Origin of the sequence: Acinetobacter kookii (genome assembly GCF_900096895.1) — a bacterium.
GTDB lineage: Bacteria > Pseudomonadota > Gammaproteobacteria > Pseudomonadales > Moraxellaceae > Acinetobacter > Acinetobacter kookii.
Genome location: NZ_FMYO01000005.1, coordinates 115344 through 173014 on the forward strand (window position 1 = coordinate 115344; position 57671 = coordinate 173014).

The 57671-nt window shown below is 41.3% G+C and carries 49 protein-coding genes and 1 pseudogene (2 of these 50 cut by a window edge); 20 read left to right on the forward strand and 30 right to left on the reverse strand.

What is annotated here, in order from left to right; genetic code table 11:
• The 4 genes and pseudogenes from BLP85_RS15200 to BLP85_RS09165 form a co-directional block, all read right to left on the reverse strand.
• Nucleotides 1–1501, reverse strand: a pseudogene (locus BLP85_RS15200) (two-partner secretion domain-containing protein); its annotated part reaches 647 nt to the left of the window's first position; the annotation flags it as partial.
• A 64-nt stretch (nucleotides 1502–1565) separates the two neighbouring features.
• On the reverse strand, nucleotides 1566–3305 hold the full coding sequence (locus BLP85_RS09155) for a ShlB/FhaC/HecB family hemolysin secretion/activation protein (protein WP_092819797.1): 1740 nt from the start codon (nucleotides 3303–3305) through the stop codon (nucleotides 1566–1568).
• A gap of 296 nt (nucleotides 3306–3601) precedes the next feature.
• Nucleotides 3602–4567, reverse strand: a complete 966-nt coding sequence (locus BLP85_RS09160) for a YagK/YfjJ domain-containing protein (protein ID WP_092819798.1) — start codon at nucleotides 4565–4567, stop codon at nucleotides 3602–3604.
• A gap of 264 nt (nucleotides 4568–4831) precedes the next feature.
• The gene (locus BLP85_RS09165) at nucleotides 4832–7162 is read right to left on the reverse strand and encodes a hypothetical protein (protein ID WP_171259689.1); all 2331 of its coding nucleotides are present in this window, start codon (nucleotides 7160–7162) and stop codon (nucleotides 4832–4834) included.
• Between the two features lie 487 nt (nucleotides 7163–7649).
• On the opposite strand from BLP85_RS09165, the gene BLP85_RS09175 reads away from it, so the two are divergent.
• The gene (locus tag BLP85_RS09175; protein ID WP_092819799.1) at nucleotides 7650–8768 is read left to right on the forward strand and encodes a Fic family protein; all 1119 of its coding nucleotides are present in this window, start codon (nucleotides 7650–7652) and stop codon (nucleotides 8766–8768) included.
• A gap of 492 nt (nucleotides 8769–9260) precedes the next feature.
• Here the strand turns inward: BLP85_RS09175 and BLP85_RS09180 are convergent, their stop codons facing one another.
• On the reverse strand, nucleotides 9261–9719 hold the full coding sequence (locus BLP85_RS09180) for a DUF2147 domain-containing protein (RefSeq protein WP_092819800.1): 459 nt from the start codon (nucleotides 9717–9719) through the stop codon (nucleotides 9261–9263).
• A 1528-nt stretch (nucleotides 9720–11247) separates the two neighbouring features.
• Here BLP85_RS09180 and BLP85_RS09190 point away from each other — a divergent pair.
• Both BLP85_RS09190 and BLP85_RS09195 read left to right on the forward strand, forming a co-directional pair.
• Complete coding sequence (locus BLP85_RS09190; RefSeq protein ID WP_092819802.1) at nucleotides 11248–12546, forward strand: OmpP1/FadL family transporter; 1299 nt, start codon at nucleotides 11248–11250, stop codon at nucleotides 12544–12546.
• A gap of 330 nt (nucleotides 12547–12876) precedes the next feature.
• A complete protein-coding gene (locus tag BLP85_RS09195) occupies nucleotides 12877–14097 on the forward strand; it encodes an OmpP1/FadL family transporter (RefSeq protein WP_092819803.1) in 1221 nt (406 codons plus the stop codon).
• 69 nt (nucleotides 14098–14166) lie between these two features.
• Here the strand turns inward: BLP85_RS09195 and thrH are convergent, their stop codons facing one another.
• On the reverse strand, nucleotides 14167–14784 hold the full coding sequence (gene thrH, locus BLP85_RS09200; RefSeq protein WP_086196902.1) for a bifunctional phosphoserine phosphatase/homoserine phosphotransferase ThrH: 618 nt from the start codon (nucleotides 14782–14784) through the stop codon (nucleotides 14167–14169).
• A gap of 200 nt (nucleotides 14785–14984) precedes the next feature.
• Between thrH and BLP85_RS09205 the strand changes: the two genes are divergently transcribed.
• Nucleotides 14985–15716, forward strand: a complete 732-nt coding sequence (locus BLP85_RS09205) for a phosphoadenylyl-sulfate reductase (RefSeq protein WP_092819804.1) — start codon at nucleotides 14985–14987, stop codon at nucleotides 15714–15716.
• A 170-nt stretch (nucleotides 15717–15886) separates the two neighbouring features.
• Entirely contained in the window at nucleotides 15887–17272 is a 1386-nt protein-coding gene (locus BLP85_RS09210; protein WP_092819805.1) for a WS/DGAT/MGAT family O-acyltransferase, read from the forward strand.
• A gap of 76 nt (nucleotides 17273–17348) precedes the next feature.
• Here the strand turns inward: BLP85_RS09210 and BLP85_RS14955 are convergent, their stop codons facing one another.
• From BLP85_RS14955 to BLP85_RS09240, 6 genes are all read right to left on the reverse strand, one after another.
• Nucleotides 17349–17519 carry a PA1571 family protein gene (locus BLP85_RS14955; protein WP_086196905.1) on the reverse strand — a complete coding sequence of 57 codons (171 nt, stop codon included), beginning with the start codon at nucleotides 17517–17519 and terminating at the stop codon, nucleotides 17349–17351.
• A gap of 134 nt (nucleotides 17520–17653) precedes the next feature.
• Complete coding sequence (rng, locus tag BLP85_RS09220) at nucleotides 17654–19108, reverse strand: ribonuclease G (RefSeq protein WP_092819806.1); 1455 nt, start codon at nucleotides 19106–19108, stop codon at nucleotides 17654–17656.
• A 42-nt stretch (nucleotides 19109–19150) separates the two neighbouring features.
• Entirely contained in the window at nucleotides 19151–19717 is a 567-nt protein-coding gene (locus BLP85_RS09225) for a Maf-like protein (RefSeq protein WP_092819807.1), read from the reverse strand.
• Complete coding sequence (gene mreD / locus BLP85_RS09230) at nucleotides 19705–20196, reverse strand: rod shape-determining protein MreD (protein ID WP_092819808.1); 492 nt, start codon at nucleotides 20194–20196, stop codon at nucleotides 19705–19707. The genes BLP85_RS09225 and mreD overlap by 13 nt, the downstream gene beginning before the upstream one ends.
• The gene (mreC, locus tag BLP85_RS09235; RefSeq protein WP_092819809.1) at nucleotides 20183–21040 is read right to left on the reverse strand and encodes a rod shape-determining protein MreC; all 858 of its coding nucleotides are present in this window, start codon (nucleotides 21038–21040) and stop codon (nucleotides 20183–20185) included. The genes mreD and mreC overlap by 14 nt, the downstream gene beginning before the upstream one ends.
• Nucleotides 21041–21055: 15 nt before the next feature.
• Nucleotides 21056–22102 (reverse strand): rod shape-determining protein, encoded by a 1047-nt coding sequence (locus BLP85_RS09240; protein WP_092819810.1) that lies wholly within the window; start codon nucleotides 22100–22102, stop codon nucleotides 21056–21058.
• A gap of 132 nt (nucleotides 22103–22234) precedes the next feature.
• Between BLP85_RS09240 and gatC the strand changes: the two genes are divergently transcribed.
• The 4 genes from gatC (at nucleotide 22235) to BLP85_RS09260 (ending at nucleotide 26286) form a co-directional block, all read left to right on the forward strand.
• Nucleotides 22235–22549: an Asp-tRNA(Asn)/Glu-tRNA(Gln) amidotransferase subunit GatC gene (gatC, locus tag BLP85_RS09245; RefSeq protein ID WP_086174772.1), complete on the forward strand. Its 315-nt coding sequence runs from the start codon at nucleotides 22235–22237 to the stop codon at nucleotides 22547–22549.
• Nucleotides 22550–22601: 52 nt separating this feature from the next.
• Nucleotides 22602–24080 (forward strand): Asp-tRNA(Asn)/Glu-tRNA(Gln) amidotransferase subunit GatA, encoded by a 1479-nt coding sequence (gene gatA, locus BLP85_RS09250; RefSeq protein WP_092819811.1) that lies wholly within the window; start codon nucleotides 22602–22604, stop codon nucleotides 24078–24080.
• Entirely contained in the window at nucleotides 24080–25555 is a 1476-nt protein-coding gene (gene gatB / locus BLP85_RS09255; protein WP_092819812.1) for an Asp-tRNA(Asn)/Glu-tRNA(Gln) amidotransferase subunit GatB, read from the forward strand. The genes gatA and gatB overlap by 1 nt, the downstream gene beginning before the upstream one ends.
• Nucleotides 25556–25641: 86 nt before the next feature.
• Nucleotides 25642–26286: a hypothetical protein gene (locus BLP85_RS09260; RefSeq protein ID WP_092819813.1), complete on the forward strand. Its 645-nt coding sequence runs from the start codon at nucleotides 25642–25644 to the stop codon at nucleotides 26284–26286.
• Nucleotides 26287–26384: 98 nt separating this feature from the next.
• Here the strand turns inward: BLP85_RS09260 and BLP85_RS09265 are convergent, their stop codons facing one another.
• The 3 genes from BLP85_RS09265 to BLP85_RS09275 all read right to left on the reverse strand — a co-directional run bounded on the left by BLP85_RS09265 (nucleotide 26385) and on the right by BLP85_RS09275 (nucleotide 28989).
• The gene (locus tag BLP85_RS09265; RefSeq protein WP_092819814.1) at nucleotides 26385–27563 is read right to left on the reverse strand and encodes a helix-hairpin-helix domain-containing protein; all 1179 of its coding nucleotides are present in this window, start codon (nucleotides 27561–27563) and stop codon (nucleotides 26385–26387) included.
• A 428-nt stretch (nucleotides 27564–27991) separates the two neighbouring features.
• On the reverse strand, nucleotides 27992–28387 hold the full coding sequence (locus BLP85_RS09270) for a lysozyme inhibitor LprI family protein (protein WP_092819863.1): 396 nt from the start codon (nucleotides 28385–28387) through the stop codon (nucleotides 27992–27994).
• Nucleotides 28388–28464: 77 nt separating this feature from the next.
• Nucleotides 28465–28989, reverse strand: coding sequence for a hypothetical protein (locus BLP85_RS09275; protein ID WP_092819815.1), 525 nt, complete (start codon nucleotides 28987–28989; stop codon nucleotides 28465–28467).
• Nucleotides 28990–29223: 234 nt separating this feature from the next.
• On the opposite strand from BLP85_RS09275, the gene BLP85_RS09280 reads away from it, so the two are divergent.
• Nucleotides 29224–29802: a DJ-1/PfpI family protein gene (locus BLP85_RS09280; protein ID WP_092819816.1), complete on the forward strand. Its 579-nt coding sequence runs from the start codon at nucleotides 29224–29226 to the stop codon at nucleotides 29800–29802.
• A 92-nt stretch (nucleotides 29803–29894) separates the two neighbouring features.
• On the opposite strand, the gene BLP85_RS09285 is transcribed toward BLP85_RS09280, so the two are convergent.
• From BLP85_RS09285 to sbmA, 3 genes are all read right to left on the reverse strand, one after another.
• Complete coding sequence (locus BLP85_RS09285; protein ID WP_092819817.1) at nucleotides 29895–30890, reverse strand: hypothetical protein; 996 nt, start codon at nucleotides 30888–30890, stop codon at nucleotides 29895–29897.
• A gap of 326 nt (nucleotides 30891–31216) precedes the next feature.
• A complete protein-coding gene (locus tag BLP85_RS09290; protein WP_092819818.1) occupies nucleotides 31217–32287 on the reverse strand; it encodes a DUF1176 domain-containing protein in 1071 nt (356 codons plus the stop codon).
• Between the two features lie 117 nt (nucleotides 32288–32404).
• Nucleotides 32405–33601, reverse strand: coding sequence for a peptide antibiotic transporter SbmA (gene sbmA, locus BLP85_RS09295; protein WP_092819819.1), 1197 nt, complete (start codon nucleotides 33599–33601; stop codon nucleotides 32405–32407).
• 555 nt (nucleotides 33602–34156) lie between these two features.
• Here sbmA and BLP85_RS09300 point away from each other — a divergent pair.
• Nucleotides 34157–34351, forward strand: coding sequence for a hypothetical protein (locus tag BLP85_RS09300; protein WP_092819820.1), 195 nt, complete (start codon nucleotides 34157–34159; stop codon nucleotides 34349–34351).
• A gap of 275 nt (nucleotides 34352–34626) precedes the next feature.
• Here BLP85_RS09300 and BLP85_RS09305 read toward each other — a convergent pair whose 3' ends face one another.
• A complete protein-coding gene (locus tag BLP85_RS09305) occupies nucleotides 34627–35430 on the reverse strand; it encodes a hypothetical protein (RefSeq protein WP_092819821.1) in 804 nt (267 codons plus the stop codon).
• Nucleotides 35431–35699: 269 nt separating this feature from the next.
• The gene (locus BLP85_RS09310) at nucleotides 35700–36407 is read right to left on the reverse strand and encodes a hypothetical protein (protein WP_092819822.1); all 708 of its coding nucleotides are present in this window, start codon (nucleotides 36405–36407) and stop codon (nucleotides 35700–35702) included.
• A 308-nt stretch (nucleotides 36408–36715) separates the two neighbouring features.
• Here BLP85_RS09310 and metG point away from each other — a divergent pair, with 308 nt between their 5' ends.
• The 3 genes from metG (at nucleotide 36716) to BLP85_RS09325 (ending at nucleotide 41384) form a co-directional block, all read left to right on the forward strand.
• A complete protein-coding gene (gene metG, locus BLP85_RS09315) occupies nucleotides 36716–38773 on the forward strand; it encodes a methionine--tRNA ligase (RefSeq protein WP_092819823.1) in 2058 nt (685 codons plus the stop codon).
• A gap of 91 nt (nucleotides 38774–38864) precedes the next feature.
• Nucleotides 38865–40394, forward strand: coding sequence for an ATP-dependent nuclease (locus BLP85_RS09320; protein ID WP_092819824.1), 1530 nt, complete (start codon nucleotides 38865–38867; stop codon nucleotides 40392–40394).
• A gap of 15 nt (nucleotides 40395–40409) precedes the next feature.
• Nucleotides 40410–41384, forward strand: coding sequence for an MBL fold metallo-hydrolase (locus BLP85_RS09325; protein ID WP_092819825.1), 975 nt, complete (start codon nucleotides 40410–40412; stop codon nucleotides 41382–41384).
• 63 nt (nucleotides 41385–41447) lie between these two features.
• On the opposite strand, the gene BLP85_RS09330 is transcribed toward BLP85_RS09325, so the two are convergent.
• Nucleotides 41448–42410 (reverse strand): diguanylate cyclase, encoded by a 963-nt coding sequence (locus BLP85_RS09330; RefSeq protein ID WP_092819826.1) that lies wholly within the window; start codon nucleotides 42408–42410, stop codon nucleotides 41448–41450.
• A gap of 302 nt (nucleotides 42411–42712) precedes the next feature.
• On the opposite strand from BLP85_RS09330, the gene BLP85_RS09335 reads away from it, so the two are divergent.
• From BLP85_RS09335 to BLP85_RS09345, 3 genes are all read left to right on the forward strand, one after another.
• A complete protein-coding gene (locus BLP85_RS09335; protein ID WP_092819827.1) occupies nucleotides 42713–43090 on the forward strand; it encodes a VOC family protein in 378 nt (125 codons plus the stop codon).
• Between the two features lie 125 nt (nucleotides 43091–43215).
• Nucleotides 43216–44469: an exonuclease SbcCD subunit D C-terminal domain-containing protein gene (locus BLP85_RS09340; protein ID WP_092819828.1), complete on the forward strand. Its 1254-nt coding sequence runs from the start codon at nucleotides 43216–43218 to the stop codon at nucleotides 44467–44469.
• A gap of 9 nt (nucleotides 44470–44478) precedes the next feature.
• Entirely contained in the window at nucleotides 44479–48075 is a 3597-nt protein-coding gene (locus BLP85_RS09345) for an AAA family ATPase (protein ID WP_092819829.1), read from the forward strand.
• A gap of 71 nt (nucleotides 48076–48146) precedes the next feature.
• Here the strand turns inward: BLP85_RS09345 and BLP85_RS09350 are convergent, their stop codons facing one another.
• A complete protein-coding gene (locus tag BLP85_RS09350; protein WP_092819830.1) occupies nucleotides 48147–48839 on the reverse strand; it encodes a YggS family pyridoxal phosphate-dependent enzyme in 693 nt (230 codons plus the stop codon).
• A gap of 123 nt (nucleotides 48840–48962) precedes the next feature.
• Here BLP85_RS09350 and BLP85_RS09355 point away from each other — a divergent pair, with 123 nt between their 5' ends.
• Complete coding sequence (locus BLP85_RS09355) at nucleotides 48963–50000, forward strand: type IV pilus twitching motility protein PilT (RefSeq protein ID WP_092819831.1); 1038 nt, start codon at nucleotides 48963–48965, stop codon at nucleotides 49998–50000.
• 26 nt (nucleotides 50001–50026) lie between these two features.
• On the forward strand, nucleotides 50027–51148 hold the full coding sequence (locus tag BLP85_RS09360) for a PilT/PilU family type 4a pilus ATPase (protein ID WP_092819832.1): 1122 nt from the start codon (nucleotides 50027–50029) through the stop codon (nucleotides 51146–51148).
• A gap of 71 nt (nucleotides 51149–51219) precedes the next feature.
• On the opposite strand, the gene fur is transcribed toward BLP85_RS09360, so the two are convergent.
• Nucleotides 51220–51657, reverse strand: coding sequence for a ferric iron uptake transcriptional regulator (gene fur, locus BLP85_RS09365; protein WP_092819833.1), 438 nt, complete (start codon nucleotides 51655–51657; stop codon nucleotides 51220–51222).
• Between the two features lie 112 nt (nucleotides 51658–51769).
• Between fur and BLP85_RS09370 the strand changes: the two genes are divergently transcribed.
• Nucleotides 51770–52168: an outer membrane protein assembly factor BamE gene (locus BLP85_RS09370; RefSeq protein WP_092819834.1), complete on the forward strand. Its 399-nt coding sequence runs from the start codon at nucleotides 51770–51772 to the stop codon at nucleotides 52166–52168.
• Between the two features lie 45 nt (nucleotides 52169–52213).
• Here BLP85_RS09370 and BLP85_RS09375 read toward each other — a convergent pair whose 3' ends face one another.
• From BLP85_RS09375 to BLP85_RS09405, 7 genes are all read right to left on the reverse strand, one after another.
• A complete protein-coding gene (locus BLP85_RS09375; protein WP_092819835.1) occupies nucleotides 52214–52537 on the reverse strand; it encodes an RnfH family protein in 324 nt (107 codons plus the stop codon).
• Nucleotides 52537–53619: a hypothetical protein gene (locus BLP85_RS09380; protein WP_092819836.1), complete on the reverse strand. Its 1083-nt coding sequence runs from the start codon at nucleotides 53617–53619 to the stop codon at nucleotides 52537–52539. The genes BLP85_RS09375 and BLP85_RS09380 overlap by 1 nt, the downstream gene beginning before the upstream one ends.
• A gap of 138 nt (nucleotides 53620–53757) precedes the next feature.
• Nucleotides 53758–54213 (reverse strand): bacteriohemerythrin, encoded by a 456-nt coding sequence (locus tag BLP85_RS09385; RefSeq protein WP_092819837.1) that lies wholly within the window; start codon nucleotides 54211–54213, stop codon nucleotides 53758–53760.
• A gap of 425 nt (nucleotides 54214–54638) precedes the next feature.
• Entirely contained in the window at nucleotides 54639–55487 is an 849-nt protein-coding gene (locus tag BLP85_RS09390; protein ID WP_092819838.1) for a class II glutamine amidotransferase, read from the reverse strand.
• An 83-nt stretch (nucleotides 55488–55570) separates the two neighbouring features.
• Entirely contained in the window at nucleotides 55571–56365 is a 795-nt protein-coding gene (locus BLP85_RS09395) for a GNAT family N-acetyltransferase (protein ID WP_092819839.1), read from the reverse strand.
• Between the two features lie 149 nt (nucleotides 56366–56514).
• Nucleotides 56515–57423: an acetylglutamate kinase gene (argB, locus tag BLP85_RS09400; protein ID WP_092819840.1), complete on the reverse strand. Its 909-nt coding sequence runs from the start codon at nucleotides 57421–57423 to the stop codon at nucleotides 56515–56517.
• A 10-nt stretch (nucleotides 57424–57433) separates the two neighbouring features.
• Nucleotides 57434–57671 carry the final stretch of a phosphomannomutase/phosphoglucomutase gene (locus BLP85_RS09405; protein WP_092819864.1) on the reverse strand. It continues 1187 nt past the right edge of the window, so only the last 238 of its 1425 coding nucleotides appear in the window; its start codon lies beyond the right edge, outside the window — the gene reads right to left on this strand; the stop codon is at nucleotides 57434–57436.

The window sequence follows — 57671 nt, forward strand, 5'->3', positions numbered from 1 at the left end:
CAGGCAAATCTGTATTTTCAACAACGGATAAGCTGCCACCATCCTGCGCCTGATTCACTGGCTGTTCCGCCACAGGGTCAGTTGCGCCGCCAGATGAACCCGTACCGCCAGTACTGCCGCCAGAAGACGCCGATGCAGCTACCCCGATTTTACCTGCGGTGTTGCTGATCTTCTCTGCCTGTAGCGCTAAAGCCTGAGTACCAGTTTGCTGAATGCTTCCTGTATTTTTCAGCTCATTTGCATCCAGCGCAATCCGCGCCGCATTGATTTTGCCCGCATTTTGAATGGCTGCGCTTTGACTTAAATACAGCTCATCGCCACTGCTGATTAAGCCGCTATTGCTTAAGTTCTGGCTTTGTACTGTGACTTTCGCTGCCGCACTGCTGATATTACCGCTATTGGCAATATTGTTTGCCTGCACATCCAGCTGGCCTTTATTGGCAATGATATTGCCTGAGTTGACTAAATCACCATTGGCATTCAAGGTCAGCTGATTTTCAGTGGCATTGATCGAGCCCGCATTGCGCACACCCAGGCCCGCTTCTGTACCTACCAAAAAGATTTTTCCGGCGTACATGCCGCCCAGCTGTGCAACATCCAGTGCATAACCAGGCTGATCGGGATTGGGCGTTAAATTTGATGCCGAAGGATTGATCTGTGGCATAACCTGGTCTTTGACGTTAATATCATTTTGACCTAAAACTGCATTCAGCCTGTTAGCATAAAGTCCAGCATTGACACTTAAAGCCCGCGCGTAGATATCGGTATAAGGCGTTAAGCTGCCGTTTAAGCCTTTGCCTTCAATGGTCACTTGACCATCACGTACACGGAATGATTCCAAATAGCCTTGATTCATTACCGCCTGGCCGGTGGTTAAAGTAAAACGATCTGCATTAATCACGCCACAGCCATCACAAACCAGACCCGATGGATTGGCAATCACCACTTGTGCAGACTTGCCTGCCACTTCCAGATAGCCTTTTAGCTGGCTCGGATTGCTGCTATTGACTTCGTTTAAGATAACTTTGGCTTCACCATTCGCCAGCCATGGATTCCCCTGTACCCAGCCACCGATTTGAGTCTGAGCATTATTTCGCGAGTTATTTAAAATCGCACCTTCCTGCCCCACATCAAATTGCGTGTAGGTATTGCGTGAAACACCGCCAGCGCTGGGTGTTTGAATATTGACTTGAGTGAGGCCATTGCTGCTGTTCAGAATGGTCGCTTGCTGTGAATTCGGCGCAGATTTATCCGCAATAATCTGAGTATTTGCCATACTGCTCAGCGGCATAGTATAAATCACTGCGCCCAACAGGCTGAGCACGGCAAAATTCAGCGGATTGAGTTTTTTTAAAGTTTGAGGTGTAAATTGCGGCGTATCTGCAGCACTGATGGCCTCACTTTGACCTACTGTCTTGCTGCGGCTTTTGACAATTTCCGCAACAGCAACAAACATGCCGCGCGCTTGGCTAAAAATAATACGGTAGCAATTCTTATTCACAGCAATTTACCCTTTAATCTTTATATTTTTTTCAATGTTTTTTAAAAAAGCTTGCACTCAAAAATCAGTACATCCAGTTCAGGCTAAAGCCCGTGGTGTAATCATCGGTTTTAAAGCCATTCGGTTTTTTCAGCGGCGTGCCGGCAAAGACGTCATAGCTGACCGATTTCAGCACCTGACCGCGCAAGCCAATGACAGCGCCCATCAAGCTGGTACCCACCAATGGATTCGGTTCATGTGCGGTTTGCCCGCCGACTTCGCCATAATCCACACCGGCATACCACTGCATCAGTAGTTTGGAAATCGAACCACTCAGTTCATTGCGCACTAAAAAGCCGTTGTCTGCCATTAAGGTCTGCTCGCCGTCAAAACCGCGTACGGTATAGCGGTTGCCAATTGAAAAACGGTCTTGCGGGGTCAGTGGCTTTTGGCTGTGTTGCATGCGCCATTCCGCTAAATACTGCAGGTTCTGATTGCCCGCTTTGAACGGTACTTGCAGGCTGACATTGGCTTGCCAAATGCCGACATGGGTATAAGCTTCACCAAACTGTTCTTCTGGCGCTGGCATCGCTGAAAATGCGCCCGTGCCGCGTTTATAAGTTACTGCGCCATTCAGCGTTGCATTAGAGAGATATTCGGTATGCGCCAAGCTGGCCTGCCAGCCGGCCGTTTGGCGGCGCTGCACTTCCACTTCTACATCTTCAATAAAGTTTTTAGATTCACGCGCCCAGCCGCCAACAGATGCCGTGGTTTTACGCTGTGCATCCCGGTAAATCACCCGGGATAAGTCTGCGCTGACCAGCCTGCTTTCGCCGCTGTATTCATAGCTTTGATTGGCGCCGGCCACAGTTTGATGATAATCCGACTGGCTCAGGCTGGTGCTGAGCAGCCAATAATTCAGCGGTATGCTGTAACTGAGGTAATAGCCGTCTGTGCCTCGCTTGCCAGCGTCCCCACCGCCTAAATCATGGTTATAGCTACCGTAAAATAGATCATTAGCGGTAAAGAGATGATCTAAAGACAGTGTTGCCGTGCCTTGATATTTACCTGTCGAATCTGAACCGGCATCATCGATGCCTAAATGAATGCGGTATGGTTTAGACTGTTGCCAAGCCAGCTCCAAGTCGCTATAGCCCGGTTCATTGCGCTGTACCGCCGGCTGAATTTTAAAATCTGCTTCTACCGTGGGTACACGCTTAAAATTTTCCAAGCCCTGCTCTATATCGCGTACATTTAAAATATCGCCTGATTTCACTGGCAACGCGTTGAATTTATGTGCGCGCTTGGAGGTGCCTGCTGCAAATTGAATTTGGTCAACTTTACCGGCAATGACCTGCAGCTGAATTTCGCCTGAAGCAATATTTTGCTGCGGCAGCAGTACGCGTGTGGTGACATAACCGTGGCTGATGATTCGGTTTTGAATCAGATCCAGCGCTTGATTTAATCCTTTTACGCCAATACAGCGGCCAATTAAATTATGTTCGCCCTGAATGACGGGACGCATGGCAAAAGTAAATTCTCGGGCACCTTTCCCGATCAATACGAACTTCTTAATTTCAAAACAGATGTTTTCACTGTGGGATTTTAAATACTGCAGCTGCACGCTGTTCTGTAATTGCTTCTCTAAACCCGTCTGTACTGATGCTTCTGGCTGAACCAATTTTGTCAGCGCTTCATCTCGCTGCTGCTGGCGCTGAACCGTATTATCGATTTCCACTACAGCATAACCCGTCTGCGCTAATAGGGCGAGACTTGAACCTAAGAGTAAATTCTTAGTATTTAGATTTATTGTGACGCATTTCATAATATTAAATATAAATAATTAATTTTATTAATAATTATACTAACATTCACAGTTTTACTTCAAATATTTATGTAATTTATCATTTGTGAGACTTAATAAACTCCTAAACAATAAACACCTTTAGGATTTGCAGATACCATTATTTCATCAGGTATTTGACAATAAATAGCTCTATTCTTGTATCTAAGAATATGAGCCATTCCTGACTCATATTCCGCAACTTACTGAAGTGGCTTTTTTAAATAATAATGTATAACTCTATCCTACTGTATTGAGATATGTAGCCTTTTGCTCAATCAACATGAAGAACAGCCAAAAGCTCTCATACCTTTCACACGGACTCTAAGCCGCTGGTCAATCTTTTCAACAGTCATACGAGCTAAATAGCTATAAACAGCTTTAAGCCTTTCCAATCCTCTTGGATCTTCACGCTTAATCATACCCAAGCCATTTAGATACTTATAACTTTCCTTTTTCTGAACGCTGTCTGTATTCGCGACCATAGTGTCATTGTCTTCCAAATCTTCATCCGCATGTTTATTCGTATGGCAATTCCAATAGTAACCAAGCCCTTCCGTGATTTCATCCATCCATACCCTACCTACCCATCTAGCGAGCTTACAGTCATATGTAGATGCCGAACCATCGTAGATCAAAAACAAATGAACGTGATAACTACCTAGCGGAGCCTGTTCTAAACACCAGGCATTGAATTTAAGATTTTTAAAGCACTTATTTTTATTTGCCATGCGGTTACATAGCTTTTGAACATGCTGGTTAAACATTTCAATATCAACCATAGGCTGCTTTGATTCCCTATACTTTAAATCCACTCTGACAACCAGATTACGGCTATAACGGAAAAATAATTTCTCTACTGTGGTTTGAAGTGTTTTCAACCTTCTCTTTACGCCAGACTTATACTGTCGAACATCACTCAAGACTTTTTCCTTATTGACTTGAAACAACCAACTGTAATGCTCTAGCAGCCAATCACTCACCTCTAGAAGAGATTTATACGTATAGCGACCGTTTTGCATCTGCTTATAGATTTGAAATTGGTACTCAGCAATATGATCAAATAATCCAACATAGTCTATATAACGATAATTACAGGAATAGATTTCTTCAAAGCCATCTAGCAATCTAACAAGTTCAGACAGATCTTTTCTCTTCAGACCATGTTTCATAATCCTCTTGGTAAAAGATTCAATTTCAATCAGTAGCCTTGGTTCATGCAGTGTGTGTTGAAAAGTGTTCATGATGAGTATTTCCGTACTATGCTCATCAGATCAGGTGTTTGAGTATTTTTTAATTCTTAATATTTAGTTATATAATTCATATATATAATATCTACTACAGCTTTTCAGACAAAAAAATGCCCTAGGATTTATTGAAATCTAGAAATATTTCAATCAATTTATCCTAGGGAATATTAGAAAATTCATCTTTTTTAGCAAAGCTAAAGTTATTCAACGCTTATAGTCAAATCTTCAGGAAAAATCACATAGAACATACTCAATCAATTATGACGATTGGCTGTTCTCCGTAGTTGAAATTTTCTTAGCTTTGGGCTCTTGTCCTTTCGTATAACGCTTGATTTTCTTACCGTTTTCCATGTCCACCCATAGTATGAAAAAGTCTAAAAAGTAAAAATAAGGTAAATAATATTTCAGAAAGCTTTTTCGAAGGTCTTTATCAATGGTTTCAATTTTTAAGACCTCATGCCTTAACTCAGCCTTTGGAGCAAAAATATTGCAACTACGCATGCTGTAATGTATTTCACTCACTGTGCTACTTAGTTTCTTCTTTTCGTTATAGCGTGTGATAAATTTAGCCAAATACAGCTTTAGCATCTCTGTCAAATTGACATCTTGCAGTTTGGGTTGATATTCAAAAAACAAAGTTAAGTCGACATAGGTTTGTCTACTCTTCCTCTGCACACAGTCATATTGATCCCAACGCAACAAATAACCTCTTAGCCAACATAGTGGTTGAGCTGACTGACCTACTCTTAAGAATTCAGTCAATATTGGTGATTGCTCTGTCTGATTCAAACTTTTGTTTTGGTTACTCAATTCAATCTGTATACGCAGTACATAGACTTCTTTTGCTAGCAAATAACGAGTGTACTGAGTAAGTTTTCTAAAACCGTTATCTAAACTTGTTTTTGATTCTGTAAAATTATGACGTGATAATTCATCCTTTAAAAGGCTCATTTTTTCATTGAGTTGAATCATTACTGCTTCACTCAATTGCTGAGATTGAAGCTCTTGTAAATCGCTCCAATTTACCTGCAAAAAACTTAACAAAGACAATACGTTTTGAGATCGAAATTGTGCTTTTAACAGTTGCTGAAAGAGGTCTGGCTCATCAAGTAAAGTTTTAAAAATATTCAACCACATCCGACCCAATCGAGTGTGCATTTTTGAATATTCTTCAGGTGAGAAAAAACCAAACAATGCTTTGTTCGGAATAATAAATAACTCAGGTTTTACTGCTTTTAGGGTTTCACAAAACACCTCTACTCGCCCCAACAGATGACCTAATGTTAAATGTCCACCGTCACTTTCTGACAAGTATGGATATATCAAGTAAGTGAGATCAGCATAACTCAAATATTGCTGTACAGGTTTTGCTAAATGTTTTCGATGAGCAAAGATCCTTGTATCCTGCTCACTTAGGTCATTGAGGGTACAATAGTCTTTGGATAACGACTCTAAATTCTTATTAGAGGTAGGTAGAGATGATGATTGCAGAGCCAGACATCCATTTATTATCTGGTGTGGGTTAAAACCTAAATTAAATTTAAAAACCTGTTCTACAGCAAAGAAGCAGCTAAATATCCAGTACCAACTTTCGTTTACGGCCGCTACATCACTTTTTTTGATGAAGCCAACTGCCTTTTTATTAAAATGCTTGCGAACAACGTTATTCCAATTTTTAACAGTGTACTCATCCGCCAAAATAGAAAAAATACTTGCCAACTCTTTCTTGAATTTTAGGATAAATGTATTTTCTGCAAAGTACTTGGTTTCCTTAAGAATCAAAACAAAATGTAGATTGATGCCAAATTCCTGACTTGGTTCCAGTTTAACCAAGTAATGAATAAGTGTGTTTAATCCATCAACTTTCTGCAAGATCGCTTTTATTTTATCCTTATAGTCTGAATAAAATTTTAGGTAATCATCATCTATCTTTGGCTGATCTCGATGAATTGTCACATCGAAGCAAAAGACATAAACCTGCTCATGTTCATCTAAAGCTTTTTTAAATGTTTGCTCGTACCCTGCCTCATAAACATCTAAGCCAAATTGTTCATCAACAGAAGAGTCTGTTAATACTTTCGGTTTCAACTTTTCCAAAAAATCAAAGAAGACATCAAGCTCATAATCTTTAAATTCGCTTGCTACAAGCAGATGAGAATCAACACACAACCTCATTGCACCTAGCCCTAGATGCTTATTCAAATTTCGTATTAAGTCATGATTGCGTTGACCAAGGTCATGACTCAACCCCAAATATTGTGAAATTTTTCTAAAAACAAAAAAGTCTAAATGATCCTTTTCAGTTAAAACATTACGAGAATATCTGAGACTATCAATCCCTTTATTCAGTTGTACACGCTGCTCGTTCGTCAAATATGGAAGTTCATCAAGTGTTGGTTCCTGATCATTTTTAAGCATCAGCAACAACTGATCATAGTTCTCCAACAGATCAATTGTCTCTCGAAAAATAACAACTTCATGTTGCTGATTTCTTTTTGACCCTCGTTGAAACGACAAAGGATATTTATAGCGAAACATCTTATACAAATCACTCTTTGTTATTCTTTTAAGAAAATGATACTTTTCCATGCTAATCCTTTATATTTATGAGACTATAATAAAATATTACTTTTATTAATCAGTACTTATTCTACATTAAAATCATTATTTTAATAGATCATTATTCAGTATAAAAAATGAATATTAATCAATACTAAAAACAACAATTCTACGTATAGAAATTGGCTGTATTCTTTATTGCTTGGAGTAAAGAATAATGGAAGCCTAAGACCTGAACTAAGCTTTCAAAAAGTAAGTGAGTTATGCTTTTAAAATAAGGTGGAGAGCTATCAAGGAATTGGATAAAAGATAGGCTTTGCAACAGAGACGAAGTGGCTTAAATGATTATTGTTTATTATTACTAATCAAAATAAAAAATTTCAGCAATAATAAGCCCCTACATGTGAGAGATACATCAATATAAATGAGCTAATTAAACACCCTATTCAACTCATTTATTGAGCCGAATATATGTTATATTTAGCTCACCTTGGAAAGATTCTAAGTGGAGACTAAGATGCAAGATTGGATTTGGCAAAGTGAAAACTGGGTAAACTTCACATGGGAAGATGAAATCATCTTGCCTAAAACCAGACAAATTCATCAAAAAATTGGAATTCTACTTGGGCAAAGTCAACATGATTTAGCCAAAGAACAATTCACATTAGATACTCTACTTGCCAATCTTGTAGCGTCATCAGCGATTGAAAACGAGACCTTAAATGTGTATTCATTACGCTCCTCACTTGCTCGTCGTTTGGGTGTTACCCTTGAACAACCTTACCCAAGTTCAGACCGATCTGAAGGCTTAGCCAACATCATGTTGGATGCGCTTAACAACGTAAAGCAACCGCTTACTGTTAAACGTCTTATGCAATGGCACCAATGGCTTTTTAATGACCCTGATTGGACAATGCAGCGTTTACGTATTGGTCAACTCAGAGGTTCAGAACCAATGCAAGTTGTCTCTGGTCGATTGGATTATCCAACAGTTCACTTTGAAGCACCTCCTAGAGAAGGACTAGAAGAACGTTTAGAAGCTTTTATCAATTGGTTTAATCATAGTCTAAACAATGCTTTGCTTGACCCGCTACTTCGTGCAGGTATTACTCACTTATGGTTTATCACACTCCACCCTTTTGATGATGGTAACGGTCGTATTACACGTACACTCACAGACCTTGCTTTAGCACAAATGGATGAACAGAGTATTCGCTTGTATGCAATGTCCCCCGTTATATTAAATAAACGCAAAAGTTACTATGAAATATTAGAACAAACCCAAAAAAATGATTCCAATATCACCAATTGGCTTGTTTGGTTTTTAGATACCTTAAATGACAGCCTTGAAACGACGTTAAAGCAAATTAATCGAACATTGTTTAAAAGCCAGTTTTGGCATAAATATTCAAACTTAGATCTTCACGAAGGGCAACGCAAAGTATTGAATCGTTTATTAGATGGTGGTCAAAATGGCTTTGAACATGGTATTAGCGCCTCACAATATCAGAAGGTTGCTAAAGTCAGTAAAGCTACGGCTACTCGCCACTTATCTGACTTGCTCGAAAAAGCGTGTATAATCAAATTGGAAGGTGGTGGGCGTAATACTCGCTATCAGATCAATACTCAATTATAAAATAGAGTACTTTTATTTTTTACGGTATATTTTGCGGTAAAATCAATTTACTGCATAAATTATCAAATTAAAATTCAATTAGATAAGCTAACAGTTCGAGTCCCGCAGGGCGCACCATCATTTTTCCCAAACTTAGCAGCACATAGCTCCAAGTACATTGATGTTTAAATATTTTTTTAAATTTATTAACCGCCTATAATTCAACAAAACCGCCCATAGTTGCAATTAATGAGTACACGAATGACTATATAAATAGTTCTATTTATACCCTAGCTGATTTTCAATTGATAACTAATAGAAGCGAACGAGTTTAAAGTCTTTATATATTAATTTTATACATGTAAAAAAAAATGATTGAGGGCATAACTATATGATATATACAATTAAACACCCCACTCATTTGCTTTTTATATAGTTTTAACTATAAGAATATTTGATGGGTTTTGTTTTTAGCAACTTGAGAAATGTTCACTCTAATTACGTAAAACTCTATTAGAGTTTTTTCCATGTCATATTACTCATGGTATTACTACTTTTAGATTTACCCTGAACTTTAAGCTGATCCTTCGATGCGTTTATACGAGCATCAACATTATAGACCTGACCATCTTGTGTATTAATCCATACACCCTTAGTGAATTGCTGATGATTACTATCGGCAACAAGTCCTCTTAAAGTCTCCATCCCGAAAATCGGCTGATTTTTCAGAACACCCCGACATTTAGTACAGGTTTCAGCAACTGGCGCACCAGGCAACGGATAATTTTTAGTGACAACAGCACTGTACTGCCCTGTTTTAGAATTTTTGCGAATCACAATATCTGAAATATAATATCCGGTACGGTCATCTATGACCTTCCATGTGCCAATTAACGGGTCAAAAGGCATGGCATTTAATGGGTTGATAAGCCCCAGCAGTAGTGCAACAGCACCAATAAATTTAAACTTCATATAAAGATATTTTACAACTAAGTTAGAAAAGAAGCACAAGTGTGTATAAAGCGCGGGGGATTATAGCAATTATTTTTTTTCAAAAGACAAAAAATTCATCAAGATGAAACACATACCCTATCCTAGGTTCGAACAAAAAGTAGTTCAACAATGTAATTGCGTTGGGTTTTCTTTTTCTCATTTCCTCTTATAATTCATCTACCAATAACAACATAAAACCATGAAATCAAAAATACGAACCGGCCCTACTTCTCTATTGCTATCAGCGGCTGCCAAAAGCAATCTGAAGAAGCCATCGCTTCTGAACCAGTTGTTGATCCAGGGGTAAAAGCTCAATTCGAAGAATCAGATGCCAAGATCGAACAATTCCTGAATCAATTGGATAACCCAGACACTAAACAAAAAGTGCGGAAACAGGTCCTGTGTACAAATTATCCTTCTGAATACAAAAAGAATTACATACCAGCACTATTAAAGCTTTCTCCTAAAAATTACACTACTGAAGTCATGTTGCTTTCTGATCTGGAAAGGCATTGGATGGCTATGGATTACGATAAAGTAAAACACAACATTCAATGCTGAACTTAATTGTAAATTGCAGGTGAGCTGTTATGGAAAGAGCTGTTATTGCAGTAATTCTCATTATTATCGTGATATTACTGATCACTTTTTATTTCAAGAAAAAATAACTCACCTGCTTATTTATAAAGCAAATCTAAACAGTACTGTCATTTTATAGGTGTATATTCACACCCTGATACTACGGATAGTATTCGATCGCACAGACCCACTTCGGTGGGTTTCTTTATATTTTTCTTCAAATTAACATTGCCAAATGCTATCACGACTTTAGTATTTTCTTAATTATATAAATTAAATATACCATGTCTGACTTTTAGATATCTTTAAGTGAATACCTTACAACTGTCCACACGATACCATCTAGGATCATTCAAAAGATACTCAGTTCTGGTATCAAAAGAACCTCAAATCACCATGAGATTAAACTTGATTTAAGCATCATTTTACATGAATTTCATTATTCAAAATTTCACTGGTCTAAGCTGACAATAAGATAAGAATTTTGTACTCCTCGAATGAAATATAAAGATCAATAATCCAAGCAATTAAAATTTAATGCTTTGAACTGCTATTGTTTAATTTCAATTATTACGCTTAAAAAGAGAACTCTATCACATAAAAATATGATACTTTTTATGATAAATGATCACTTTTTAATCAAATAAATATTCAAACAAAATAATTATCAATTAAATTTAATTTATTATTTTTCAATTATTTAAAATAAACTATTAGTCTAAATTTAGACTAAAAACTCTAATAAGTTCATTTTTTAAACTCTATAGTTTTTTATAGAGCATTTACTCTTTTTTTTATTGTGCTATTTTTGTCACATGGAGTAACAAATGATATCTGGTTATATAACTGATATTAGGAAAATAAATTTAGCGCATTCAAAAACACAAATCAGCCGTAATAAAATTTGTACCTCAAGGAAAGACACAAAATGAAATTAAAAACTCTTAGTACCGCAATGATTCTTGCAACAGTACCAATGACGGGTGCATTTGCAGCTGCACTAGATCGCTCAGGTCAATCTATTTCAGCCTTCCTACAACCGGGTAACTATTTCGAAGCGGGTATTTCTGTTTTAGATCCAAATGTTTCAGGTAAAGTAAATAATGGATATACTCCAAACCAAGCAGCTCCAGCAAGTGCTATTGGGCTTCAAAATACAAACTTATCAGATATGGGAGATGATTATTATTTTCCAAGCGCAGCATTAAAATTACAGCTTACTGATAATTTCTCTTTTGGCTTAATTTACGATCAGCCTTTCGGAGCTGATGCAACTTATTCAGCCACAGACTCAAGTTCACCTGCTGTACTACCAGGTGCATTAGCCGCATTTCAAGGTCAAGGTTTATTCCATAATGGTTCTGAATCAACTAAAGTTGAAGTAAAAACACAAAATATATCAATGCTATTTGGTTTCCAACCAAATAAAAATTTAAATTTTTATGCAGGTCCAGTTTATCAAACTGTTAAAGGTGACGTTCAATTACGTGGTCTAGCATATGGCGGTAGCAGTACATTTGGCTCTTACAATGCCAATATGGAAGAAGACGGTTCAGTCGGCTGGTTAGCTGGTTTTGCTTATCAAATTCCTGATATTGCTCTCAAAGCATCTTTAACCTATCGTTCTGAAATTGACCATGATGCAAAAACTACTGAAACTTTTAATACAGGTTTATTTGCTGGTCTTAACCTACAACCAAATTCAAGTACTTCAATCACGACACCACAATCTGTTAACTTGGATTTCCAAACCGGCATCATGGCAGATACCGTAGCATTTGCTAATGTACGCTGGGTTGAATGGTCTAACTTCTCCATTCGCCCACCTAAATTTGGTACAGCTAGTGTACAAGCACCTGTTGTAGCTTCAACTGGAAAACCAAATGGTTTTGATTTAGTTGCATACTCTGATGATCAAATTTCCGCAACAGTAGGTGTTGGTCGTAAAATGAGTGAGCAATGGGCGGGTAACGTATCAGTAGGTTGGGACTCAGGTGCAGGCAACCCTGTATCTACCCTTGGTCCTACTGAAGGCTACTGGAATGTGGGTTTAGGTTTACAATTCAGTCCAGCACCAAACTACTTTATTGCGGGCGGTGTGAAATACTTTTGGTTAGGCGATGCTGACGCTCAATCAGGTGCTCAATTCAATACACCAGCAACTGTAGCTAAATTTGAAGACAACGATGCACTTGCATATGGCTTAAAAATTGGTTACCGCTTCTAATATCATGTAATCCATTGATGAAAAAGACCATTGCTAACAATGGTCTTTTTTTCAGTCTTTGATTAGCATTTAATATACATTTATAAATTAATAGCTGTATTTTCCATCAAACGGTTAATTTTTTATTTTGAGATTTACTTCATTCTTCATAATTTCCTTTTTATTTAAAAATCATAAAGATAATTTAACAAAAATAGAATTATTACTCTATCAAGCATCATTTGTGTGCTTACAAGTCAATTATTAAACCCTAGCAGAGTATTTACTCTTTTTTTATTTATGTTACTTTTCCAGCACTTTTAGTTACAAAATGGCATCAGGGAAAGAACCATGAAGCTCAATAAAATATATTCAGCAGTTTTAATTAGCCTACTTCCATCTGCTTCAGTATTTGCCGCTGGCTTAGATCGTTCAGGTCAATCTATCGCCACATTTTTACAACCCGGAAATTATTTTGAAGCAGGCATTTCTATTTTAGACCCTGAAGTTTCAGGTAAAGATAAGTCTGGAAATACGGCTACAGATATGGCTGGTGACTACTATTTCCCACATGCTGCTTTGAAAGTTCAAGCGAATGAACACTTTTCTGTAGGTTTAATTTACGATCAACCTTATGGTGCGGATGCAGAATACTCTGGAAATAATAATTTTGTAGAAAATCGTCCTGTTCTTTTTAAAGGTGGCACCTCTGTCGAAGTAGACACACAAAACTTAAATCTCATATTAGGCTACCAACCGACTCAGAATTGGAACTTATATGCAGGTGCCGTATATCAAACTGTGGATGGTACAGTACTACTTCGTGGTACTACCTATAGTGCTTTCAATGGCTACGATTTCAGAACGGGTGAAGATGAATCGGCAGGCTGGTTAGCAGGTGTTGCATATCAAATTCCGGAAATTGCACTCAAAGCTTCCGTCACCTATCGTTCAGAAATCAAGCACAAGATCAATGCTTATGAACGCTTTAATGCTGCTGGCATGACAGGCAATACCCTATTAGATAATGCAATGACTGTCTTAAATGCATCTTCAGGACAAACTGAATTAACCACGCCACAATCTGTCAATGTTGATTTACAGAGCGGCATTATGGTGGACACTGTTGCCTTTGCAAATCTGCGTTGGGTGGATTGGTCTAATTTTAAAGTTCAACCCTACAATTTTGGTAAACTCTCTCAAATGCTTGGACAAGCAGGCCTAGTACCCGGAAAACCGAATGGCTTTAATCTAATTGACTATAAAGACGATCAAATTTCTGCAACAGTAGGCCTGGGTCGTAAACTGAATGAACGTTGGGGTGCCAATGTCTCTGTAGGCTGGGATTCAGGTGCGGGTAATCCAGTCACTACCCTTGGTCCAACGGAAGGCTACTGGAATGTGGGAACAGGTGTGCGCTTCTCCCCTGCTGAAAACTACTTTATCGGAGCAGGTGTGAAATATTTCTGGTTAGGTGATGCTGATGCTGTGACTGGAGCGCATACCCAAGCAGGACAATTTGCAGATAACCATGCTATCGCTTATGGTTTGAATGTAGGTTATAAATTTTAAATATATTTTATATGTTTAAAAAAGGCGTACCCGATGGTACGCCTTTTTTACTTATATAAATATAAGGATTTAAGCTGGAATATTACGCACTGAAGCATTACGAATCGCTTCTTTTAATGCATCATACCCGTGAATCGGTGGAAACTGTGGGAATTCCGCAATGACATTTTCCGGTGCATCAAACAAGAACCCGTGGTCTGCTTCGCCCAGCATTGTGGTGTCGTTATAAGAATCGCCTGCTGCAATCACACGGAAGTTCAAACCGTGCAGTGCTTTAACGGCCTGGCGCTTTTGATCTGGCTGACGAAGTTTATAAGCGGTGATCATGCCATTTTCATCCGTTTCTAACTTGTGACAGAAAATGGTTGGCCAATCCAGTTGCTTCATTAAAGGATGAGCAAACTCATAGAACGTATCTGAAAGAATAATCAATTGAAAATGAGTGCTGACCCATTTCACAAATTCTTTTGCCCCCGGGAAAGGTCCCATCTCTGCAATTACTTCCTGAATATCGTTTAAGCCCAAACCGTGTTCTTTTAAGATATTCAGGCGCTGCGTCATTAACACATCGTAGTCTGGAATATCACGTGTAGTGGCTTCCAATGCTTTAATTCCTGTTTTTTTGGCAAAGTTAATCCAAATTTCCGGAACCAGCACCCCTTCAAGATCAAGACATACGATTTCCATGGGTTCTCCCAATGTCAGTGAAAAAATTTTGCGTTATGATAGCTTAAAAATAGATATTTCAGGGGCTGTTTTTTAAATCTATTTTATTCATAAGCATTTATTTTTTAGTGCTAAGCAGCTTATTTCAATTCTATTAGAATCATTGTGAATTAAATTAATATAGGTTTTTAAGTGTCCAAGCCTATACGCCAGGAACTGTCATGACTCCAATCCCTACCATTGACCTTGTTGATGCACTTGCATCTGAATATGCCGACAAATCTCCCAGCGAGATTCTGGAACTTGCTTTAAGTCAAGAAGGTGAAATTGCCATTTCATTTTCGGGTGCTGAAGATGTGGTTTTAATTGATATGGCTTCTCATTTGGGCAAACCTTTTCGTGTCTTCAGTCTCGATACCGGTCGCTTGCATCCAGAAACCTATCAGTTTATCGACCAAGTTCGTAAACACTATAATATTGAAATCGAAATCTGCTTCCCTGAAACAGAAACGATGCAAAAACTGGTGACTGAAAAAGGTTTCTTTAGCTTCTATCAGGATGGTCATCAGGAATGTTGCGGTATCCGTAAAGTTCAACCCTTACGTAAAAAGCTGGCGACATTAGACGGCTGGATTACCGGTCAACGTAAAGATCAAAGTCCAGGTACCCGCAATACAATTCCAGTCGTTCAGGCCGATGCCGGTTTTTCCGGTCCAGGAAAACAACTGATTAAATATAACCCCCTGGCAAACTGGTCAAGTTCCGACGTATGGAACTATATCCGCATGATGGAAATTCCGTATAATCCGCTGCATGAACGTGGTTTTATTTCGATTGGCTGTGAACCCTGCACCCGCCCAGTATTACCGAATCAACACGAACGTGAAGGCCGCTGGTGGTGGGAGGAAGCGACCCATAAAGAATGCGGATTACATGCAGGAAATTTAAAATAATATTTTAAAAAAAATCACTGTTATTCAGTGATTTTTTTTAACTTATGATTACACATAAAGCAGTTCATTTCTTTTTGAAAAAAGATATACTAAAAACACCTTTTCATATAATTCTAACAAGCCTGTTTATATAAGAACAGCCATAAAATTGCAGTGAGGCATTCAACGCTATGCGTCCATTACACCCAATTGACTTTATTTTCCTGTCGCTGGAAAAACGTCAGCAACCGATGCATGTCGGTGGGCTGTTCCTGTTTCAAATTCCCGACAATGCGCCTGAGACCTTCATTCAAGACCTCGTTGCTGATATTCGTAAATCCAAATGTCTTCCTGTTACACCTTTTAATAATAAACTCAATGGCCTCTTCTGGGATGAAGACCAAGAATTTGATTTAGACCATCATTTCCGCCACATTGCACTTCCTCATCCCGGTCGAATCCGTGAATTGCTCACTTATATTTCACAAGAACATAGCGCACTGCTTGATCGTGCCAAACCGCTCTGGACCTGTAACATTATTGAAGGGATTGAAGGCAACCGCTTTGCCATGTACTTTAAAATTCATCATGCTATGGTCGATGGTATTGCCGGTATGCGTCTAGTTGAAAAATCCCTGTCGCAAGATCCAAATGCCAAAAGTATTGTGCCACTCTGGTGTGTTGAAGGTCCTCGCGCGAAACGTATTAAAAATCCCCCAAAGAGCCGCATAAAAAAAATCATGGGAACTTTAAAGGATCAATTGGAAGCAACGCCAAAAGTCATGTATGAATTATCCCAGACGATTTTTAAAGATATGGGACGCAATCCTGACTATGTTTCAAGTTTCCAGGCACCCAGCAGTATTTTAAATCAACGAGTCAGTTCATCACGCCGTTTTGCCGCACAATCCTTTGAATTGGGCCGCTTAAGCAAAATTGCAAAAGCACTGGGTGTCACCATCAATGATGTAGTCTTGGCCATCTGTTCTGGCGCACTGCGTGAGTATTTGATCAGTCATCACGCATTGCCGAAAAAACCGCTGATTGCTATGGTTCCGGCTTCAATTCGTGATGATGATTCTGAGGTTTCAAATCGTATTACCATGATTTTGGCTAATCTGGGTACGCATAAAGATACACCTTTAGAACGCCTGCAAATTATTCGCCGTAGTGTGTTAAATGCCAAGCAGCGGTTCAAACGCATGAATTCAAATCAAATTTTAAACTATAGCGCATTAGTTTACGGTGCAGCTGGTTTAAATATTGTCTCGGGAATGATGCCAAAACGCCAAGCGTTCAATATTGTGATTTCTAACGTGCCCGGGCCACGTGAACCGCTCTACTGGAATGGGGCAAAGCTGGATGCCCTGTATCCAGCTTCGATTGTGCTGGATGGACAGGCGCTCAACATTACCATGACCAGCTATCTGGATAAGTTGGAGGTGGGTTTAACTGGTTGTCGCAATGCCTTACCGAAGATGCAAAACCTGCTCACACACCTGGAAGATGAAATTCAGCGCTTTGAAGAGATTGTAGGACAAGATATTCCGCCAAAGAAGTTGAGAGCGGTGAGTTAGCCGCCATTTCAAAAAGTGAATAGTAAATTAATAAAGGGGCCTTTCAAAGGCCCCTTTATTTTATCTTTGCATGAGATTAATTTTTAATTGCGCGACATTGATTTAATAGTTGATGGCAAACTGAATGAATCATGGCAGCTGTAATTTGAACTTCTTTACCCTGCTCATTGACGATATAACCGTTTTGGCTCATTTTATTATCTGTAACTTTCGTATTTTGTTGAACTGCTACTTGGCTTATACTCATGTCATACCTCTTTTTTGCTAAGCCAAAACTGGGAGATTTTGGCTTTGGCTACTGTGTACGACTAGTATTCAAAATTCAGCTTAAAAAGTAAAATTTCAGATGTAACAAGTGTTTAACGATATTCTGTTACAATTTCAGCTCAGAATGATATCGTATTGCTCTTGCGTATATAGATTTTCCACCTGGAATTTGATGATACGCCCTATAAAGTGCTCCAAATCAGCCACAGCAGGTGCTTCCGCTGTTAACAATCGGTCAATCACCGAAGGATGTGCAACCACGGTAAAACCACTTTTAGATTCAAAAGCACGTGCATATCTCAAAATTTCCCGAAAAATTTCGTAACACACTGTCTCTGCCGTTTTGACATAGCCACGCCCCTGACAAGTTGGACACGATTCACATAATAAGTGTTCTAAAGATTCACGGGTACGTTTCCGGGTCATTTCCACCAGACCCAGTTCCGAAACCTGGGTGATTTTGGTTTTGGCATGATCACGTTCCAGCATACGCTCAAACTGGCTCATCACCTCTTCACGATGCTGGGCTTCCTGCATATCAATGAAGTCAATAATGATAATGCCACCCAAATTGCGTAAGCGCAGCTGACGAGCAATGACCTGTGTCGCTTCCATATTGGTTTTAAATACAGTGTCTTCTAAAGTCCGACCGCCAACATAGGAACCGGTATTGACATCTATGGTAGTCATGGCTTCGGTCTGGTCGATCATCAGATAGCCACCCGACTTCAGTGCTACGCGTGTTTGCAGGGCCTTCTGAATATCTTCTTCAACATTATATAAGTCAAAAATAGGACGTTCACCCGGATAATGAACCAGCCGGTCTTGCATGCTCGGCACAAACTCTTGCACAAATTCTTGCAACTTGGCATGTATTTCGCGTGAATCGACAGAAATTTTAGAAGTATCTTCATTGGCCAAATCACGAATGACCCGCTGTGGCAGCGGCAGTTCTTCAAAAATCAATGAAGGGACGGCAATGCTTTTTTGCTTGCGTTGAATAAATTCCCAAAGCTTGGCCAAATACGCCATATCCTGCGCAATTTCAGCTTCAGGAATCCCCTCTGCCGCGGTACGGACAATGACGCTGCCGGGTAATTTATGCTCGCTTTGAATCCGTTCGATCATTGAACGTAATCGATCTCGCTCTTCTTCAGATTCAATGCGTTGTGATACACCGATATGATGACCATAAGGCATCAGTACCAGATAGCGTGAAGGAATGGAAAGATCGGTAGAAAGACGGGCACCTTTGGTCCCGAGCATATCCTTCATCACTTGCACCGTGAGAATTTGACCGGGCTGAAGCAGTTCAAAAACATTGGGGGTTGGTTGATTACGGGGCCAGACCATATCATTGATATGTAGAAAAGCGGTTCGAGAAAGACCAATATCGACAAAAGCAGCCTGCATACCCGGAAGTACACGCACCACTTTACCTTTATAAATATTGCCCACCAATCCACGCTTCACCGTACGCTCAACAAATAATTCATTGACCGTGCCGTTCTGGATTAAAGCCACACGACATTCCATAGGTGTGACGTTAATCAACAACTCGTCAGACATAATAAAACTCAAAACATTATAAAAATTCTTTTTTGAGGTCAGTTAATTTAGTGCTTTAACTGCCTGTAATAACTGTGCGGTTTCGTGTAAAGGCAAACCCACGACATTGCTATAACTGCCTTCTATACGGGGAATATAACGCGATGCGATACCTTGAATGGCATAACCACCCGCTTTGCCTAAGGGCTCCCCGGTTGCCCAATAACTTTCCATATCATTGAGACTTAATTTTTGAAACTCAACCTGCGTCCGTACCACTATACTTGATTTTTCTTTTCTTGTACGCACACAAACACCTGAAAACACATCATGCTTGCGCCCGGAAATGCGCTGCCACATTTCAAAAGCATGTTGTTTTGATTCAGGTTTACCTAAAATTTGATCATCCACCCCCAAACTGGTGTCAGCGGCGATGACGATGGCATCCGGAAATCGCTCCAACACAGCTTGAGCCTTGCTGCAGGCTAAACGTTCGACATAGGCGGCAACATCTTCTCCGTCAAGAACAGATTCATCGATATCCGGACTATAAATCTCAAAATCTAGACCCAATTGTTGCAATAGTTCCCGGCGCCGTGGAGAACTCGAAGCCAGAATTAAACGCGCCATTTTTTTAGCATAAAGTACATGACCGGGAAAACCAGCACACTGCTCAATAAAGGCTGCCAGTGCCGGGTAAGGGAGAACTGCAAGCCGCCCATAATTTGCAAAATCCAGGTCAAAAATAAATGTGCCAGCACGGCCAGGAAGCTGATCACCCAGAGATTGCCAAAAGTCATGATACGGCGCTCACGGGTTAAAAACCGGACAATAAAGGTAATCAACACAAAACTTAGCGCATTCATGCCTAAAGGGGCATCCACTAGCAGGTCGGTGAACATGCCGGTGGCAAAGGCAAACCAGATTCCGCACCAGGTAGGCTGGCACATCACCCAAAACAGCATGAGCAGCAACATGAATAAGGGACGTGCACCTGACACGGCATAAGACAATGGATAAACCATCAGCACCGAACAGACAATGACTGAAACAATAATGGCAATTAAAGGATCACGATTGGTTTCGGCACGTAATTTAGCGAGTGGCATGCGGCTGCTCCATCGCTAATGAATCGGAAAACAGCACCACCACATGATGTCCACCGGCCAGTTGCGCGGCTGGAATGACCTCAATCTGGGCAAACTCACCCGAATTGTGCCGGTTGACTTTGGACACCGTACCGACCAGATAGCCTGCCGGGAAATGCGCCCCCAGACCTGAGCTATAGACTTTTTCACCGACCTTGACATTGGCACTGGTCGGAACATATTCCATCTTCAAATGACCTAAATCACCTGTACCCGATACAATGGCACGCATCCCGGTATGTTCTAAACGCACAGAGAGCGAGTGCTCTTTATCGGACAGCAACATAATACGGCTACTATGCGAATTGACATTGATGATTTGCCCCATAATCCCTTTATCGTCCAGTACGGTTTGACCGACCTTGAGCTGACTACTGGAACCACGGTTAATCACAATAATATGCCGTAAAGGATCTGCATCGGTACCGATGACTTCTGCAATTTCCATGCGCCCATCAATAATCAAAGGTGTATCCAGCAGACCTCTTAAACGGGTATTTTCGGCAGAAAGTTCAGATAATTTTTGCAGACGAACCTGAGCCTGCAACAACTCGGCTTGCATCGCAGTATTTTCACGACGTAACTGGGCTTCAGACTTGGTTTGTTGATTGAGCCATTCTCGCGACAACACCGGATAACTTGCGAGGGCATAAATCGGATTATATGCCGCATACAAGACATCACGTGCGGGCTGAATCACCTGAGGCATGCGCCAGTTAAAAAACAGCACAACCAGACATGTGATCACCGCAATGATAAATGAGCGAAAAGATGGCGGTTGTCTGGAAAACAGTTGTGTTTGCACCGCCTGGTCCCTAACTTAGCCTACAAATAACATGTCGTGATTTGGATTGTCGAAGAACTCCAGAACCTTGCCACCACCACGAGTCACGCAAGTCAACGGATCTTCAGCCACAACCACAGGTAGACCGGTTTCTTGTGCAAGCAGCTTGTCGAGGTTGCGCAGCAATGCGCCACCACCGGTCAGCACAATACCACGCTCTGCAATGTCAGAAGACAGTTCTGGCGGGGTTTGTTCAAGGGCAGATTTAACCGCAGACACAATATTTTGTAATGGATCGGAAATCGCCTGGGTAATTTCGTCTGAAGTCACCGTGATGGCACGAGGTACACCTTCAGCCAGGTTACGGCCACGCACTTCGATTTCGAGTGATTTGGCACCTTCATCAGGAAGAGCCATACCCACTTCTTTTTTAATCACTTCGGCAGTGGTTTCACCAATCACGCAACCATGCGCTTTACGTACATAATTGATGATCTGTTCATCAAATACATCACCGCCAATACGTAGCGAGTCTGCATAAACACAGCCCTGTAATGAAATGATAGCAATTTCAGTGGTACCACCGCCCACATCGACCACCATTGAACCACATGCCTGTTCAACCGGCATACCGGCACCAATTGCAGCAGCCATTGGCTCTTCAATCAAGCGGACATCACGTGCGCCAGCATTGAATACCGCTTCACGGATGGCACGGCGCTCAACCAAGGTCGATTTGCACGGCACGCACACCACAACACGCGGTGCAGGCGGGAATAGACGCTTTTCATGTACTTTACCAATAAACTGGTTCAACATGGTTTCGGTCACTTCGAAATCAGCAATCACCCCATCCTTCATCGGACGGATTGCAGAAATATTTGCAGGTGTACGACCAAGCATTTGTTTAGCATCAAGACCAACCGCGGCAACGATTTTCTGTGAACCGCTGTGACGGATGGCCACAACCGTCGGTTCATTTAATATAATGCCTCGTCCTGGTGCATAAATAAGTGTATTTGCTGTACCTAAATCAATGGCTAGATCGGGCGAAAACAAGCCAATTAGTCTTTTTAGAATCACGGAGACGTTCTCGATTAAACTTTATGTGGACGCAAGGTGGCAACTTTAACTAAATGTGATGATTTGGACAAGTCAATCGCTTATTATAACGCACGATATTTTGAATTTTTTTAATACTGATTAGGTAATATTATGTCTACATCGGATGCACAGCATTCTGCAGATTTAAATGCAAAAACAGTTTCAGCAATCGCACATCTGGCCCGATTGTCGCTAAATGATACGCAATCTGCTGAATATGCTCAAAGTCTAAATAAAATTTTAGGCATGATGGAAACCCTAAAAGGCATTGACACTGAAAATGTTGAGCCGCTTAAAAGTCCATTTGACCATCCACAGCCCTTACGTGAAGACGTGGTTTCTGAAGAAAATCATCGTGAAGAATATCAAGCTGTTGCACCAGCAACCCAAGATGGCTTGTACCTTGTTCCGCGCGTGATTGAATAATCTTTATTCAGTTAAATCATTTTATTAAATTAAACGTAAAGAAATATTTCTCATGACAGATTTACATCGCTTATCGATTCGTGAACTTTCCGAAGGTTTAGCTGGGGCTAAATTTTCGTCTCGCGAATTGACTGAACATTATTTAAAACGCATTGAAAAAATCGATGCCCAAGTACAATCTTATGTGACCGTAACCGCCGAGCAGGCATTGGCCCAAGCCGACGCCGCAGATGCAGCAATCAAGGCCGGCAACGCCACAGCATTGACCGGTGTGCCAATTGCGCATAAAGATATTTTCTGTACCCAAGGCATTAAAACCACTGCCGGTTCCAAAATGCTGGACAATTTTATCTCTCCTTACGACGCTACCGTTGTAGCGAAAGGTAAAGCTGCGGGCTTAGTCACTTTAGGTAAAGTGAACATGGACGAATTCGCCATGGGTTCAACCTCTGAGTCATCTTATTTTGGCGCGACCAAAAACCCGTGGGCACTGGATCACGTTCCAGGTGGTTCTTCTGGTGGTTCTGCAGCGGTGGTTGCAGCAGATTTGGCTCCTTTTGCCACTGGTACTGATACCGGCGGTTCGATCCGTCAACCGGCTTCATTCTGTGGTTTGACTGGTCTTAAACCGACCTATGGCCGTGTGTCTCGTTTCGGTATGATTGCCTATGCCTCATCTTTAGACCAAGGCGGTCCAATGGCGCGTTCGGCGGAAGACTGTGCTTACTTGATGAACGTGATGGCAGGTCATGACGCGAAAGACTCAACCTCTGTAGAAAAAGACGTTGATGATTATGTGGCAAACCTGAATGCTACCTCAGTTAAAGGTTTACGCATTGGTATTCCAAAGCAATACTTTAACGTTGCCGGCTTAGATGCCGACGTCAAAGCACGTGTTGAAGAATCATTGAAAAAGTTAGAAGAAATGGGCGCTGTGTTGGTTGAGATTGATCTCAACATGACAGAAAGCTACGTGCCGACCTATTACCTGATTGCCCCTGCTGAAGCATCTTCAAACCTGTCACGTTATGACGGCGTGCGTTATGGCTACCGCTGTGAAAACCCAGTGGACTTGATGGACCTCTACAAGCGTTCACGTTCAGAAGGTTTCGGTGCTGAAGTGCAACGCCGTATCCTGATTGGTACTTATGCCCTGTCTGCAGGTTATTACGATGCCTACTACGTAAAAGCACAAAAAGTACGTCGTTTAATCCAGCAAGACTTCCTCAAAGCATTCGAATCTGTCGATGTGATTGCCGCGCCTTCTGCGCCAACCACTGCATACCGGATCGGTGCAAACTTAAGCCCAGTTGAAATGTACCTGGGTGACATCTACACCATCGCGGTAAACCTTGCAGGTCTTCCTGCGATTAACGCGCCTGTTGGTTTTGACAAAGACAACCTGCCAGTTGGCTTACAGCTGATTGGTAACTACTGGTCAGAATCGCAATTGCTGTCTGTGGTACACCAGTATCAACAAGCAACCGATTGGCATACAAAACGCGCTGCAATTGCTGAGGAGAATGCATAATGGCGAAGAACAATGCAAAACCTAAGTCAAACCTGATTGATGGTTGGGAAGTTGTCATTGGTATCGAGATTCATACTCAGCTGGCGACGAAATCTAAGATCTTCTCGGGTTCATCAACCGAATTTGGTAATGATCCAAACACTCAGGCAAGTCTGGTTGATTTAGCCATGCCGGGCGTATTGCCAGTACTGAACAAAGAAGTAGTGGATTTAGCGATTCGTTTTGGTTTGGGTATTGATGCTTACATCGACCAGGCATCTGTATTTGCACGTAAAAACTACTTCTACCCGGACTCGCCTAAAGGCTACCAGATTAGCCAGATGGACAACCCGATTGTGGGCTTGGGTCATATCGACATCCAGCTTGAAGATGGCACCACCAAACGCATTGGGGTAACACGTGCGCACCTTGAGGAAGATGCCGGTAAATCGATTCACGACCAGTTTGAAGGTATGTCAGGCATCGACTTAAACCGTGCAGGTACTCCATTACTTGAAATCGTATCTGAACCAGATATGCGCTCAGTTGAAGAAGCGGTTGCCTACATTAAGGCAATTCACACGCTGGTACGCTGGTTAGGCATTTCTGATGGTAACATGGCAGAAGGTTCGTTCCGTGCCGACTGTAACGTGTCTTTACGTCGTCCGGGTCAACCATTCGGTACACGTTGTGAACTGAAAAACCTGAACTCATTCCGTTTCATTGAACAAGCGATTAACGTAGAAATTGAACGTCAAATGGAAATCCTGGAATGGGACGGCACCATTGATCAGGAAACTCGTTTGTTCGACCCTGTGAAGATGGAAACGCGTTCTATGCGTTCTAAAGAAGAAGCGAACGATTACCGCTACTTCCCTGACCCAGACTTGTTGCCTGTGATCATTGCCGACGAGCAAATCGAAGCGATTAAAGCGACCATGCCTGAGCTTCCTGCTGCACGTCGTGCGCGTTTTGTAGCGGACTTCGGTGTGACTGAGTACGATGCGCACGTTTTAACGCTTACCCGTGAAATGTCAGAGTTTTATGAAGAAGTGGTTAAAGCTGCTGGAGGTGCTGCGCAAGGTAAGATTGCTGCAAACTGGGTGATGGGCGAATTCTCAGGTGCGTTAAACAAAGCAGGTCTGGATTTGGTTGACTCTCCTGTTTCCGCTGAAAAACTTGGCGGCATGATTGCACGTATTGTGGACAACACGATTAACGGCAAGATTGCGAAGCAAGTGTTCGGCTTTATGTGGGAAGAAGGCAAAACTGCGGACGAGATTATTGCTGAAAAAGGCTTGAAACAGGAAACTGATACAGGCGCAATTGAAGCGATTATTAAGGAAGTGCTTGCTGCCAACGAGAAGATGGTTGAAGAGTATAAATCTGGTAAAGAGAAAGCCTTTAACGGTCTTGTTGGTCAAGTGATGAAAGCAGCGAAAGGTAAAGCCAACCCTGCACAAGTAAATGAGTTGATGAAGAAATTGATTGGTTGATTTAACCTTTTAATTTGATTTAAAAAGCCTCGATTTATCGGGGCTTTTTTGTATACTAATAAAACAAAATAACCAATAAGAAGCTTATGGAAATTAGTTCAGTTCTTCCAATTCTATCTGCTGTAGTCACAGTATGTTCTATACCTGTCACCTTACACATTATTCATCAACACAAACGTAAAAAATTTAAAGATGACCTAGAAAATTTCACAGAATATTTTGAAAAATTTTATAAAAATACAAGTTCTGAGTTACCTATACTTTTGAGAGATAAAGCTGCACAAAATTTGACACGAACACCAAGAATCAGTGCTGAAGTAATAGATTACATTATTAATTTACATGAACAAAGGCTAGTTAAGTTTGACATACTTACCGACCACTATCATTGGGGAAACAGGTATATCAAAATAACCCTAAAAAATGATCAAATGACCTTTTCAAAAAATTGGTATATTTGTGTTCTAACAAAAATATTCCTTTATTTTATCTATTATTTAATGGCTTTTTTCTCTGGCTTTTTATGTCTAGATATTATTAATCTGTCTAGTGTTAGTTGGTTTGACCCACTCATAGGAATAGCCTCTTTCATTTGTGCTATTTTTTCACTGAATAAAGCTGATGACATGGGAGAAGCTTTAAAATTTCTTAATATAATAAATAATGCTCAAGAAAGTATTCAAGCTCAACAAAAAATAGAAACAGATCTTACTATAGATTTGGCTTCATAAATCCGCCATATTCTTAAATCAATGAATTGATGAAGAAATTGATTGGTTAATATGATTTTTTTGAAAAAGAAAACCCGTCATTGGACGGGTTTTCCAACTCAAAATGTAAAAACTTCTTTTGCTTTTTCAATTGTCTTTGAACCTACACCTTGTACTTCTGATAGTTGCTTAAGCGTTAAGCCTTTATTTTTGACTCTTGCCACTATAATTGCTTTAGCTACATCTCTTTTTACATTAAGTAATGCTTCGATTTCATCCAACGAAACCTCTGTAATTAATGGTTGCGTTGTTCTATTTTGAGGATCAATATTTAAATACTCTAAAAGGTCTGCAAGCATTAAATAAATATGAAAAATAGCTTTCGTCGCTTCAAGTTGCGATACTTCTGTATGCACACCTTTACATGTTAATGTGTAATCAGCAGCCATCCAACTCCCTAAATAATCTAAATGCGCTTTAGCCATATCTTTATTGCTTTTAGATTCAATAGCGACATCCATAAATCTCCAAATTCGGTTTATATACTGATTTTGCTTAAAAGTACGACCATTAATATTTTCATCTGTAGGAGGATATAATATATCTGCTAAGCTTTCTAATAAGCGCCTACATGTTGCTAAAGCCTGAGACCATTCTTCTTTAGAATCAGATGAAACTGATCTAAACGCTAACATGAGTTGTTCAGCGATCTCAGGATCCAGATCAAGTAATTTGTCATCTACGGCATTTTTTAAGAGATCAAAGCCCGAAGCAACTGTACCTGAAAATTTCAATCTATTATATAAATCAGTCAAATACTTATGACACTTACCTTTAACATAAGCTAATCTCTCTTGAACATTATTCAAGTACAAGGTTTTATCATTACCATGCTTTTTGAGATATGGTAAATGCTCTTCAAGATGATGAATCGATTTATTAAGCCCACCAGTACCAGAATTAGTTTTTTGGAGCAAAAAATTGGTTGTGCAGAGAAATTTGATATCAATATCAACTTTCGTCAGTGTCTCTAGCAGATCTTTATAAGTTTGATCACTTAGGTTAATACTTTTGCCATGCTGAGCTTCATCCAAAATCTTCGAAACTAATTCTTTTAAAGGTTCAATATATTTTTCATTACCAAGTTCAATTTCAGCCCAAATATAATAATTTTTTTCTTCTAGCAAGTTCGAAGCTCTAGAGAGTTTTTGTACAGCAACAGTTATACTTCCTTTCTGTGACTCTAATTCTTTGAGCCCTTCTTCAACAATTCTTAACGCTTCTTCTTTCTTATACATTGCTCAAAAACCTTAATTTTTCAAAAGCTAAACACTCAATAATATAATCTGAAATTAATTTCTTATCTGCATAAAATGCTAATTTTTGAATAGAAAATTTAACCTTACAATCACCCCAAATATCTCACACCAAAATAACATGACCATCAAAAAAATATCCTCTATCGCCAAACTCGAAGACCTAGGACGTGTTCAACTGTCAAAGTCATTTTTTATGCATGACTAATACCCTCATCCCCCGCCTTCTCCCAGTGGGAGAAGGAGCTTTCATTATCAATTTAATCCCTCTAAATCTCCCTTTAGAAAAGGGAGACTTTGTCACGTAGTCTATTGGATACGCGGGGTTCCCTCTCCTGAGCAAGTTTTAAAGTACTGCTTTAAAATGAAGCGCAAGAAAGGAGGAGGGCTAGGGAGAGGATTTTTAAAAATTAATACTCTTCTCTTAAATTTTCTAGTTCAGTCGCACGTTCCGCGGTCGATTCCATGTAGCAACTGTTGCTATTTACAGTTGCAATCGTCCCGCCATTCGGGTCGGCATAAAAATCGCAATTGGCATCACGATAGCGAATCCAGAGACGCTGAACCTCTTGAAGCTGTTTTTTACGGTTTGCATTCAGCGAGGCCATCGTCTGTTTATAGGCATTATTTAACCGTGTATCTTGGCGATCTGTTTCGGCTGTAATACAATCCAGCATATTTACAGTAACGCCATCTGAACGATCCATACAATTTGAGTATTGCCGACTCAAATCATTGTCCCCTGCGTACAGTGTAGGAGAAAGTATCAACATACTGAAACCCAATAAAGCAGTGCGTTTGAACATAACAACCCCTATTTTTTCATTTATGTTATTCATAATAAATACCATAATTAAACCCTGCAACGCATGCATTAAATCAGTTATTTCCCTCTTAACTCACCCAACTTATTCCACAAATCCGGTGTCAAGAAAGTGACCACCAGTTTATTTAAATCCACATAGCGCAGCACACCTTTGAGCTGACTTTCTACTTCAGGATTTTCTAAAATTTCCTCACCGGTAATCTGTCCAAGCTCCTGAAAACTATCGCCCACCGCTTGTACACCCTCCGCCGCAATGACAGCTTTGGTCTGGCTCGCACATTGATCTACCAATATACGCTGTAAGACCTGAGCTAAATTTTTATCCAGCTGGGTTCTCTGCTCTTCATTCACATTACTGAATTTCTTCAATTCCGGATGTGCAGATAACGCAACAAAGGTCCATTGCAATACCGTTGTTTTATCTGCTGCCGTGGTGGATTTCACCAGACAGTTACTCAGCTGATCCACCGTTGGTCCGGCCATTGCAACTTGTGTTGTTCCCATAACCGCAGTTGCCATCAAAGCAGAACAACCGATTCGAGCAAAGCGACGCCCCAAGGGGGTGAAAATAGAGTAAAACATAAAGCAAACTTCCATTTTGAACTGCTGTCTTTTTATCATAAATTGCCGGGTGCAGCCTGTTATGGCTATGTAAAATCAAACTTCTTTTTCAGCTTGTCTATCCAGCTGACAATTTGAAGAGTTTCCGGCTTCGACTAAAGAAAGCCACCTCATCCTTAAAAATGACCTCTGCTTATGCTATGGTAAATGAAAATAAAACTTTATATAAATCATATCTGAACAGAGGGAAAAATCATGGCTAAACAAATATTGATGCTGGTGGGCGACTATGCCGAAGACTACGAAACTATGGTGCCATTCCAGTTTTTAACAGGCCTGGGCTATACCGTACATGCAGTCTGTCCGGATAAAAAAGCCGGCGACAGCATCGCCACAGCCATTCATGACTTTGAGGGCGAGCAAACCTACAGTGAAAAGCGTGGTCATAACTTTGCCATCAATTATGACTTTGACTCGGTCAATACCGAAGATTATGTAGGACTGGTCATTCCGGGTGGGCGTGCACCTGAATACCTGCGCATGAATGCACGTGTGGTGGAAATTGTGCGTGAATTTGATGCTGTTCAAAAACCGATTGCAGCCGTATGTCACGGTGCACAGCTTTTAGCAGCTGCCGATGTACTTCAAGGTAAAACCTGTTCTGCTTACCCTGCATGTGCAGCGGAAGTGAAACTTGCAGGTGGTTTATATGCAGATATTGCCGTGACTGAAGCAGTCACCGACGGACATCTGGTGACTGCGCCGGCTTGGCCTGCGCACCCTGCCTGGATGGCGCAATTTGTGAAAGCCTTGGGTGCAACGATTCAGCTGTAATGCTGCCGCGTTAGGATTTGAAAATTTCAACATTCACGTTCCATCGCATGATGATGGAACGTGGCACTGATGAAGATGAGCAAAATAGCTTTTTACTTCATCTGCCTAAGCATATTTTTCGCCCCACTGTGATTATAATTCACGGCTAAATTTTGCAAGACCCGCCTTGCTTGAGCTTTAGAATTAGAAAAGCGGTTGCTATAACTTGGCACACTGGTTAAACAGCGCGCCACCAGCATCCCCGATTCAGTATAGACCCGGGTTCCCTCCGTTCCCTGCAATTTGCCATAATTATAGGCCCGCTGTGCATTATTACAGGCAGCCACCTGATTTTTACCGCTATTTAAATCACGGCGTGCAGCGACGTAAAATTTCACCTGCTGCTGTTGCGGACTTTCCACCACTTTTAGCGGCTGTTTTTCAGGTAACTCTGCTGCAGGCTTGGTTTCTTTTTTCAGTTCCGTTTCTTTTTTAGCTTCAGCCTCTTGTTGAGGCACAGACTTGTTCAGCGCTTTTTTATTGCCCTGATCATTGGAACTGTTTTTTTTATCTGCAACATTTGTAGTCACACGGATATTTTTATAAAACTTTTTGGCTTCATCCGCAGACATCAGCCTGGTCTGCAAACTGACGACACGCGTATCACGCCCATCATTGAGTTTACGTTCAGCCACCGGCTCAATAGACGCAATCCAGCTTTGCCCATTATTTTGTACGCACTTGTAGGCACCTATGCCTTGTTTGACATTGCCAGATGCAGATAAACGCTTTTTATCCGATGCATCCTTCACCAGAGTCATGGAGCTCTTATAGAGCAGCGTGAATTTGCCCTGCTTGGCAGAACAGTAATTGTTTAAATATTTTCTTGGATATAAAGATTGCGGCTCTTTGTCATTCTGTTTTGCTCCCCATGAATAGACATATTCTTTGGCATGTCCATTCGATTGGTTAATATTTTTTTGAACGATCATTTCCTGTGCTGAAGCATAATTTTTAGCGGAATCATCTGAGCTCAAAGCATTAAAACTGGTACAGCCATGTAAAGTGATGCCCACTCCGCCAATCAAGATGAATGTTTTGAAATTCACGTATTAATGCTCACTGATGCTGTCATTAAGAAAATATATGAAAATCCGGGAAATCACAAATACACTACCTTGATTTTATTATTAATTCCCACTGATTTACAGGATACATTTTTATCTGAAAAAGCAAAATAACTGCCAATCTTTTAAAAGTTTCAGCACTGAAATCTGAAGGAGATAACACTTTTTAGCCAATTTGAAACTTTGTATGATTGGTGAAGCTTTAGTTATCCCTGATGCTATTCGGCAATTTCCATCATGACCTGATGTAAATTTAATCTTTTATATAAATAGCCAGCTGGCGTACTCAAAAGCAAAAATGAAATGGGTTATTTCACCACGGCTTCAATTAAATCAAGATCCCAGGCACCACCGGCAAAACCTTTACACATGCCAGACCAGCGATCTACAGTTTGAACGAAAGCTTGTCCCTGCCAAATCCATTCGCTCATCTTCCAGCAATCACCAATACCACGACCCTTTTGTGCACTGCTGATTTCGCCTGCTGCAAAACCCGATGCAGATTCGGTCACAAAGCTGGCTTTGCCTGTTAAAGATTGATTCATTACCCAAGCCCCATAGCCTTCATTGTAGGCTCCGCGCCAGCATAGGGTGGTAGCTATAACTTTGTTATTGGTAAGCTTATAGAGTTCAATCGCTTGTGGTTTGGCACCCTCTCCATCATAAATGCCTTCACAAAATTCAGCTACATCTGACTGTGTCGGCCGGGCAGCCATGAGTAACTTATGCAGGTTTTGGTACTGTCTGCTATTGGGCTGTAGTGTTAAATAAGGTTTTGCTGCGGTTTTTACTTTATTGACCACTAATTTGGGCTGTGCTGCCAATACTTTCGACTCATCTGCAGTTCCGGGGTTGACCAAAGCACCTACCGTACCCATACGTTGTTGAAAATCATCCATTTTCAATAATGAAGCCGTCATGCCTGCATCAGAAACCTGCCAGGTGTAATAGGCATTTTTAAATACGATGTTCGCTTTTTTCCGGGTCTGTTGTAACAGTGCATTGAGCTGTTTTCTATTTAGCGCTCCTGTGAGCAGTTGCTCTGAAATGTTAATCCTGACTCGGCCATAATCCTGATTATTGATAAAAAAGTTTAAATTATTCAGTTTCTTGTTATCTAAGGCTTGATCAAAACTGGATAAGGCAAATGTCCCTTGTACGGTTTGTTTTGCTCCAGCTTTACGGGTCAACAAGATTGTGGCGGGCATGCTTTGCAGATAATCATCCTGATAGCCTGCTGCCCGACAGGTGCCGGTATTACTGCAATACACTTCCCAATCCTGATGAGAAAAAGACATGCCTTGAATTTCTTTGGCAAATGTTAGAGGACTGGTCACGGCCAGACAGCAAAGCGAAGTCCACGCATAAAACCTTTTCATTTTTTTCTGCCCCTTCCCTTTTTAATTACTATACTTCAGCATTTTCATGATTGTGAAATATAAAGCGTTATAAAAAACCCGCATCATGCGGGTTCTGTTGCTCAATTTGATTCTTCATTATTTATGCAAAGTTGATTCAAATGCCCTTAAACGCTTATAAATTGAAAGCAATTCGATAATGGTCGGCCAAGATTCGATTAAATACTGGAATGACTCGCGTACCTTGCCAAAGACATTGGCAATCTGCATCATAAGGCCTAAGGTAATCGCCCCTGCGGCAATACTGGGAAACAGCACAAACAGGCCATACAGATTGTCCAGTTGCATGTACCAGATGCGCACCATGTTGAAATAGGCATAATGAAAATACAGGCGGAAATAATTAAAACGCACGCGGCTGAACAGTTCTTTTAGGGTCAGTGGATCGGCACGATCGGCATAGTCTTCACCGTAAACCAGTTCTTTCCGGTAGGCAGCTTCAACCTTCTGGTTGTTAAATTCCAGACCCGGCAATTTATACCCGACGACCATCAACACCACGGTACCCAGCACTGCCCAGCTAATGGCAGCCCAAACCAGCGCATATGGAATTTCACCAATCACCGGCAGCTGTTTGACGTGCGATGACAACTGTAATAACACCGGTAAAAATGCCATGAGCGTCATTAAGGCTTGAATGAAACTCACCCCCAAACTCTCGGTAGTTTTGGCAAAACGCATGGTATCTTCCTGAATACGCTGCGAAGCCCCTTCAATATGACGTAACTGTTCCCAATGCGCAGTGTAATAGTCATTCATGGCCGTACGCCAACGGAATACATAATGGCTGACAAAGAACAGGTTAAACACGGCAATGGTCACATAGACCATCGCGACATAGAGGAAGGTCAAGGTCTCACTGTAGAGTAAATTGACATTGCCACCGCCACTGCTCAGCATTTTCTGAATCAGGTCATAAAATGGGCTGTACCAGGCATTCACCACCACATTCACCTGTACGGCAAACCAGATGTTAAACAGAATAAAAGCCGAGCCCCAGACCGACCAGCCCTGCCATGGATTGCTGGATTTTAAGCGCCAGAACAGGGCAAAAATAACGGTTGAAACCATGAACCACAGATAGAACCATAAAAATGAAGGTGACCAAAAGCGGCTTACCCCTATCGGTAATTCTGCTGTTGCATAACCCGGTGCAAAGCCTAAAAATGTTCCCCAGCCACTTCCGCCGGAATACCATAGTGCAATATTGATGACAAACCAGAGTACCAACGATGAAAAGAACCACTTCGGGTCAGGAAAAAAAGATTTAAACATTCGCTCAAGCTATTCCTTTATTTTTAGTTTCAAACTTGCCAATCAACCACCCGGCCCATTTAAGACGGATGGGTGAAGCGGCTATTATTCTCGTCTTTTCATCTTTGTAGCAACTTATACACTGTTTGTGAAATGTTTTTTCAGATGAAATCAATGTCTTTGGCTGATACCTTAATCAGGAAATGGTAGGGTTCATTCGCCCTGTGATGATGTCTTAATCATTCAGTTCAGCTTAAAATCTGCGACATCCTACATTCAACACAGCACTGATGACTTTTTGCCACATTTTGACTCAGCTTAGAGGGGCTAAATTAAAATTTTCTTAAAAATAATCCAGCTATTAAATCCCTAAAAATTTTATGGAAATGTTCAAAAATGGAAGATAAATCAAAATATAAACTTTAATCCCTTCTCATTTACTTCTTCAGTATGTCGACTGCATAATGATTTTTATCCGTTTGTTTTTGATTTAACTCGCAAAACTGATAAAATTGGTTAAATATTTACCAATTTATGGTATAATTAATTTAATTTCTAATAAACAGGGGAAGTGAAATGGAAAAATTAATCATCGAATTATTAAAACCCGTAACCTTGGAAAAAGAAAACTGCAATCCGCTGGTTTTTGAACAAGGCACTATTTTAAAAGTCGTTATGCAAACACCGACCAGTCTGCTGGTATCAGACGATTCAAATTTTAACTTTACTGTTTCTTTGCGAGATGAAAATACAGTCTGGCGTGAGCTATAAATTTCATTGGATTTTTATATTGATTTAGAAAATTTGGCTACGGAATCCTCGAACTTGAGTATAACTCCCCTAAACTCAAGTTCGAGAATTTCGATGTGCCATAAACAACAATAAAATTTGGCTGAACAGCACCCCTGCTGATCAAAACCATAGAAAAGAGATACATACTTTATCTGTTGTGAACGTTAAAAGTTCCCTCTATCTCCAGCCCATCCAGTATATAAGCTCACCCAAACCCAGCAGCTTTAAGCCGAATATGGTTTAGATCAGCTTGTTCAATACTTAAGCGTTCCCATAAAACTCAGCGCAGAAAACAGCCAGATAAACAAAACAAAACTGCGTCCCTGATTAAAATGATTCAGATCGGTACCATGCAGAATGTTATGCCGAGTCATGCTCACGGTTGAACTGCTATCCTTTTTATAAGCGGCAAGTTCAGCAAAGTACGGATTCATTTCAGTCGCAATTTTAGATTTGTGCCACAAGCTTTTTATTTCATTGCCCTTTAAGCCTGGAACAATTTTATAAAGATCCACAAACCTGGTTGCATTTTGTTTTAAAAAACCCGCCTCAATTAGGACATCGGTCAAGATGCCTTCTAGTTGTGCATAAACATTTGGAATGCAACCACTATAGAAGCCGAGTTTGTACATTTTAAAACTTTCAAGCAACACAAGACGGCGCTTCGCTTTGATATTTTCATCAATATCTAAAGCGTCAAAAGCTTTAAGCATTTGGGTTTGGAAATGTTCGCTGTTAATAATGTCAAGTAAATTAAATTGTTCTAAATCTTCAAACTGGTGAATAGCAGGCCAAAAGTGCATCAGGTTTAAAGCATCATTGGCCACTTTCGCCCCAATCGGTTGATCAAGTTCATCTGCCAAGATTTGGAAGTAAGCATCTTGCTCTGCAAAGCCCAATAGGGTGTTGATTAAAAGTGCATGCTCATCTGCCGAGATCTCTTCCAGATACTGTTCGGCTTCTTTCAAGATTTGATTGCCCATTTGCACTTTATTCTGCTGATTTTGCTGAATACACGTTACAGGTGGGTCGTAATCAAAATCATCCTGGTCAATCATGGTCTTTACTCTTGGCAGATTGCTTTAAGTGCCCATTATCACAGGTATTCAATACAGCAGATAGCGCTATAAAATAAATACTGACCTTGATGGAACCGCAATCGAGATTCAATCAAGGTCATAGACGCTCAAGAACAGTGTGCCTGATTTAGAGATTCCCAATATGCAGATGGAGCATGTTTTGATGGCATCTGAACAATCTTAAATTTTTCGGCCGCTCTCCCCCCTTCAACCCTGGCCTGACTGAAGTATCTTTAAAGCTCAAACCATTATTGATGATTTTTATTTTGGTCAGGCTTGTTTTGCTCAGATTGATCGGTTTTATCTTGATCCTGCTTTTTCGGCTCACCTGACTGAGATTGATCTTCACCTTTCATTTTACTCATTGTGTCTGTCGCCATCTGTCTCAGTTCTCCCAGTTTGACAGAGGCTTCATTGACCAACTCCGTAATCTTCTGTTTGGTGTCTTCAAACTTATGCAAGGCCTCATCTTTGAAATGTGCCATACGGTCCTGCTGATCTGACTGATTTGCCGATTTATCTTTCGATGTATAATCCGCTTTCGCCTTTTTCGTGTCACCCGAACCCTGTTCACCAGTTTGCTGACTGTCTGACTTGCCATTTTTTAGCTCATTCAGAATCTTTTCGGCTTTTTTCAGTAGATCCTCACCAATCGCGATTGCCTTGGCTTTTAAGTCATCCATCTTAATGCTTTCAGTTTTTTGATCTAACTTGCCAGACTGAGCTTGATTAGAATTATCTTTCTGGTCTGCATGTTCGCCACCTGGCTGAGTGCCTTGCCTAGCTTCGGACTTTTCATCAGTATTGTGCTTCTGGGCTTCTAGAACTTCCTGATTATGCTTTTTATCGATCTCGTTCTGCTTTTGCTCTTTTTCCACTTGCTCATTCAGTTCTCGTGCATGTTGTTCTTTATCTGAGTTTTGCTTCGAAGTACTTGTCTGGTTATTCTGAGTCATGAGTACCCTCCTGAGGTGTCATAAAATGATCAGACAATTTTTTAGCACAAAGCATGCACCCAAACGGACGAATTAAGTAAACTGCAACAAAGCCTGTACATGTTGTTGCTATTGATTGCAGAAAGTAGCGTTAACTTACCTCGGTCAATTGTTTAATCGTCGCGCATCGGATGATACCGAATGCTGTATTTGAAAATTCAGGTCGCTTTATTCATTGCGCTTCAGCTAAAGCATTTCTTTGTAATCCCCTCTGCATCATGTAAAATTATGGCCCATTGCATAATGAATACGAATGAGAGAGTGAATCCGTGCGTAAAATCCTAGTCACCAATGCCCTTCCTTACGCCAATGGCCCGATTCATATGGGTCACTTACTCGGTTATATCCAGGCTGATATATGGGTACGTGCGATGCGTGCAATGGGTCATGACGTGACTTATGTCTGCGCGGATGATGCTCACGGTACAGCCATCATGCTACGTGCAGAAGCCAACGGTATTTCGCCTGAAGCGCAAATCGCCAATGTACAAAAAGAACATGAGCGTGACTTTGCCGGGTTTAAAGTGGACTTTGACCACTACGATTCAACCAACAGTGCTGAAAACCAGGCTCGTGCATCTGAGATTTATATTAAAAACCGTGAAGCAGGCAACATTGCTGTTCGTCCTGTAACGCAATTATTCGACCCTGAAAAAGGCATGTTCTTGTCGGATCGTTTCATTAAAGGTACATGCCCGAAATGTAAAGCGGAAGATCAATACGGCGATTCATGTGAAGTCTGCGGTACAACCTACAACGCAACAGAATTACTCAATCCGAAATCAACGTTAAGCGGTGCGACGCCTGTCGAGAAATCTTCAGATCACTACTTCTTCAAGCTGCCTAACTTTGGTGAATACCTGCAAAAATGGACCCGTGATGAAGGCCGTCTGCCTGTGTCGATTGCCAACAAGCTGGATGAATGGTTTGAAGCAGGTTTGTCGGACTGGGATATTTCTCGTGATGCGCCTTACTTCGGTTTTGAAATTCCGGATGCGCCAAACAAATATTTCTACGTTTGGGTCGATGCGCCAATTGGCTATATGTCAAGTTTTGAAAACTATGTAAAAACCAAGCGTCCTGATTTAAACTTTGACGATTACTGGAAAAAAGATTCTGAAAATGAAGTCTATCACTTCATTGGTAAAGACATTGTTTACTTCCATGCACTGTTCTGGCCTGCAATGCTTGAAGGTGCAAACTACCGTACGCCATCAGGCTTATTTGTAAATGGTTTCCTGACTGTAAATGGTCAGAAGATGTCGAAATCTCGCGGTACCTTCATTAAAGCTGAAACCTATTTACAGCATTTGAACCCTGAATACCTGCGTTACTACTTTGCATCTAAACTTTCTGACAAAGTTGAAGATTCTGACTTGAATCTTGATGATTTCGTTCAGAAAGTAAACTCTGACCTGGTCGGTAAAGTAGTCAACATTGCCAGCCGCTGTGCAAAATTTATCAACACCAAGTTTGACAACAAGTTAAGTGCAACCTGTGCAGAGCCTGAACTGGTGCAAAGCTTTATTGATGCGGGTGCTTCAATTGCATCTCAGTATGAAGCGCGTGAATTCTCTGCGGCGATTCGTGAAATCATGGCGCTTGCCGACAAAGCCAACCAGTACATTGATGAGAAAAAGCCTTGGGCACTGGCGAAAATTGAAGGTGAAGAACAACAGGTTCATGATGTATGTTCAGTGGGTATTAACCTGTTCCGTCAATTGGCGGTTTATCTGGCTCCTGTATTGCCGACTTTGGCTGAACAGGTTCAAGCCTTCTTGCAGTTAGATGCTTTCGATTTCGCTTCTCGTGAAACAATTCTGGTCGGTCATGAAATTGCATTGTTCCAACCTTTAATGCAACGGGTGGACCCGAAAGCTGTGGCGGCAATGGTCGATGCTTCTAAAGATTCTTTAGCTGCCCCTGCTGAAGCACCAAAAGCTGAAAAGAAAAAAGAGAAGAAGGTAGAAAAGAAAGCTGAGCCTAAAGTGGGTGAAGCTGAAATTATTGGCATCGAAGACTTTATGAAGGTTGACCTGCGTGTAGCAGAAGTTTTAGAAGCCTCTACGGTTGAAGGTTCTGACAAACTACTTCAATTGACTTTAAATGTCGGTGAAGCTGAGCCACGTAACGTATTCAGCGGTATTCGTGAGTTCTACCAACCGGAAAACTTGAAAGGTAAACTGGTAGTAATGGTGGCGAACCTTGCACCACGTAAGATGCGTTTTGGTATTTCTAACGGTATGGTGTTAGCTGCGGGTAATGGCGATGGCGTTTGGGTGATTTCACCTGAATCTGGTGCTAAACCGGGTGATAAAGTGTCTTAATGTTAAAATGAGCTTTAACACATTGTTAGAGCTCATTTCAAATTTTATTCAAATACTTTTATAATCATCAAAATTAATACTTAATCTCAAAATGAACATTAACTCAGATCTTAATTTTTTTTCTACTATCGACATAACTGACCCTACCAAATACCCTTTCTTCTTAAATAAAATAGAGTTTGAAAGATTTAGACACATCCCTCACCTAAAGATTGATTTTAATCATCCAATTTCAATTATTTCAGGCACAAATCGTTCAGGTAAAACAACCATTCTAATGGCTCTAGCTTGTAGTCATTTGAACTTTATGCGTAGAAATCCAACGAATGGAAATCTAGAGAGAAACACTTGGAGCTCTCTAATGAAGTTTACAAACCATGATCGACAAACTGAAGATTGGACTTATCATATAACATATCGTAAAGGCACTAGATTACTACCATCTAAAAGAGGTCAAAGAAAAGCTGAAACAAATAAATGGAACGGAATTGGAAAAAAAGAAAATCAATTTGATTTTCGTTCAGTAGTTTATATTGATTTAGATCGAGTTTTACCTGCACGTTTTTTCAATGCTAAAGTTTTTAATCAAGCAAGAAGAGGTGTCATTGAAAATTTATCAACTGAAAAGAAACAAAAGTTAGAAAATTATCTTTCATATATTCTTGAGCAAAATTTTAATATTGATTCTGTTGCGAGAGTAAATGATAAAGATATATTCAGATATATAAATTCATTTGAATATTCAAGTTTTAATACCGCAACAGGCGAAGATGTACTAACACGAATTATTGTAGATATTATCGAGGCAGAAAGAAAATCTCTCATTCTTATAGATGAAATAGAAATGGGACTTCATCCTAAAATACAAAGAAGACTTATTGATGTAATTCGAAATATTAGCAGAGATGAACAAAAACAATTCATTATAACATCGCATTCATCTACTATTTTAGATTCCGTTACAACCGATTCTAGAATCTTTATTGAAAGGTCTCATAACGGAGAATATAGATCAATCAACAACATTAGTGTTAGTGCGGCATTGACTAAAATGGATGCTAAGTCATTTCCATTGGTAGATCTATACTGTGAAGATAATATCGCCAAAAAAATAGTTTTAAAAGGTATAAATTTTTGTGCACAACAGAATGATATTCAAAAGCTTAATGAGTTAATTAATGTCATTCCAATGGGATCAGCGGATACTGTTTACAAACTTTTCAAGTCTCAGATGGAAACATATCATTTGAAAAAAATCAGATCAGGATATGCTTGTATACTAGATGGAGACATGAAGTTAAAACAAAATAGTAATTTGCAACTTCTTTATCCAACACATCAAAATCTACACTTTATATTTTCAAATGAATCGCCTGAAAAATTTTTAACTCGTGTTTATTTAGATAAACATCCTAACCATGCTATTCAGTACTATCTAGACAATGAGAATAATCATTATTTCTTCCAAGCAATTATTAATAACTCAGAACTCACTGATAAAGATGAAGTCTTTGACTTCTGTTGGAATCTTTTTAAAGACACACAAGAAGGTCAAGATTATTTAAATGAATTATCAAGTTTTATTATGCAAACTTATGAACAATTTTCACAAGAATTATGAAAAATGAGAAATCCCATGAAAAACCTAAAACCCCTTTTTCTCGCTCTAACCCTTGGCACTACAACCATCACCACAGTCCAAGCCATTGAACCAACAACCATCCAAGCCCCTAAACAAGTCGCTGGCTACTACCATCACCAAATCGGCAATACCCAAATCACCGCCCTACTCGATGGTACCAACTACTTAAACCCATCCATGTTTAAAGGCTTAAGCGACAGCGAAAAAAGCGACATCCTAAAAAAATATGCTGCTGTAAACGACAAAGGCATTCAGACCTCCGTCAATGCCTTTCTGGTCAATACAGGCAAGCAACTGCTCATGGTCGACAGCGGTGCAGCCAGCTGCTTTGGCGCACATCTGGGTTCAATCTATAACAACCTGAAAGCTTCAGGTTATCAACCTACGCAAGTGAATGACATCTTCCTCACCCACTTACACCCTGACCATGTTTGCGGTATTTCCAATAACGGCGTAGCGAATTATCCAAATACCACACTGCACATTGCCAAAACCGAATATGACTACTGGCTAAACCCTAACACCGTGAAGAAACTGCCAAAAGACAAACAGGCAGGCTTTTTAGGCACAGTTGAAAAAATTAAAGCGGCTTTAGCGCCGTATGAAAAAGCCAAAAAAGTGAAGGTATTCTCGGACAAATCATTGGCATTGGGTGGAATCGAATTTAAGCCTTCTTTCGGACATACCCCGGGGCATTACAGCTTTAAACTCAAAGCTGATGGTCAGGAAGTCGTGTTTATTGGCGACATCGTGCATTCACATACTTTGCAATTTGACCGTCCTGAAACCGCGATTGAATTTGATACTGATCCCAAAGTAGCGGTACAGACACGGTTAAAACACTTTGCCGAATATGCCAAAGACGGTCAGCTGATTGCTGCCCCGCATTTACCTTTCCCTGGCCTTGGACATATTTACTCTCAAGACGGTAAGAGCTATCAGTGGATTCCGGTACATTTTAAAGATTGATAAAAGATGAATAAAAATAATCCCCTCCATACAGGGGATTATTTTTTAATGAACTGCTGAGACCTAAACCGTGATTTTCGCTTCATCGGCAACAAAACGTTTACGTCCGGTCTGTTTGGCTTTAAACAGGTTTTTATCAACCATGTTTAAAAAGTGTATTTTGTCATCTTTTTCTGTCGGGCAAATACATTTCACCCCCAGACTTAAACTGACATTTTCTGAAATGGGAGATGCCCGATGGGGCAGATTTGCCTGATTCATCATACGAAGGATATTGTCTGCAATTTGAATTGCACCCTCTAAATTCGTTTCTGGCAATACAATCGCAAATTCCTCGCCCCCATAACGTGCCACCAGGTCACGTGGCCGTACACAGCAGCTTTCCAGCATCTGTGCAATCTGCTTGATACAGGCATCACCTATAATATGCCCATTAAAATCATTGTATTGTTTAAAGAAATCGATATCGATCAAAATGACCGACAGGTGCTTTTGTTCACGTATTGCGTTGTCCCATTCACGTGAATAGAAATCGTCAAATAAGCGTCGGTTGGCAATTTCCGTTAAACCGTCTTTATAGGAAAATTCTTCCAGCTTGCGGTGCAACGCTTTTAATTCCTCTTCCTTTTTCTTGCGTTCAGAAATATCAAACATAAAGCCGACTAAACGTTCAACTTCACCATTTTCCTTGCGTACCACATGAACCACATCACGAATCCAGCAATATCCACCGCTTGCCTTTAAGGCACGATAGTCCGCTTCATGATCTATACCAGCGATGGATTGCGACACACAATAATTCAGGACATGATCACGATCATCCCGGTGCATACGGTCTGCCCAGTCCTGCACCGACTTCCAGGAACTTTGTTCCCAGCCCAGTAATTTTTCAATTTGAGGACCAATATAGCTAAACTGTTTGGTGGCCCAGTCTATGCTCCAGGGTATGGCCAAAGTCGACTCTAATAATGTTTTATAAAACATGTCATTCGACAATTGCTGTTCATCAAACGGATTGTTCGACATAAGACTACTCTCATTTGAATGCACGAAAAATGTCTTCGCATGTTGTGGTTTTACCCTACACGACATTTCAATACGCGCTTGATGACTAACCTGCCTGAAACAGGCTCCCCCATAAAAACTGCTTTTTCACCACTGAACATTTTTATATTTCAAGATGATTATTTATTCTACAATTTCTCTCTAAGAAGAAACATATATTTCTAGCTATTTGATTTATTTTCAAAGCAATCTGGATGTACTGCAACCAGAACAACACCCCTCTATTTTTCTAAAATTTTCAAAATAACACTTGAGATAACATGATGAATAATATCGTTTACTTTGAAATCCAGTCTTCCAATCCAGCCAGAGACATCGCTTTTTACCAGTCTGTTTTTGGCTGGAAATTTAGTAAGGTTGAAGGTTTGCCGATTGAGTATTATCAAATCCAAACTGAGAACATGTCTGGCGGTTTACTGAAACGCCCTGCAGAAATCCCTCCAACCCATTGTGGTACCAATGCTTATACCTGTTCTGTACTGGTTGAAAATTTCGATGAAGTCGCACAGAAAATTCTGAATGCAGGCGGTCAAATTGCCATGGACAAATTTGCCATTCCTGGGCGTTGCTGGCAGGGATATTTTCTTGACCCTGATCACAATACTTTTGGCCTGGTAGAAGCAGATGAAAATGCCCAATAAAAAAGCTTTAGAATTAAATCGATTAACATAAATTAAGCGACTACATCGACAATGAAAGGCAGAATAGGTGGCATGATTTATGATAATTTATAAGCTCATTTTATCCATTGTGATTTGGGGCATTCGTGGCTGTTCATTTTCTGCATACATCAGACTGGCATCTGGGACAATTCTTTTATAACCATTCACGCCAGTATGAACATGAACAGTTTTTAAGCTGGCTACTTGAACAAATCCAGCAGAAACAGCCCCATGCATTACTGATCGCCGGTGATATTTTTGATGTCATCAATCCTGCATCCAGCGCGCAAAAACAGCTTTATCAATTCTTGGCCGATGCCCATGCCCTTGCCCCGCATATGCAAACCCTGATGATTGCCGGTAACCATGACTCGGGCTATCGTATTGAACAGGTCGAGCCCTTACTGGAAAAATACAATGCCAGAACCGTCGGCGTAGTTCATAAAAATGACAAGGGTCAGATTGATTTAGACCGGTTGCTGGTTCCGATTTATGATCAACAGAAACACATTGTGGCCTGGTGTTTGGCGCTGCCCTTTTTACGTCCGGCAGAAATTACTGGTTTTAATGAACACACCACCAATAGTCAAAATGCGATTGTCTATTTGCACCAGCAACTGATTGCCGAAGCAAAAAAACGTAAAATGGATGATCAGGCGCTTATTCTGATGTCACATGCGCATATGCAAGGCGGTGAAACATCCGACTCGGAACGCCCGATTATTATTGGCAATGAAGAAGCCTTATCGACAGCATTATTTGATGACTGTATTGATTATGTCGCGTTGGGGCATTTGCACAAACCGCAAAAAGTTCAACATGCGCACATTCGTTATAGCGGTTCGCCTATTCCTTTGTCTTTTAGCGAGATTCAATATAAGCATCAGATTGTAGAGGTGCAGATTGATCCGTTAAAGCAGGATGAATCACGCTTTCAGTTTGAAGCGATTGCCATCCCGCGCTGCATTCAGCTGCATAAAATTCGTGGCGAGCTGAATGAAGTGATGCAAAAACTCAAAGCCTTGCCCGAAGGTGAAATTGAACAGATTGATCAGCGTGAATATGTGGATATTGAATATCACACCCTGACGCCGCCCTTGCCCAATTTAAGACAACAGTTTGAAGAAGCGCTGCCTAAAAACCGCTATCGTCTGGTGCGAATTTCACGGCAATATTTATCGGCGGAAAATGATAATTCAACAATTGCAAAAATCTGCCTGGAACCGCCAACCCCGGAAAAACTGTTTCAGCAGATCTGGGAAAAGCAGGGCTATAGCAATGATGAAACCGTCTTGAACGATTTTATGAGTCTGATGCACGAAGCACAAAAATCACTTGAAGAACAACAAATACGCTAAGAACTGTCCATGAAAATTTTATCCATTCGTATAAAAAATTTAGCTTCCCTTTCAGGTGAGCATTTTATTGATTTTGAAAGTGAACCTTTGGCCAGTGCGGGCCTGATTGCCATTGTCGGCAAAACTGGTGCCGGGAAATCCACCATTTTGGATGCCATGTGTCTGGCACTGTTCAACAAGATTCCGCGTTTAAAAGACAGCGACGGAAAATTGCAGGATGTGGATGGTTCAGAGTTACTGACCAACTCGCCTTTGACGGTTTTGCGCCGGGGCACCGCGCATGGCTTTGCCGAAGTCTGCTTTGTCGCGCAGGACCAGAAACGCTATCTTGCGCGCTGGGAGCTGAAACGTTCACGTGAAAAAGTCGATGGCAAACTGCAAAGTGTACAGCGGTATTTAAAATGCCTGACCGATGGCGTGGTGATTGCCGATAAAGCCAAAGCCGTCGATGCGCATATTCATCAAATCTGCCAGCTCAGTTTTGAGCAATTTACCCGTGCGGTGTTATTGGCTCAATCGGAAGTGACGGCGTTTTTAAAAGCCCGCGATAATGAACGCGGTGAACTGCTGGAATATCTGACCAATTCCAGTATTTTTGGCAAAATTGGCCAGCTGGCCTATGAAAAAACCAAACAGATTGCCAACCAGCGTAAAGAAATAGAGAACATTCTCGGACACATTGAAATTTTATCTGAAGAAGAAATTACTGAATTAACCCATCAATTTCAGCAGGCGAATCAGGCATATCAACAGCTGGAACATGAAAAAGCACAACTGGAAAAACAGCAGCAATGGTTTGAGCGCAAGCAAAAACTGGACAGTGAAATTATTCACAAGCAGCAGGCTTATGAGCAGCAAAAACAGCTTCAGCAAAATCTGGCGCCCGAACAGGACCGTTTAAACCGCCTGCAAATATTTTCCAGCATTCGCCCGGTTGTTTTTCAGCAGCAGCAGTTATTCAAAGCCCAGCAGCAACTGGAACCGCAAATTCAGTCTACTCAAAACAGTTTTGATGGATTAAGCCATCAGTTTGAAGCCGAAAAAGTCAAATATATTCAAGCTGAAACAGATTTGAATAGTTTGCAGCAATTTGAACAGCAACATCATGACGCTCTGCTACAGGTGCGTCAATGCGTGCAGGAACGGGATTTTATTGGCGAAGAATACAAAAAGATTAAAGCCCGTTCGCTCCAGCTGGAACATCAGCAAAAACCCTTACTGGACCAACAGCAAAAGATTGAATTGCAGATTCAGCAGCTTGTGCAGCAACAAAGCCAGCTTCACCAGCAACTGCAACAAAGCCAGCAATTTTCCAGTTTGGATAAAGGCTTAAATGCACATATCCAGCAATTAAGCCAGTTTATTGTGCAATATCAAAATATTGAAAATAGTCTGGGGCAGATCAGTACAGCTGAAACCAGACTTGCCGAAAACAAGGCTGAATTAGATCGGTTGATTGCCCAGTTTGGTCCGGCTGAACAGATTGAAGTCCGGCTGGAACAACAGCGCCAGTCACGTGAACAGAAACTGGTACAACTCAATCAGCTCGGCTTTATTCAGCAAAAACTGAAAGATTATTTTGAGCTGCAAAACGGGTCCCATCAATTGAATGCAAAGCTGGCTCAACTCAACAGCCAGGCTCAGCAAGCTGAAAAAATCGCTCAACAGGCAGAGCAAGCTTTTCAAACGGCCAAAGCTGAACGGATTCAGTTGCAGCAGGTTTTACAGCAACAACAACTGCTGCATGCTGAAAATATTGAACATTTACGCATGCAGCTGAAAGTCGGAGAGGCCTGCCTGGTGTGTGGCAGCACCTCCCATCCTTACCGTCAGGATGAAACCCTGGTCTCCAAAGCCCTGTTTGAACTGCAACAGCAGCAGGAACAGCAAGCCTTGGGCAAGGAACAGGACTGCTTTAATGAATGGCAGTCAACGCAGCAAAATCTCGCCACCCTGCAAGCAGAGTTGACCCAGACCACCCACACCCACCAGCAAATGCTGGAAAAATTATCAGGCTTCAAGAATGAACTGGCTCAGCAACTGCATCAGGTAAACATACAGCTGGACCTGGAGCAATCTCACGATCAAATGACTGCCGAGATGACGCAGTACCTTGAGCAGCTTAGACAGGACATTTCGGCTATTGAGCATCAGCTGGAAAACTTAAGCCAAAATTCCAAAGCCCAGCAGCAACTGATTCAGGCCATCAGTAGTACTGAACATCAAATTACCTCCGCAAAACATTTGCAGCAGCAAGTTCAGCATATCCGGGACTGTCTTACTGCAACCGAACAGCAGGCTTGGCAGCAGCACAGTACCCCATTTGCCGAGCAGACCTTAACACGCTTAAATGTGCGTGCCTTGCAGTTAGAGCAGTTAGATGCATTCAACAAACAGCTGGATCAGCAAAAGCAGCAGCTCAGCATATCCAACACCCATCAACAGAATCTCGATCAGCAACTGCTGGATACACAGCAGGCATTACAAGAGATTGCCTTAAAGGGACAACACAATACCGATACAGCCAATCAGCTCATTCATGGCATGACCGGATTAACCGGGCTCAAGCCGAATGAATGGCTGGCAGAACACGATACCAGACGTCAGCAACTGCAACAGAATTATCATCAATTAAAACAAAACTTTGAGAAGTTACGCCTTGACTATGAAAAGCAAAAAAGCGAACTGGAACAGCTTAAGGCCCAGCATCAGCAAAACCTGAAAGCCTCCGGGCAATGCCAGACTGAAATTGAACACTGGTTAACACAACATGCAGATTTTAGTCATGATGACCTGGCAGACTTGATTCAGATCAATGCCGAACAAGAGCAGCAGATGCGTAGCAAACTGCACAATGCGGAACGCCTGCTCAATGAAGCCGCCTCTGCCCTGAAGACCATGCAGGAACAGCATGCAGAACATCTTTTGCAGATGCCGGACATGCAGTTTGAACAGCTCGCGCAATTGATCAGCGTAAATCTGGAGGCCTTAAAAACCCAGCTGGAAACCCGTGACCAGTTAAAACTGAAACTTGAATTGCATCAGCGTAATCTCATCAAGCAACAGCAATATGCCGATCAGATCCAGAAAATCCAGCAGGAGGAACACCGCTGGGGCAAAATTTCCGGGCTGATGGGTGATGCCAGCGGCAAGAAATTCCGCGATTATGCCCAGCAATACAATCTGGATATTTTAATTGAGCATGCCAACCAGCAACTGGCGATGCTGTCCCAACGCTATACCTTGAAACGTCTGGATCACTCCTTGAGTCTGGCAATTATTGACCATGACATGGATGGCGAAACACGTTCCGTCGCCTCACTTTCAGGAGGAGAATCCTTCCTGACCGCCCTTGCCTTATCCCTGGCGATTGCCAACATGGCTTCAGGTTCGATGAAAATTGAATCCCTGTTTATTGATGAAGGTTTTGGCACGCTAGATGCCTCATCTTTATACATGGTGATGAATGCTCTGGATCAATTGCAAAATCAGGGCCGTAAAGTGGTGTTGATCTCGCACATTCAGGAAATGCACGAACGCATTCCGGTACAGATTCAGGTCAAGCTTCTGGGAGCAGGTGCAAGCACGATTGAAGTCATTGGCTAATGACTTCAATTAAATCCACTTCTTTTTCAATGGATGAGGAGACTGCTCTGCAAGGGAGAATTGATTTAAAGTTACGCCTGTTTAGAATAATCTCGTGCCCCAAATAACGCCGTTCCAACACGAACCATGGTCGAGCCTGCGGCAATCGCCTCATTCATATCCCCCGACATGCCCATACTCAAAGTATCCCAGTCTTCAGGATGAGCATGTTCAGTTTTTACATTTTCAAACAAGGCTTTGGCATCGCTAAATGCTTGCGGATTATTCGGTGCGGGAATCACCATCAGACCACGCAATTTTAAATGCGGTAGCTGGCTAATACGTTTAACCAGCTCAGCCACTTCATTCGGCTGGCAGCCATCTTTGCTGTCCTGCGCATCAATATTGACCTGCAAACAGATATTCAGTGGTGCCTGATTCGCCTCACGCTGATTCGACAAGCGCTCTGCAATAATCAGACGGTCTACCCCATGTACCCAGGCAAACTTTTCTGCCAGATGCTTGGTCTTGTTGCGCTGCACATGACCAATAAAATGCCACTCAATATCCAGATCACCCAAAGACTCCATTTTATCCAAGGCTTCCTGTAAATAATTTTCCCCAAATGCACGTTGTCCGGTCTGGTACATTTCGCGCAACGACTCACTTGGATGGGTCTTTGAAACAGCCAGCAACTGTACGCTTTCTACATTGCGCCGGGCATGTTTACAGGCATCTTCTATTTGCTGTATAACTTGATTTCGTGACTGTTGAAGACTATTCATTGACGAGGTTCTCATTTCATTCATCTTTTTTTGCCTTCCCTTGCAACTAACTGTTGGTTAAGCTTTGGGAAAGCCTTATTATTCTATCAAAATAAATAACATTTAAATGAACTCGGGGAAATTATGGATATCACTGAACTTTTAGCGTTTTCAGCTAAAAACGGGGCATCAGATTTACACTTATCTGCGGGGATGCCGCCACTGATCCGTGTCGATGGTGAAGTCCGCCGTATTAACTTGCCGGCTTTGGAACATAAAGAAGTACACAAACTTGTGTATGACATTATGAACGACAAACAGCGTCGTGATTTTGAAGAAAAGCTAGAAACCGACTTTTCATTTGAAGTTCCAGGGGTAGCCCGTTTCCGTGTGAACGCATTTAACCAGAACCGCGGTGCCGGTGCCGTGTTCCGTACCATTCCTTCAAAAGTACTGACTATTGAAGATCTGGGCATGGGTCAGATCTTTAAAGATATCTGTAATTACCCGCGCGGTATCGTCTTGGTGACTGGACCGACAGGTTCGGGTAAATCCACCACTCTGGCGGCCATGATCGACTATATTAACGATCAGCGTTATGACCATATTCTGACTGTAGAAGACCCGATCGAATTTGTACACGAATCCAAAAAATGCCTGGTCAACCAGCGTGAAGTGCATCGTGATACCCATGGCTTTAACGAAGCACTTCGTTCAGCACTGCGTGAAGACCCGGATATTATCTTGGTCGGTGAAATGCGTGACCTTGAAACCATCCGTTTGGCATTGACTGCTGCTGAAACCGGTCACCTGGTGTTCGGTACACTGCATACCACCTCTGCGGCAAAAACCATTGACCGTGTGATTGACGTATTCCCGGCAGAAGAAAAAGACATGGTACGTGCCATGTTGTCTGAATCCTTACAAGCGGTGATCTCGCAAACCCTGCTCAAGAAAAATGGTGGTGGTCGTGTCGCTGCACATGAAATCATGATTGGTATTCCAGCCATCCGTAACCTGATCCGTGAAAACAAAGTGGCGCAAATGTATTCCGCCATTCAAACCGGTGCCAATTATGGCATGACCACGCTTGATCAAAGTTTAAAAAACCTGGTTGCAAAAGGTGTGATCAGTCCGCAAACGGCCCGCACAATGGCGAAACAGCCAGAAGCATTCTTATAATTTGAAAACGGATTGGGGTTCTTATTATGGATTTTAATGACTTGCTCAATTTGATGATTCAACAGAAGGCATCGGACTTGTTTATTACGGCCGACGTTGAACCATCCATGAAAATTAATGGTCAGATTGTGCCCGTCGCAAAAACCAAACTGACTGGTGAAGTGGTGGGACAGCTTTTAAACTCGATTATGAGTGATAAGCAGCGTAAAGAATTTGCCGAAACACGCGAATGTAACTTCGCCATCAATAACCGCGATAAAACTGCGCGTTTCCGTGTCAGTGCATTTCAACAGCGCGATCAGCCAGGTATGGTTTTACGTCGTATTGAAACTGTAATTCCGACTATGGATGACCTCAAGTTACCGTCAATTTTAAAAGAACTGGCGATGACCAAACGCGGCATCATCATTTTCGTCGGAGCGACCGGTACCGGTAAATCCACTTCTTTGGCATCCATTATTGGCTACCGCAACCAGAACTCCAAAGGTCATATCATTACCATTGAAGACCCGATTGAATTTATTCATGAGCATGCGGGCTGTATCATCACCCAGCGTGAAGTCGGGATTGATACCGACACCTTTGAAGTGGCCCTGAAAAATACCCTGCGTCAGGCACCCGATGTAATTCTGATTGGTGAGATTCGTTCCCGCGAAACCATGGACTATGCCATTGCCTTTGCCGAAACCGGCCACCTGGTTTTTGCCACCCTGCACGCCAACAACGCCAACCAGGCCATTGACCGTATTATTCACTTCTTTGAAGCGGACCGACACAACCAGCTGTTTATGGATTTATCGCTCAATTTAAGAGCCATTGTAGCGCAGCAATTGATTCCAACCATAGATGGCAACTCACGTCGTGCTGCGATTGAAATCCTGATCAACTCGCCTTTAATTTCAGACCTGATCCGTAAAGGGGATGTGCATGAAATTAAAGACCTGATGAAACGTTCACGTGAACTGGGCATGCAAACCTTTGACCAAGCCCTGTTTGACCTCTACAAAGCCAAACAAATTAGCTATAAAGATGCACTTAAGCATGCCGACTCACCAAACGATCTGCGCTTGCAAATCAAGTTGTCGGAAGAAGGCGGCGATCGCTTAATGCGCGCCAGTTCGAATATTACCTTCGATGGCCAGGCTTAAAAGCCCAATTAAAATGCAAAAAAACAGGCTTTAAATAAAGCCTGTTTTTTTTAACTGATTCCAAGTCAGTATTATTTTTTACGTAATGCTTCCTGGCATTCCGCCGCATCACAATAACCGTAAAGGTTTAAAGAGTGACCGGTTAAAGTAAAGCCAAACTTTTCAGCCACTTCATGTTGCTCATGTTCAATTACGTCATTGGTGAATTCGACCACTTTATTGCAATTCTGGCAAACAATATGATCGTGATGATCTTCTTGCATAATTTCGAAAACTGAATGATTATTTTCAAAATGATGACGCTGGATAATGCCTGCAGCTTCAAACTGCGTTAACACGCGATACACAGTTGCTAAACCGACATCTTCACCCTGTTCAAGTAGAGTCTTATAAATATCTTCTGCGCTTAAATGATGTTGTCTTGAATTTTCTAATAATTCCAATATTTTTATTCGTGGAAGCGTAACTTTAAGTCCAGCTTTGCGTAAATCTTGATTTGAAATAGGCATGTAAAAGGGTCTCTCAACAAATTTAAAGTTGGAATATGCAACAAAGTTAAGATGCAGTATGATCTATCCTTGGATCAAATGCATCATAATTAATTTGGGATAGTGTAGCAAAATGCAAAAAATCATGTTGACGTTATTCGTCACTTCACTGCTCGCAGGCTGTTCGACCTTGGGCGTTTATAAAGTTGATATTCCTCAAGGAACACCATTAACTCAAGCACAAGCGTCAAAAATTCAAGTCGGTATGAGTCACCAACAAGTTCGCTTTTTGCTGGGTAGCCCTACAATAACAGATCCAATGAATCCTTTACGTTGGGACTACATTTATAACTATATACCAGGAACTTATGCGAAAAAAGCCAAGATTCCGGCAGCCCATGGTCAACATTTAAAAATTTACTTCGATCAAACCGGTACGGTGCAAAAGATTGAAGGTCTAGAAACCATTCCAGAATCTCAACCTGGCTTGCCCGGCTCAAAAGAAGCGATTTTAACTGCGCCACCACTATAGACACTTTAAAATAAAAATAAACCCCTCGTTGAGGGGTTTTTCTTATCACTTCAATTGTTTAAAGCGATTTCCACGACAATATCGCCCAACCGGGTTGGCTGCTGCACGTTTGCGTCGAATATCCTTCGGATTGATGATGAGCGGTCGATAAATCTCGACACGGTCACCGACTTGCAAGATGTGATGCAGATCTTTCAGGCGCACGCCAAAAATTCCCAGAGCGAGCGGTTCTGCCAAGTCAACCTGTGCCCGAATACCACTTTGTTCAATCGCCTCTAAAGCGGTCATGCCTTGCCGAAAAGGCAGCGCAATATGAAACTGTTGCTCCAGTGCCGCATAGGCGACCCAAACCTGTTGTAGCTCACTCATCAGAACAATTGCCCAATAATTGCAATCATCGCCAGGATAATCGAAACAGGTAACACCACACGTACGGCAATACGCCACAGGTTATAAAACAACTCATTGCTGAAATTCATCGCCTTACGCAGATGGCTAATCTTCATGATCCATCCGGCAAAAATGGCATAGATGAGACAGATCACTAAGCCCCAAAGCATCAATAGTGTATTAAAAATCGGGCTCATTGCAGGAATTGCCCAAACAAATACGGCAGCTAGAATAAGCAACCATTGAATCACGATATTCAACTGACGCTGCAACAGCTGTTCACGCGCCATTTGCAATAACAATGCCGCAGCACTCACGACAGCAACCACCAAAGCCAGGCTTGGGATTTGTGCATTAGCAGCAAAGAAAGCAAAAGCAATTACCGCAACTAACTGCGCGATCCAGATCGGCAATACGGTTTTAGTTGCCATATCTTGCTGTTGAACCGCAGGCAAACTAGTTTGCCAGTACAAGCCCATGCCTAAACCACTTGCCACCAGTGCCAGGACGGTTGCACTGCCCCACTCGCTAAATTCAACCGGTGTTACATGCCAAGACGGTAAAGGTGTTCCCATCACATTGGCCAGAATAAAAGCAGCAAAAACCCCAATCACCGTTAAAAGCAGAATAATTTTTCGCGGTGCAAATGAAACTAAAATAGCAACAACAGCCAGGGCTATAAATAAAAGATGCGGTGCAATTGCATTAGCGGCAAAATGCCCCAGCAGCTGGCTCGCATTCGACAACATGCCGCCTGCCAGAAAAGGAATGAAGACTACGGCCAGCCAGCCCACAATACGCCATTTTTGCGAAGCATCCGCATCCCGGGTCAAACTGGACAAGGCATTTAAAGCTGTGGTTTTAGAACGCTTTGCCAATGCAATTTCCAAATAGCAGATCGGCAAAGCCAAAATAAGCATGGTAGCTAACCATAACAGCCAAAAATCAAGCTGACGATCAAGCTGAATCCCTACAATCGGTGCTAAAGTGGCAATGATGATAAAAGATAAACAAAATGCCATCAGCGGTGATAGCAATCGTGACATCGCATTGTCCTGCATGATGCGTTCCTAAAAAAAGTCTTTCGCTATTTTGCCTTTCTCATAAGTGAAAATCAAAAAGAAAAAGCAAACCATTATGCCTAATGATTTGCTGCGCAAAATGATTATCTTTTTAATTGTTGTTATCTCGTTTCTCTTTTATGAGAAAAAACGAGCAAACCAGTTTTTACCTGTTTTCTTTTCTTTTTCTTTAATAATACCCATCATGTTTTCTTTTACCGCACCGACATAGTCGGCATCATCGTGCTGAATATGATTGATCAGCCATTTTGAAAGCACTTCATGTAATTCACCTTCAATCGCCTGTCCCATTTCAAAGCGGCTACGATACGATTCAATCTTTTTAATGAATAAATCATGCACACGTTTATGCGGTACGCGGTATTTATAACCCGCCTCTTCCTGCAAAGACTCTTCAAAAGTAAAATGCGACTGAGTGTAATCAATGATATTATCAAGAATCTGTTTAATACGCGCACGGTCGGTATTTTCAACGATATCATCAATTTCATTAATATAATCAAGAATTCGTTTATGCTGATCGTCAATCACATCGATGCCAGTATTATATTCTGGAACCCATTTCATTTTCATTACGACCACCTATTAGATATAACCGATTAATCACATAAATTCATAATATATTGATTTTCAACAAATAAAAATGCACCAAAATAGTCGGCTTTTAGGTTTTTTTATAAAACAAATATAAATCATTGATATATATTCAATTATATTTGAAGACCCACTAAAAAGATAAAGTATTTTTTAACCAATATAATTAAAAAAAAACAGCCGTAAATTTTAATATAAAGTATTGTCTCTCTATTTCTTATATTTTCAAACATTTAATGAATATAAATAATGATAAAAAACCTGCTTTATTGCCACTATTTAAGCTAAATCCTATAAACAGCTCACTTAAAACGTAAAAAATGCATTTAAAACTTCTCGCTATATAAAAAACACCAGATAGGAATCCATATCGGGTGTTTTTTATACCTGGGGAATGAATATTACTAATATTGATCAGCCTTGGTGATTCGTTTCAATGCCGGATTTAAGCGTTCACGTTCCAAGCGTTCAACATGAGTCTGCTGTTTGCGAACCGGTCGGCCATCCTGAAATAAAATCATCTCTCCTGGCACAAATGCGGTCCAGGTTTCATTTTGGGTTAAAGGTTCGGTGGTAATGACGGCGACACGATCTTCTGGTGTCGTCACCTGACTGAAATCAACCTCAACATCGAGATCAATCAATTGTGCCGGTTTAAAAGGATATTCACGTACCAGCCAGTGCAATTTGGTAATCGCATAAGTAAATAATGCCTGACCGTTCGACAGGCAGAAATTAAAGGTGCCATGTTCGGCTATTTTTGGAGAAACCTCTGCCAATAAATCGAACACCTGATCGAGTTTGGGTTCATGATAACCAAACTTAAGCACAAGTTGGTCTAACAAATAACAGAACGCACGCTCACTGTCGGTATTGCCGACCGGAGTAAAACGACCCGATAAAGTTGGATTAAAGTCGTGTAAATCGCCATTATGGGCAAAAATCCATTGCCGCCCCCAAAGCTCACGGCTAAAGGGATGCGAATTTTCCAGATTGATTTTACCCTGAGTGGCTTTACGGATATGTGCAATCACGTTGCGTGATTTAATGGGATAATTACGAATGAGTTCAGCAATCGGTGATTCAACTGCGGATTGATTATCGACGAAAAGCCGGCAGGCTTTATCTTCAAAAAAAGCAATGCCAAAACCATCACAATGGTCTGATGTAATGCCAGCACGCTGAGAAAAACCACGAAACGAGAAAGTTACATCCGTGGGCGTAGCACAATTCATTCCGAGTAACTGGCACATAAGTCTTCATCATCTGTTTAATCCACCACCATGCTATTTTGCATTACTCCTTTGCCCATTACAAACAGCAAAATCAAGGTTTCTTATGCATTTTCAAGACTTAGTTCTGATTTTTTCTGCAGAATAAAGTTTTTAGTCAGCTGATTTACTTCCAGATAGACAAAATAATCCAGACAATTAAAAGCTTCATCATAAAAAGCCTGAGTGGACAATTGCGCCTGCATGTTCAGATAAACATCAAAAAGTTTTGGAATGCGTTCATCCTGCTGGAAACTATACTGCGGGTATGGCGGCTCAAATACCTGCTGAGACTGAATATTGCAGATAGATTGCTGCGGCAATGCCTTGATATGCTGATGAGTATAATACGCCCGTGACTCATTGCCTTGCATGCGAATGCTGACACAACCAATTAAATACTTGGCCCGCATCTCCTCCACGATTTTAGGTAGCAGATTTGTCCATAGTACCGAAAGAGCCTTTCCAGAGCGGTAACGCGAGTGCACACAAGTTCGCCCGATTTCGACAATATTATCCAAGTGGCTGAACGCTTGAACAATTTTAAATTCCTGCTGACTATAGCTCTGTTTTAATTCATGGCCTTGAAACAGTTTTAAGCGCGTATAAGCAACAATTTCATTGCTCCATTTATCCCGCAATACTGCATGTTCACAGCCAAAGTCATACAAGTCCTGATCCAGGCCAGATTCAAACTGAATGCCAAACTGCTGTGAAAACTGCACTGCCCGGAAACGCTGAGCTTCCTGTAAAGTTTTTAAATCTTCAATCCATTCAAACTTATATGGAGAGCTTGTAACCAAACCTTTTTGAAAGGGAAATTCAGAATTTTTATCATATTTATTCAACTGATCAAACATTTTATAAGACCTTGCTTTTGTTATTGTTCTACACTAGGCAATCAAGATGACATTATTATGATCAAATAACAACAAATCCAAAACAAAAGCCTCATTAAAATGAGGCTTATTTATATTAGCTTACAATTTATTGCAAAGGGTCGTTCCGATTAAACCTTTTTCGAATGAGTGCGGTTGGTAATTAAAGTACCTACCCCGTGATCGGTAAAAATTTCCAGTAAAGTGGCATGTGGAACACGGCCATCCACAATATGCGCGCTCACTACACCGCCTTTGACAGCATCCAGTGCACAGCCCACTTTCGGAATCATGCCGCCATAAATCACGCCGGTTTCAATTAAACGGTCGACTTCCTGAGTGGTCAAGCCTGTCAGCAGGTTTTTATTTTCGTCGAGTACACCGGTGATATTGGTCAGAAGAATAAGCTTCTCTGCGCCTAAAGCTTCAGCCACTTTACCCGCCACCAAATCGGCATTGATGTTATAGGTATTGCCTTCTTCATCTACACCCAACGGTGCGATGACTGGAATAAAATCACCCTGGGTAAACATTTCCAGAACGTCGGTTTTCACCCCAACCACTTCACCCACCAGACCAAGGTCAATCTGCTTGACTGTGCCATCTTCAGCAGTTTTTTCCATCAATAACTTCTGGGCACGTAACAGGTTACCATCTTTACCGGTCAGACCAATGGCACGACCGCCGTGTTGATTGATCAGATTGACGATGGATTTATTCACGCTACCGCCCAGGACCATTTCCACCACTTCCATGGTTGCAGGGTCAGTGACGCGCATGCCATCAATACGGTCAGATTCACGGCCTAACTGTTTCAAGAACGAATCGACTTGTGGACCGCCACCATGCACCACGATTGGATTTAAACCGACCGTTTTCAACAATACAATGTCACGCGCGAACGAGCTTTCCAGCTCCGGATCGGTCATTGCGTTGCCACCATATTTCACTACTAGCGTCTTGCCTGCAAAACGTTGAATGTACGGCAAAGCTTCTGTCAAAATTTGTGCTTTGTCGAGGCCGGTATGTTGATATGGCATTCGCCTCTCCTTATTGAGCATCTAAAATGTCTTGTGCGATTTGAGGATATCGGTCACTTAACATGGAAACAAATGTATGTCGAATATCGTTTAATCTTACAGGATTATCCGCATCAAAACGCACTGTAAAATATTCGCCGGTATTCGATGCTCGAATAATGCCAAATCCATCTTCAAAATCAAGTCGTACCCCATCAATTTTACTTAACTGGGCACCAAAATCCTGACTTTTCATTTCCACGTCATGC

Coding starts and splice junctions, on each gene's coding strand:
- BLP85_RS09355 (WP_092819831.1), top strand. CDS start 48,963: ATGGATATCACTGAACTTTTAGCGTTTTCAGCTAAAAACGGGGCATCA.
- gatA (WP_092819811.1), top strand. CDS start 22,602: ATGACAGATTTACATCGCTTATCGATTCGTGAACTTTCCGAAGGTTTA.
- BLP85_RS09270 (WP_092819863.1), bottom strand. CDS start 28,387: ATGTTCAAACGCACTGCTTTATTGGGTTTCAGTATGTTGATACTTTCT.
- fur (WP_092819833.1), bottom strand. CDS start 51,657: ATGCCTATTTCAAATCAAGATTTACGCAAAGCTGGACTTAAAGTTACG.
- BLP85_RS09345 (WP_092819829.1), top strand. CDS start 44,479: ATGAAAATTTTATCCATTCGTATAAAAAATTTAGCTTCCCTTTCAGGT.
- BLP85_RS09160 (WP_092819798.1), bottom strand. CDS start 4,567: ATGAACACTTTTCAACACACACTGCATGAACCAAGGCTACTGATTGAA.
- BLP85_RS09280 (WP_092819816.1), top strand. CDS start 29,224: ATGGCTAAACAAATATTGATGCTGGTGGGCGACTATGCCGAAGACTAC.
- BLP85_RS09265 (WP_092819814.1), bottom strand. CDS start 27,563: ATGTATAAGAAAGAAGAAGCGTTAAGAATTGTTGAAGAAGGGCTCAAA.
- BLP85_RS09395 (WP_092819839.1), bottom strand. CDS start 56,365: ATGTTTGATCAGTTGAATAAATATGATAAAAATTCTGAATTTCCCTTT.
- BLP85_RS09165 (WP_171259689.1), bottom strand. CDS start 7,162: ATGGAAAAGTATCATTTTCTTAAAAGAATAACAAAGAGTGATTTGTAT.
- BLP85_RS09275 (WP_092819815.1), bottom strand. CDS start 28,989: ATGTTTTACTCTATTTTCACCCCCTTGGGGCGTCGCTTTGCTCGAATC.
- BLP85_RS09175 (WP_092819799.1), top strand. CDS start 7,650: ATGCAAGATTGGATTTGGCAAAGTGAAAACTGGGTAAACTTCACATGG.
- thrH (WP_086196902.1), bottom strand. CDS start 14,784: ATGGAAATCGTATGTCTTGATCTTGAAGGGGTGCTGGTTCCGGAAATT.
- BLP85_RS09210 (WP_092819805.1), top strand. CDS start 15,887: ATGCGTCCATTACACCCAATTGACTTTATTTTCCTGTCGCTGGAAAAA.
- BLP85_RS09385 (WP_092819837.1), bottom strand. CDS start 54,213: ATGAAAATGAAATGGGTTCCAGAATATAATACTGGCATCGATGTGATT.
- BLP85_RS09350 (WP_092819830.1), bottom strand. CDS start 48,839: ATGAATAGTCTTCAACAGTCACGAAATCAAGTTATACAGCAAATAGAA.
- BLP85_RS09375 (WP_092819835.1), bottom strand. CDS start 52,537: ATGAGTGAGCTACAACAGGTTTGGGTCGCCTATGCGGCACTGGAGCAA.
- BLP85_RS09195 (WP_092819803.1), top strand. CDS start 12,877: ATGAAGCTCAATAAAATATATTCAGCAGTTTTAATTAGCCTACTTCCA.
- gatB (WP_092819812.1), top strand. CDS start 24,080: ATGGCGAAGAACAATGCAAAACCTAAGTCAAACCTGATTGATGGTTGG.
- argB (WP_092819840.1), bottom strand. CDS start 57,423: ATGCCATATCAACATACCGGCCTCGACAAAGCACAAATTTTGACAGAA.
- BLP85_RS09390 (WP_092819838.1), bottom strand. CDS start 55,487: ATGTGCCAGTTACTCGGAATGAATTGTGCTACGCCCACGGATGTAACT.
- BLP85_RS09320 (WP_092819824.1), top strand. CDS start 38,865: ATGAACATTAACTCAGATCTTAATTTTTTTTCTACTATCGACATAACT.
- BLP85_RS09205 (WP_092819804.1), top strand. CDS start 14,985: ATGACTCCAATCCCTACCATTGACCTTGTTGATGCACTTGCATCTGAA.
- rng (WP_092819806.1), bottom strand. CDS start 19,108: ATGTCTGACGAGTTGTTGATTAACGTCACACCTATGGAATGTCGTGTG.
- BLP85_RS09180 (WP_092819800.1), bottom strand. CDS start 9,719: ATGAAGTTTAAATTTATTGGTGCTGTTGCACTACTGCTGGGGCTTATC.
- BLP85_RS09380 (WP_092819836.1), bottom strand. CDS start 53,619: ATGCAGGACAATGCGATGTCACGATTGCTATCACCGCTGATGGCATTT.
- BLP85_RS09225 (WP_092819807.1), bottom strand. CDS start 19,717: ATGGCGCGTTTAATTCTGGCTTCGAGTTCTCCACGGCGCCGGGAACTA.
- BLP85_RS09300 (WP_092819820.1), top strand. CDS start 34,157: ATGGAAAAATTAATCATCGAATTATTAAAACCCGTAACCTTGGAAAAA.
- BLP85_RS09325 (WP_092819825.1), top strand. CDS start 40,410: ATGAAAAACCTAAAACCCCTTTTTCTCGCTCTAACCCTTGGCACTACA.
- BLP85_RS09155 (WP_092819797.1), bottom strand. CDS start 3,305: ATGAAATGCGTCACAATAAATCTAAATACTAAGAATTTACTCTTAGGT.
- BLP85_RS09335 (WP_092819827.1), top strand. CDS start 42,713: ATGAATAATATCGTTTACTTTGAAATCCAGTCTTCCAATCCAGCCAGA.
- sbmA (WP_092819819.1), bottom strand. CDS start 33,601: ATGTTTAAATCTTTTTTTCCTGACCCGAAGTGGTTCTTTTCATCGTTG.
- BLP85_RS09370 (WP_092819834.1), top strand. CDS start 51,770: ATGCAAAAAATCATGTTGACGTTATTCGTCACTTCACTGCTCGCAGGC.
- gatC (WP_086174772.1), top strand. CDS start 22,235: ATGTCTACATCGGATGCACAGCATTCTGCAGATTTAAATGCAAAAACA.
- BLP85_RS09260 (WP_092819813.1), top strand. CDS start 25,642: ATGGAAATTAGTTCAGTTCTTCCAATTCTATCTGCTGTAGTCACAGTA.
- BLP85_RS09305 (WP_092819821.1), bottom strand. CDS start 35,430: ATGATTGACCAGGATGATTTTGATTACGACCCACCTGTAACGTGTATT.
- BLP85_RS09330 (WP_092819826.1), bottom strand. CDS start 42,410: ATGTCGAACAATCCGTTTGATGAACAGCAATTGTCGAATGACATGTTT.
- BLP85_RS09360 (WP_092819832.1), top strand. CDS start 50,027: ATGGATTTTAATGACTTGCTCAATTTGATGATTCAACAGAAGGCATCG.
- mreD (WP_092819808.1), bottom strand. CDS start 20,196: ATGCCACTCGCTAAATTACGTGCCGAAACCAATCGTGATCCTTTAATT.
- BLP85_RS09290 (WP_092819818.1), bottom strand. CDS start 32,287: ATGAAAAGGTTTTATGCGTGGACTTCGCTTTGCTGTCTGGCCGTGACC.
- BLP85_RS09310 (WP_092819822.1), bottom strand. CDS start 36,407: ATGACTCAGAATAACCAGACAAGTACTTCGAAGCAAAACTCAGATAAA.
- BLP85_RS09190 (WP_092819802.1), top strand. CDS start 11,248: ATGAAATTAAAAACTCTTAGTACCGCAATGATTCTTGCAACAGTACCA.
- BLP85_RS14955 (WP_086196905.1), bottom strand. CDS start 17,519: ATGAGTATAAGCCAAGTAGCAGTTCAACAAAATACGAAAGTTACAGAT.